General features: G+C 42.4%; 46 protein-coding genes, 7 pseudogenes and 2 riboswitches. Of the genes and pseudogenes, 15 read left to right on the top strand and 38 right to left on the bottom strand.

From position 1 onward, the window contains the following. Positions 1-665: 665 nt before the first annotated feature. Positions 666-860: pseudogene (locus tag LIZ66_RS13685) on the bottom strand (NAD-dependent epimerase/dehydratase family protein); the annotation flags it as partial. 193 nt (positions 861-1,053) lie between these two features. Beyond that, a riboswitch (THF riboswitch) is annotated at positions 1,054-1,151 on the top strand. A gap of 71 nt (positions 1,152-1,222) precedes the next feature. Here LIZ66_RS13685 and LIZ66_RS13680 point away from each other — a divergent pair. Continuing rightward, positions 1,223-1,789 (top strand): folate family ECF transporter S component, encoded by a 567-nt coding sequence (locus LIZ66_RS13680; protein ID WP_227200924.1) that lies wholly within the window; start codon positions 1,223-1,225, stop codon positions 1,787-1,789. Positions 1,790-1,959: 170 nt separating this feature from the next. On the opposite strand, the gene LIZ66_RS13675 is transcribed toward LIZ66_RS13680, so the two are convergent. The 8 genes from LIZ66_RS13675 to LIZ66_RS13640 form a co-directional block, all read right to left on the bottom strand. Continuing rightward, positions 1,960-3,240 (bottom strand): Ig-like domain-containing protein, encoded by a 1,281-nt coding sequence (locus tag LIZ66_RS13675; RefSeq protein ID WP_118583507.1) that lies wholly within the window; start codon positions 3,238-3,240, stop codon positions 1,960-1,962. 165 nt (positions 3,241-3,405) lie between these two features. Continuing rightward, positions 3,406-4,137, bottom strand: coding sequence for a class I SAM-dependent methyltransferase (locus LIZ66_RS13670; RefSeq protein ID WP_227200923.1), 732 nt, complete (start codon positions 4,135-4,137; stop codon positions 3,406-3,408). A 54-nt stretch (positions 4,138-4,191) separates the two neighbouring features. Next, on the bottom strand, positions 4,192-4,752 hold the full coding sequence (locus LIZ66_RS13665; protein WP_173716756.1) for an NUDIX hydrolase: 561 nt from the start codon (positions 4,750-4,752) through the stop codon (positions 4,192-4,194). Between the two features lie 499 nt (positions 4,753-5,251). Next, positions 5,252-5,548: a hypothetical protein gene (locus LIZ66_RS13660; RefSeq protein WP_227200922.1), complete on the bottom strand. Its 297-nt coding sequence runs from the start codon at positions 5,546-5,548 to the stop codon at positions 5,252-5,254. Between the two features lies 1 nt (position 5,549). Further along, positions 5,550-7,136, bottom strand: coding sequence for a DUF6034 family protein (locus LIZ66_RS13655; RefSeq protein ID WP_227200921.1), 1,587 nt, complete (start codon positions 7,134-7,136; stop codon positions 5,550-5,552). Positions 7,137-7,308: 172 nt separating this feature from the next. Beyond that, entirely contained in the window at positions 7,309-8,745 is a 1,437-nt protein-coding gene (locus LIZ66_RS13650) for a sensor histidine kinase (protein ID WP_227200920.1), read from the bottom strand. Then, positions 8,742-9,407, bottom strand: coding sequence for a response regulator transcription factor (locus LIZ66_RS13645; RefSeq protein WP_173716751.1), 666 nt, complete (start codon positions 9,405-9,407; stop codon positions 8,742-8,744). Before LIZ66_RS13645 ends, LIZ66_RS13650 begins: the two co-directional genes overlap by 4 nt. A gap of 294 nt (positions 9,408-9,701) precedes the next feature. Beyond that, positions 9,702-11,075 (bottom strand): sodium-dependent transporter, encoded by a 1,374-nt coding sequence (locus LIZ66_RS13640; protein WP_148463384.1) that lies wholly within the window; start codon positions 11,073-11,075, stop codon positions 9,702-9,704. 219 nt (positions 11,076-11,294) lie between these two features. On the opposite strand from LIZ66_RS13640, the gene LIZ66_RS13635 reads away from it, so the two are divergent. Together LIZ66_RS13635 and LIZ66_RS20095 are read left to right on the top strand one after the other, a co-directional pair. Then, positions 11,295-11,816, top strand: coding sequence for a hypothetical protein (locus tag LIZ66_RS13635; RefSeq protein WP_118583489.1), 522 nt, complete (start codon positions 11,295-11,297; stop codon positions 11,814-11,816). 48 nt (positions 11,817-11,864) lie between these two features. Further along, positions 11,865-11,966 (top strand): annotated as a pseudogene (locus LIZ66_RS20095) (DUF6783 domain-containing protein); the annotation flags it as partial. Positions 11,967-12,006: 40 nt separating this feature from the next. Here LIZ66_RS20095 and LIZ66_RS13630 read toward each other — a convergent pair. From LIZ66_RS13630 to LIZ66_RS20090, 9 genes and pseudogenes are all read right to left on the bottom strand, one after another. Beyond that, positions 12,007-13,818 carry a DUF6320 domain-containing protein gene (locus LIZ66_RS13630; RefSeq protein WP_227200919.1) on the bottom strand — a complete coding sequence of 604 codons (1,812 nt, stop codon included), beginning with the start codon at positions 13,816-13,818 and terminating at the stop codon, positions 12,007-12,009. Between the two features lie 3 nt (positions 13,819-13,821). Beyond that, positions 13,822-14,760 (bottom strand): alpha/beta hydrolase, encoded by a 939-nt coding sequence (locus tag LIZ66_RS13625; protein ID WP_330663609.1) that lies wholly within the window; start codon positions 14,758-14,760, stop codon positions 13,822-13,824. Positions 14,761-14,848: 88 nt separating this feature from the next. Beyond that, positions 14,849-15,712 carry a YitT family protein gene (locus LIZ66_RS13620; RefSeq protein WP_118583485.1) on the bottom strand — a complete coding sequence of 288 codons (864 nt, stop codon included), beginning with the start codon at positions 15,710-15,712 and terminating at the stop codon, positions 14,849-14,851. Between the two features lie 93 nt (positions 15,713-15,805). Beyond that, a complete protein-coding gene (locus LIZ66_RS13615; protein WP_195992999.1) occupies positions 15,806-16,906 on the bottom strand; it encodes an ABC transporter ATP-binding protein in 1,101 nt (366 codons plus the stop codon). Position 16,907: 1 nt separating this feature from the next. Then, positions 16,908-17,960, bottom strand: a complete 1,053-nt coding sequence (locus tag LIZ66_RS13610; RefSeq protein ID WP_118583481.1) for a FecCD family ABC transporter permease — start codon at positions 17,958-17,960, stop codon at positions 16,908-16,910. Between the two features lie 44 nt (positions 17,961-18,004). Next, positions 18,005-19,204 carry an ABC transporter substrate-binding protein gene (locus tag LIZ66_RS13605; protein ID WP_227200918.1) on the bottom strand — a complete coding sequence of 400 codons (1,200 nt, stop codon included), beginning with the start codon at positions 19,202-19,204 and terminating at the stop codon, positions 18,005-18,007. A gap of 57 nt (positions 19,205-19,261) precedes the next feature. After that, positions 19,262-21,871 carry a hypothetical protein gene (locus tag LIZ66_RS13600; protein WP_227200917.1) on the bottom strand — a complete coding sequence of 870 codons (2,610 nt, stop codon included), beginning with the start codon at positions 21,869-21,871 and terminating at the stop codon, positions 19,262-19,264. 199 nt (positions 21,872-22,070) lie between these two features. Further along, a riboswitch (cobalamin riboswitch) is annotated at positions 22,071-22,262 on the bottom strand. An 83-nt stretch (positions 22,263-22,345) separates the two neighbouring features. Continuing rightward, positions 22,346-23,776: a VanW family protein gene (locus LIZ66_RS13595; protein ID WP_227200916.1), complete on the bottom strand. Its 1,431-nt coding sequence runs from the start codon at positions 23,774-23,776 to the stop codon at positions 22,346-22,348. 28 nt (positions 23,777-23,804) lie between these two features. Then, positions 23,805-23,879 (bottom strand): annotated as a pseudogene (locus LIZ66_RS20090) (DUF6783 domain-containing protein); the annotation flags it as partial. Between LIZ66_RS20090 and LIZ66_RS20085 the strand changes: the two are divergent. Then, positions 23,859-23,906: pseudogene (locus tag LIZ66_RS20085) on the top strand (hypothetical protein); the annotation flags it as partial. The pseudogenes LIZ66_RS20090 and LIZ66_RS20085 overlap by 21 nt on opposite strands. On the opposite strand, the pseudogene hisI reads toward LIZ66_RS20085, so the two are convergent. The 13 genes and pseudogenes from hisI to LIZ66_RS13530 all read right to left on the bottom strand — a co-directional run. After that, positions 23,893-24,213, bottom strand: a pseudogene (hisI, locus tag LIZ66_RS13590) (phosphoribosyl-AMP cyclohydrolase); the annotation flags it as partial. The pseudogenes LIZ66_RS20085 and hisI overlap by 14 nt on opposite strands. Positions 24,214-24,362: 149 nt before the next feature. Beyond that, the gene (hisB, locus tag LIZ66_RS13585; RefSeq protein ID WP_227200914.1) at positions 24,363-24,950 is read right to left on the bottom strand and encodes an imidazoleglycerol-phosphate dehydratase HisB; all 588 of its coding nucleotides are present in this window, start codon (positions 24,948-24,950) and stop codon (positions 24,363-24,365) included. After that, a complete protein-coding gene (gene hisD / locus LIZ66_RS13580; RefSeq protein ID WP_227200913.1) occupies positions 24,947-26,260 on the bottom strand; it encodes a histidinol dehydrogenase in 1,314 nt (437 codons plus the stop codon). Before hisD ends, hisB begins: the two co-directional genes overlap by 4 nt. 49 nt (positions 26,261-26,309) lie before the next feature. Further along, positions 26,310-26,945 (bottom strand): ATP phosphoribosyltransferase, encoded by a 636-nt coding sequence (gene hisG, locus LIZ66_RS13575; RefSeq protein WP_118583467.1) that lies wholly within the window; start codon positions 26,943-26,945, stop codon positions 26,310-26,312. Further along, positions 26,942-28,078, bottom strand: a complete 1,137-nt coding sequence (gene hisZ / locus LIZ66_RS13570; protein ID WP_118583465.1) for an ATP phosphoribosyltransferase regulatory subunit — start codon at positions 28,076-28,078, stop codon at positions 26,942-26,944. The genes hisG and hisZ overlap by 4 nt, the downstream gene beginning before the upstream one ends. Before the next feature lie 130 nt (positions 28,079-28,208). Continuing rightward, positions 28,209-28,748, bottom strand: coding sequence for a Holliday junction resolvase RecU (locus LIZ66_RS13565; RefSeq protein ID WP_173716741.1), 540 nt, complete (start codon positions 28,746-28,748; stop codon positions 28,209-28,211). Positions 28,749-28,750: 2 nt separating this feature from the next. Continuing rightward, a complete protein-coding gene (lepB, locus tag LIZ66_RS13560) occupies positions 28,751-29,320 on the bottom strand; it encodes a signal peptidase I (protein ID WP_173716740.1) in 570 nt (189 codons plus the stop codon). A gap of 1 nt (position 29,321) precedes the next feature. Further along, positions 29,322-30,302 carry an RluA family pseudouridine synthase gene (locus tag LIZ66_RS13555; protein WP_227200912.1) on the bottom strand — a complete coding sequence of 327 codons (981 nt, stop codon included), beginning with the start codon at positions 30,300-30,302 and terminating at the stop codon, positions 29,322-29,324. Between the two features lie 13 nt (positions 30,303-30,315). Next, positions 30,316-30,927 (bottom strand): hypothetical protein, encoded by a 612-nt coding sequence (locus LIZ66_RS13550; protein WP_173718994.1) that lies wholly within the window; start codon positions 30,925-30,927, stop codon positions 30,316-30,318. A gap of 10 nt (positions 30,928-30,937) precedes the next feature. Continuing rightward, a complete protein-coding gene (locus LIZ66_RS13545) occupies positions 30,938-32,848 on the bottom strand; it encodes a YgiQ family radical SAM protein (RefSeq protein WP_227200911.1) in 1,911 nt (636 codons plus the stop codon). A gap of 91 nt (positions 32,849-32,939) precedes the next feature. Beyond that, positions 32,940-33,782 carry a GTP pyrophosphokinase gene (locus LIZ66_RS13540; protein WP_118583092.1) on the bottom strand — a complete coding sequence of 281 codons (843 nt, stop codon included), beginning with the start codon at positions 33,780-33,782 and terminating at the stop codon, positions 32,940-32,942. A 117-nt stretch (positions 33,783-33,899) separates the two neighbouring features. Further along, a complete protein-coding gene (locus LIZ66_RS13535) occupies positions 33,900-34,733 on the bottom strand; it encodes a M23 family metallopeptidase (protein ID WP_227200910.1) in 834 nt (277 codons plus the stop codon). 253 nt (positions 34,734-34,986) lie between these two features. Then, positions 34,987-36,438: an aminoacyl-histidine dipeptidase gene (locus LIZ66_RS13530; protein ID WP_227200909.1), complete on the bottom strand. Its 1,452-nt coding sequence runs from the start codon at positions 36,436-36,438 to the stop codon at positions 34,987-34,989. A 171-nt stretch (positions 36,439-36,609) separates the two neighbouring features. Here LIZ66_RS13530 and LIZ66_RS13525 point away from each other — a divergent pair, with 171 nt between their 5' ends. Beyond that, a complete protein-coding gene (locus LIZ66_RS13525) occupies positions 36,610-37,530 on the top strand; it encodes a nucleoside recognition domain-containing protein (RefSeq protein WP_173718990.1) in 921 nt (306 codons plus the stop codon). 87 nt (positions 37,531-37,617) lie between these two features. Here LIZ66_RS13525 and LIZ66_RS13520 read toward each other — a convergent pair whose 3' ends face one another. From LIZ66_RS13520 to LIZ66_RS13495, 6 genes are all read right to left on the bottom strand, one after another. Next, complete coding sequence (locus LIZ66_RS13520; RefSeq protein WP_118583101.1) at positions 37,618-38,253, bottom strand: ATPase; 636 nt, start codon at positions 38,251-38,253, stop codon at positions 37,618-37,620. Positions 38,254-38,270: 17 nt separating this feature from the next. After that, positions 38,271-38,759 (bottom strand): pantetheine-phosphate adenylyltransferase, encoded by a 489-nt coding sequence (gene coaD / locus LIZ66_RS13515; RefSeq protein WP_118583104.1) that lies wholly within the window; start codon positions 38,757-38,759, stop codon positions 38,271-38,273. 9 nt (positions 38,760-38,768) lie between these two features. Further along, positions 38,769-39,323 carry a 16S rRNA (guanine(966)-N(2))-methyltransferase RsmD gene (rsmD, locus tag LIZ66_RS13510; RefSeq protein ID WP_118583107.1) on the bottom strand — a complete coding sequence of 185 codons (555 nt, stop codon included), beginning with the start codon at positions 39,321-39,323 and terminating at the stop codon, positions 38,769-38,771. Further along, positions 39,320-39,715: a methylglyoxal synthase gene (locus tag LIZ66_RS13505; protein WP_021926957.1), complete on the bottom strand. Its 396-nt coding sequence runs from the start codon at positions 39,713-39,715 to the stop codon at positions 39,320-39,322. Before LIZ66_RS13505 ends, rsmD begins: the two co-directional genes overlap by 4 nt. A 414-nt stretch (positions 39,716-40,129) precedes the next feature. Further along, the gene (locus LIZ66_RS13500; RefSeq protein ID WP_227200908.1) at positions 40,130-40,660 is read right to left on the bottom strand and encodes a tyrosine-type recombinase/integrase; all 531 of its coding nucleotides are present in this window, start codon (positions 40,658-40,660) and stop codon (positions 40,130-40,132) included. An 87-nt stretch (positions 40,661-40,747) separates the two neighbouring features. Further along, positions 40,748-42,172, bottom strand: a complete 1,425-nt coding sequence (locus LIZ66_RS13495) for a recombinase family protein (protein WP_227200907.1) — start codon at positions 42,170-42,172, stop codon at positions 40,748-40,750. 134 nt (positions 42,173-42,306) lie between these two features. On the opposite strand from LIZ66_RS13495, the gene LIZ66_RS13490 reads away from it, so the two are divergent. The 10 genes and pseudogenes from LIZ66_RS13490 to LIZ66_RS13445 all read left to right on the top strand — a co-directional run bounded on the left by LIZ66_RS13490 (position 42,307) and on the right by LIZ66_RS13445 (position 50,620). Beyond that, positions 42,307-42,525 carry a hypothetical protein gene (locus tag LIZ66_RS13490; protein WP_002604486.1) on the top strand — a complete coding sequence of 73 codons (219 nt, stop codon included), beginning with the start codon at positions 42,307-42,309 and terminating at the stop codon, positions 42,523-42,525. 128 nt (positions 42,526-42,653) lie between these two features. Next, positions 42,654-43,598, top strand: a complete 945-nt coding sequence (locus LIZ66_RS13485) for a DUF6017 domain-containing protein (RefSeq protein WP_002604485.1) — start codon at positions 42,654-42,656, stop codon at positions 43,596-43,598. Between the two features lie 36 nt (positions 43,599-43,634). Then, the gene (locus LIZ66_RS13480; RefSeq protein ID WP_002604484.1) at positions 43,635-44,108 is read left to right on the top strand and encodes a PcfB family protein; all 474 of its coding nucleotides are present in this window, start codon (positions 43,635-43,637) and stop codon (positions 44,106-44,108) included. Beyond that, a pseudogene (locus tag LIZ66_RS13475) lies at positions 44,105-44,845 on the top strand (type IV secretory system conjugative DNA transfer family protein); the annotation flags it as partial. The gene LIZ66_RS13480 and the pseudogene LIZ66_RS13475, both read left to right, overlap by 4 nt. Positions 44,846-45,545: 700 nt before the next feature. Then, the gene (ltrA, locus tag LIZ66_RS13470) at positions 45,546-47,453 is read left to right on the top strand and encodes a group II intron reverse transcriptase/maturase (protein WP_227200906.1); all 1,908 of its coding nucleotides are present in this window, start codon (positions 45,546-45,548) and stop codon (positions 47,451-47,453) included. 134 nt (positions 47,454-47,587) lie between these two features. Then, positions 47,588-48,637: pseudogene (locus LIZ66_RS13465) on the top strand (VirD4-like conjugal transfer protein, CD1115 family); the annotation flags it as partial. Between the two features lie 67 nt (positions 48,638-48,704). Beyond that, a complete protein-coding gene (locus tag LIZ66_RS13460) occupies positions 48,705-48,863 on the top strand; it encodes a Maff2 family mobile element protein (protein WP_118361699.1) in 159 nt (52 codons plus the stop codon). 155 nt (positions 48,864-49,018) lie between these two features. Beyond that, positions 49,019-49,291, top strand: a complete 273-nt coding sequence (locus tag LIZ66_RS13455) for a helix-turn-helix domain-containing protein (RefSeq protein ID WP_009274451.1) — start codon at positions 49,019-49,021, stop codon at positions 49,289-49,291. Further along, complete coding sequence (locus LIZ66_RS13450; RefSeq protein ID WP_005927690.1) at positions 49,251-49,628, top strand: TnpV protein; 378 nt, start codon at positions 49,251-49,253, stop codon at positions 49,626-49,628. The genes LIZ66_RS13455 and LIZ66_RS13450 overlap by 41 nt, the downstream gene beginning before the upstream one ends. 29 nt (positions 49,629-49,657) lie before the next feature. Further along, the gene (locus LIZ66_RS13445; protein WP_005927687.1) at positions 49,658-50,620 is read left to right on the top strand and encodes a DUF3658 domain-containing protein; all 963 of its coding nucleotides are present in this window, start codon (positions 49,658-49,660) and stop codon (positions 50,618-50,620) included. A gap of 61 nt (positions 50,621-50,681) precedes the next feature. Here the strand turns inward: LIZ66_RS13445 and LIZ66_RS13440 are convergent. Next, a partial coding sequence (locus tag LIZ66_RS13440; protein WP_118198685.1) for a transcriptional regulator occupies positions 50,682-51,355 on the bottom strand: 674 nt, incomplete at its 5' end.

Genomic DNA, 51,355 nt, shown 5'->3' with positions numbered 1-51,355 from the left:
CATATAAAAAATCAACGAGTCCTTTTTGATCTTGATTTTCTCCGCCAAGTCTTACAATGATTATTTCTATAAGGTCTGCTTCGGCAGTATTAAACTTGACAGATTGAGATAGACGATATATATTAATAGTAATGAAAATAGAGGAAAGAAATATTGCATTGTGGAATATGCTTAAGTAAATTTGATTTATGAAATATTATCAGGTAATGCTAAACGGCATTAGATGGCAGCGCAGGAAAAGAACGTAATTATATGACACCAAATATCACTAAGTAGTACCAAAAGATCAATGAAGGGGACAAAAATTAACCTTGAAACTGTCACATTTGGTGTTCAAAAAAATTGTTGGTTCCGTGTGTTATTGAGTGTTATCTAGTACTAAATGGTATCAAATGACACACGATATCATGTACAAGATGACATAGGATGACACTATATATTGTGAAATTGGCGTAGATGTAATCTGCTAATCACAGACATCCGGAAAACAAAATGCGACCCGGGTGGTCACCTCTTTTTTATCCTTCATTATGGAGTTGACTTTACCGCAAATATATCTTGCAGCCTTATCAACTCGAAGTGAAATTTCATCACTTAGTGCTAATTTTCTCATATTTTTTCTTTCATATATATACCTTACAACAAAGGCGTCAGAGTTTGCAAAACATAGATTGCTGCCATAGAATATCTGTCTTATAAAATTTCACTGGTTTTCCTGTGATTTTTGATGCTCTGTCCAGTGCTTTTTCACTTGCATTTCTTAAATTGTTCAGTACCACAACATCATATCCTGCATTCTGAAGCTCCACTACCGTGTGGATTCCAATATAACAAGCACCACCTGTAACTAAAACTGCCATAATGATTCCTCCTGAACGTTTTTTCTTTTATTATAGTCTGATTTTTGTAAAAACATATGGACAAAGTTTTAGAAAATATGGAGAAAATGCCACGATTTCTTATCCGTTTTCTTAATTGCAAAAACTTATATTTTTTTATATTTTTTACTTGCTTTTTCCAATAATCTGCTATATACTGCCACTTGTAAAGTAATGCAGAGTAAGTTCATGAGCGTAAAGTGCCTTCCGGATGGAGAGTTGCCGGAGGACGAAAAGAGAAATCTTGCGGTTCGCGAATTGCTTCTCGCTGCAACAGAAGATAAATATGAATCCATAAATTATCTCCTATTGTGAGCGAAAAAAGAAAAGGAGGTAATTTTTTTATGGAGAAAACAAAGAACATGTTTCTCACATCAGCCAAAGAGCTGAAAACCACTTCTACCCTGGCAGTCTGTGCAATGCTCGCTGCCCTGGCACTGATTTTAAATTCAGTTGCTTCTATCAATATCGGTCCTTATGTAAAAATTGGATTTTCCAGTATCCCAAACCAGATTGCTGATTATCTGTTTGGACCCATTACCGGATGTCTGTTTGCCGGTGTGCTGGATATTGTGAAATTCTTTATCCGCCCGGATGGTCCATTTTTCTTTGGGTTCACCTTTAACGCAATGCTCGCGGCATTTATTTATGGATGTTTTTACTACAAACATAAGCTCACCTTCCGCCGCGTGCTGATTGCAAAACTGGTTGTCGTTCTGATTGTAAATGTTCTGTTAAATACCTTATGGCTGGATATGCTCTACGGAAAAGGCTTCCTTGCAATCCTCCCAATGCGTACTGTAAAGAACTTGATCATGTGGCCAATTGATTCCTTTATCTTCTTTACCATCACAAGATTGATTGAGCAGACAGGAATTTTTAATCTTTTTAGAAAACCAGTTGCCAACTGATTACATATATTTGAAAATATAAAAACTTAGCGATATCAAATAAAAAACGCGAATATTCCAGTACTTAATAAGCCACTGATATTCGCGTTTCTTATTATCCTAACCACTTAAAAGATGGATAGTATCTTACAACAGCTTTCCCCACAATCTGGTCAAACCTGAAGACATATTTAGAATGGATTACTTGAAGCCGGGGCTTTTATTGAAGTGATCAGATCCATCCATTTATACATATACCAGTTTCCGTCCTTAGATGATTTATAAACATCGATCCATTTACCACTGTCAGAAGCCTTGCAATAGATAAAGGCTCTATACTGATCAGGAGATGGTATGGAAGGATTTGCCGGAATGTATATCTGATCTTCATCTACTACAGAATCCTGAGTTAATGTAATTGAATAAGGCTGTGAAGGTGTGTAGTCATTCGCCGGAGTTGCACCATTTAAGAATGCATTTCCAAGATAGAGATACTGTTTACTCTTTTTCATTTGCTCTGCTAATCTCTGCTTCTCATAAACAGATAACTGCTTATTGCATAAATATCCGATCATTTCTTCGCAATCTGTCTGATTTTCCGGTTTCCAGGTCCGAAGTGACATGACATAAAGAGCGAGCACCTTATATCTTCCATCATCACCGCTGATGTTATACTGCTTCAATTCTTCCACGTTTGTTGGAATTGTGCTGAAAGTATAGGTATAAGTATTCAGAGGAATCTCAATCACTACAGATTCGCCAGCTTCATTCTTGACTGACCGCTGCCCTTTTATAACTGCTTTCGAAAGAACTGGTTCAGTCTGAGGCTTTGTTTCCATGGTAACTGTAACTGTGCATGTAAGAACAATCCCTGCATCTACTTTGATTTCTGTTGTTCCAACATTAATTGCATGTACCTTTCCCTGACTGTCTACCTCTGCAATATTCTTGTTTGAACTGGTCCATACGGGCAGATGCTTAGGATCCTGTACGCTAAGCTGATAATATTCACCTTTACGCATGCTTAAAGATGTTGCACTTAGTACTGGTGTTTTTGCTGGAGCTGTGGTAGGTGTTGCTGTAGGCTCTGCCGGCGGATTTACCGGAGCAGAAGGTGTTGTAGGTGCTGGCTTTGCAGGTGCTTTTTTACTCTTAACAGTAACCTTACACTTGTATGTTTTTTTGCCAACCTTAGCTTTAATATATGCAGTTCCTTTTTTCTTTGCTGTAACGACACCCTTTTTATTGACAGTTGCCACTGATTTCTTTGTGGAGGACCATTTCACTTTCTTTTTTGTGCCTTTTACCTTTAAACGGTATTTCTTGCCCTGGGTCAAGGTAAGCTTTGTTTTGTTCAGTTTGATCTTCGCGGCACTTACAGATGTGGTATCCACTGCCAGACACATTACTACAAGTAAGAATGTAGTAAGCAGTACGCTGGCTTTTTTTAATGATTTTTTACCATTTCTCATAAGCATTTTCTCCTTCCTTATAAGCAATACTGTCCTTTTTATTCTTATTATACATAGTTGCTTCTGATTTGCACTAGCACTTCTGACAGTAATCGAAAAGGATTATAAAAATGCTGCTACGCATATATCATTTATTCATCCGCCTGTTCTGCCAATTTATTTCCTCTACAACGTATAACAATCATATCGAATCGCTTTTCCGCTTAACGTATAAGAAGGCTTCCTTCCTGCCAGAAATTCACTTTTCAGCGGTCGTTTTACAATGATCTTATCTGGGTCTGCGCTGATAGCGGCGTCGAAAAGGTCGGTCTCTTGGGAGCATGGGGGCTCCAGCTTCTGGATGAGCTGCAGTTTTTTGTTGATCAGGCTGGACTTCTGTCTTGCGGGGAACATGGGATCCAGGTAGATGACGTCTACAGGATCCAGGAGTGCAGGCATTAATTCCACACTGTTGCCTTCTGCCAGCTTCATACGGGCAGCGATCTCTTTCAATACGGGATGCTTCTTTGCCCGGCGCAGGGCATCCTTCAAAAGAACAGCGATCACTGGATTCTGCTCATACAGAGTTACCTCATACCCCTGGGCTGCCAGAAGAAATCCATCCTCTCCCATACCTGCTGTGGCATCTATCGCCTTGCGCCCTGGCTTTTCTGATTTGGAAGCCCGTACTAGCATTTCATGCTGTAATCTTCCGTTGGTCACCCGGTGAAGCATATTCTCGAAATCTCCCTGATAAGTCAGACCATATCCGGTTAAAGAAACACCTTTGGAATTAAAAAGCACCGTCAGGTGTTCTCCCGGCTTTTCAGCGATTGGGGTATTTGTGCGCCTGGAAAAAGCTTCAGCCATATCTCTTGCGCCACCTTTTTCAAGGCAAACTACAATTTTTTCACTCATGTTCTCTTCTCTTTCTTTGTATCATATAAGTATTATAATTGTTGGCTTCTTTCATTACATTTTCTCAATCAGCTTGGAGTACACATGTTCTACAAACCATGGTTCTGTAGATTTCTTCAGCGCTTCTTCAGGGGAAAACCAGGCGACACCGCTGTTCTCGTCGGCTTTTATGGAGACAGCTTCCTCAAAATCTGCTTCCAGCAGATATGTTACATTCAGATGTAAATGGCTGGACACATATTTGCCCTTTTTCACATGTCCATCTACTGTAAGGGATTCCAAAGAAAAAATCTCCTCAGATACAGGACAGACATGGGAAATCCCCGCTTCCTCTTTCACTTCCCGAAGGGCAACTGCAAGTAAATCCGTTTCTCCGTCCGCATGCCCTCCCAGCCAGGACCAGGAATTATAAATATTGTGATAGACCATGAGAATTTTGCTTTTATCCTGATTTACCACCCAGGCAGAAGCAGTCATATGTGCTACCGTGTTTTCTCTGGAAAAAGCATTGGTATTATTTCTGATCCAGTTCAGAATAAGCTGCTTATCCGTCTCTTCTTGTTCATTGAACGGGGTATAATGCTCAATTTGGTTAAGTAGTTCCTGTCTGTTCATTATAGAGTGCTCCTTTTTATTGGTCTTGTACAATAGTATAACATAAGCAGATATTTATTTACACCTGAAAAGGAAGTATCTTTGTTATTCAAAATGCTGTTTAGCGTTTTCAAGATTGGTCTTTCCCTTTATCTTTAGCAACACCTTTGTTACAGTCAGCGCAGTGCCAGATTCGCTGCACAGAATTCTTGCCTGGGAGAGCGGGATATAGATCTGATTATCTTCTCCGGGGAGTATTGCAGCAACTTTACAGGGAAGACAGGACACTGGTGAAATATTATTCCCGGGATTGTCCATAGCCGTGAAACTACTGCTGGAAACGGAACTGCTGTATTCAGTAGAACTTTTATTTGAATCGATACTGTCTAAGCAGTGCTGCTGTGTCACTCCACAGATTGCCTGGATAGCTGTTCTTCATGCACAGCACAGAAGTAAACAAAAGCATAAAACATGTATATAAAATCGTTACGAATGTAATATAGACAAACTGGCCTAAGAGTCATTTCTTCTTGGTGGTACGGATCAGCTGATAAGGAGTGACTGGTGTCATTTTCGGCAGATCGGAGAACAGCAAAAGCAAAAGCATGGAACTTAGAAGCACTGCTGTTCCATCCCCGAAGGTCCACAGGAAAGGTTCAATTGACTGTACAGGCGTATTGTAGTTATCCATAACAACCATGATTCTTCCTGTAAGCAGAAAACTGAGCACAAATTCCAGAAAGAAGGTAAAAATCACTTTGGGATTACAGAAAAAGCCGAAGAAATTGTAGCGTACAATTCCAAGTGTCTGCTTCATATCAGTATCCCAGACTACGGTCTATAATACTTCCGTCTACTGCATTGATGGTAAGAAAGCTCCAGGTAGGCCAATCTGTCGTATCTGAGCAGGTTTCGCCATCATATTCGGAGTCAATTTTGCGGGATCCGAAGAAATCCCAGACAGGAACCAGAAGACCGGTATGGGCATCTGTGGATGGCTCATAAATTCTGGCATAGCCAAGAACGATACGGTCAATATTGAATACCCTGGAATTTTCATAGGTAAGGTTGTCCGCGTTGGTGACGATCATCATTTTTTCGTAGATATTCATGATCTCGCTGAATGGAAGCAGGCTTAAATTCTCAGTCTTAGTTTCTCCGATGGTGTATGGATTGCAATAAGTCATGCTGTCGATTCCGTCTGCATTTACATAAAAATAAAGGTTTTCGTAAGCCCAGGTTTCCATAGTACTGTCCATGTCTTCAAGCGCTCCACCTGCATCCATGGTATAGGTAAGCGGAGTTCCATTTATGGTACGGCTGTAGTAGATAACATAACCACTTCCGAGATAACTGGAGTTATCATCTGTTCCAATGGACGTCTGAATCGCATAATCCCATCCGCATTGGTTTAAATCGTCAAGGCCCATGGCATCTGCTTTTTCCTGGGCTAATTTCTTCGCGTCATCCAACGAAATTCCAATAGATTTTTCGGTAGGTTTTTCATATGGACTGCTGTTGGAATAATCGGACCAGACAGCGTCAGAAGGGATTTCTTTACCGTCTTTTTGGGCTATCTTCTGGATTCTTACTTCCAAAGAATAGGCTCCCCAGGAAGAGGTACGATAAGAATATTGGGAGCCGTCATCTAACTGGGCGATACCGGTAAAAGCATCGTCCTCCATAACTTCACCAGTACTGCTGTATGTCTGCACTCCCACGGCAGGTCTTCCTTCTACCAGATTTCTCGTTTCAGGTGCAGATTCATACTGGCTTTCCCAATAATCAATGTCACCGTAAATATCATATACGAGATTGCCATTATCATCGGTTCCCCAATTATTGGGATCCAGATTACCGTTGGCAACATCTTCTTTTAATTCATCGATTTTTTTCTTGATCTCATCCTTTGTCTGTACATAATAGCTGTCTGCAGTGTAAATCTTCGCATTTGAGAAAAAGGCATCCGTGATACCATCAAGAAGATCCTGTGTGACCGCAGCTGGTGTAACAGAAATTGCAGATATCTTTTCCACATCTGGTATTTCTACAGCTGCATCCGTATTTACCACAAGCTTAGACGTGTCGTCTGTTACCTGACTTTTGTAAGTCTCAGGCGCATTGATCAGGTCGCGGATAGTGGTTTTGGCAGCTGAGGCATTATCCGGGTGAACGTCAGTGGGGGCAGCAGTATCACTTGTACCAGTACTTTCAGAAGCAGTTGTCTGATCAGCGGAGGAGGCATTTCCTGCCATATTGACATCCTTGTCATCCGCTTCTTTGTAAGAATCCAGTGCTTTATTTCCCTTCTGCCTTACAAGGGAAGATTCTGGTGTCTGTGCACATCCCGCTAACATTCCCATGCAAAGAGTAAGTCCGATTATTCTTTCTATATTCTTTCTCATTTGTGTGAAGTCTCCCTTTCGATGTTTGAACATAACCGGAGACCCAGGGGAACGGGTGTTTGATATTGCTCATAGTAATCATCCGGTTATGTTCTGATATAGATTATAGTACTTGGAATTACACCAAATCTTCCGTAAATTGTAACTGAATTGTAATCTGGAAAGAAATTCGTTACCATTTAATGAATACACAGGTTCCCTTTCCTATTTCACTTTCAATTTTCAATTGAAATCCATGTATATCCGCAATTTTTTTACAAAGTGCAAGTCCAAGTCCCACACTTCCATTGGCCCGGGAACGGGATTTGTCAACCATATAAAATGCCTCTGTCACTTTATCAAGATCTTCAGCCGGGATTCCTTTGCCAAAATCCCGGACCATCAGTTTCTCAGCCGTTGCTTCCAGTATGAGTCTGGAATTGTCCGCGGAGGCTTTTACTGCGTTGTCAATAAAATTGTTTACCAGACTTAACATAAGATCTCTGTCAAAGTTTTTCTTCAGATCAGCCGGTTCACACTGAAGTTCCAGACAGATATTCTTCTCTTTCAGACGGCAGAGGTTAAGCTGTCTGGAATCCTCCAGAAAAGCTTTCACTGAGTTTTCTGTTGGGGCAAATCGTGCCTCCCCAGTTTCATATAATCCGGTAAGTTCCAGCATTTTTACCGAAAGTCGGGACAGCCTGCGGCATTCACTGGAAATATAGGAGAGAGCTCTCTCCTGCTGCTGTCTTTGCAGGCGCACTGTGAGAAGGGTATCTGCATATCCCAGGATAGAGGTCATAGGTGTTTTCAGCTCGTGGGCAAGACTTCCCATTAACTGTCGTTGTGTATGGTTTACAGTGGAAAGGCATTCAATTTGTTCTTTAACCTTGGAGGACATCTGATTAAAGCTTTTGCCAACCTGTGCTAGTTCCGTATCTCCTTCTGCAGGAACTTGTATATCATAGTTGCCTTCAGATACAGAAACCGCAGCTTCCCTTAATTTTGTAAGGGGTGCCATAATTTTCCGCAGACTGAAAAAAAGAATTGTTCCGGTTAACAGAAGCAGAACCAGCGTCAACGTGCCCGCCTGATAAAAAAGGATCCTGTTACTCTCCAGAACATCAGAAACATCTTTATAAGTGACAATCTGATAATTCAGATTTGTAGTTGACTCTGTGGAGGAATAAAAAAAAAGCAACAGTGTTTTACCGTCGGCTTTGCTGATAAGGGGATCACAGATATAAGTATCCGCATCATACCATTTTCCGTGTAATTCCACTTCTCCCAGTTGCTCCTGGATTCCCTGAACATCGAAGTCATAGGCGGTCCCGTTGTAAAGTTCTTCGCCATTCTGATATAGAACAGCACTGTCATGGAAAATCTGTCGGAAAGCGTAGATCAGAATTCGATTTCGGACTTTCTCATCGGAATTAGCGGACTGACTGCTTGTAAGTCTTAATTTCTCTTCAAATTGTAAAAGATTATTCTGAAATTTGGTATATTCATAGTTATTGATATACTGAATACTCTGATTCTTCCAGCGATATGAAGTATAGAAAAAAACAGCGGAGGATAAAATCAGGATCATGCAGGCCACCTGTAAAAAGATTTTTGTAAAAAGCTTCAAAATTCCACCTCCAGTCGGTATCCAATGCGGGGAATGGTTTTGATCCTGTTCTGCCAGCCCAGCTTCTTGCGGATACGTCCCACATGTGCATCTACTGTTCTTGTTTCTCCTTCGAATTCTACGCCCCAGAGACCGGCCAGAAGCTGCTCTCTTGTAAGAGCTTTATTGGGATTGCGGACGAACATCATAAGGCAGTTGTATTCCATTGGTTTCAGGTAAATTTCCTCTCCATTTCTGGTAACGGTATGGCTTATGGTGTCTATGGTAATATTGTTAATCTGTATCTGCTCCTGTAAATTTCCATGACGTTCCAGTACTTTCTCCAGGCGGACCATCACTTCCAGCATCTCGAAGGGCTTTACAATATAGTCTTCGGCACCTTCTTTAAGGCCTTTTACTTTGCTTGCGATGTCGGCTCTGGCGGTGAGAAAAATGACGGGAATGCCGTAGTGATTCAGTTCTGGTAAAAGGGTATATCCATCTTTTCCAGGGAGCATAATATCTACAAGGGCGCACTGGAACTCATGATCCCAGGCAATTCCTTCGCTGGCGTCATTGCCGTCCAGGTAGCTTACGGTCTGGTAGCCGGTGACTTCCAGGTTCATGCAAAGTAAGTTATTGATTGCTGGTTCATCTTCTATTACAAGTATTCTGGCTTTCATTTCGGGTCCTTTCTTGTATACTCTGAAAAATAGTCCTTATTTGATGTACTGGTTCTATTATACATGTTTTGGTAGTGATAAATGTAACCATATTGTAAAAAGCAGATATAGGGAAAAGTTGTGTGCGTTATTGATGGAAATGTGGCAGACTTTAAAGCTTTGTAGATATGGAGGCAGTCCTTATACAATCGCCCCACCTGAGATGGGTGGGGCGATTAAAAAATTATAGTATTTATTCAGCAGGTATTATTTCGCGAAGTGGTAACTGAGAAGTACAGAACAGTTACAAATTATTTACATGGAAATCAGTCCAAATGCATTTGCTACAGAGCTAAGCAGGATAATTGCTGCAAATATCGGGCAGAGGTATTTGATCATAAAGTTAAAAATCTTTTTCCTGCGGAAAGTTCCGCCTTCAGCTACTACTTCCTCCTCAATCTTTTCCACTCCCACTTTTCTGGAAATTAAAAGACAGGTTGCAAGTGCGGCAATTGGCATCATTACAGAATTGGTGAGGAAATCAAAGAAATCCAGAAACTGCATTCCAATGATTTTTACAAAGCCAAGCGGTCCATATCCAAGGGAAGAAAGAGTTCCAAGAAGAATCATGATCACACCAACAATAACGGTTGCTTTCTTTCTGTGCCATCTCAGTTCGTCCTGGAAGGTAGATACAGCGCTCTCCGTCAGGGCAATAGAGCTGGTAAGAGCTGCGCACAGCACCAGTACAAAGAACAGAATCCCAATGGGAGTTCCCAACCCCATACTGGCAAATACCTTGGGAATAGTGATGAACATAAGCGCCGGTCCTGCCTGTAAAGTATCCGGATCTCCACCGGAGAATGCAAACACAGCCGGAATGATCATCAGACCTGCCATAATGGCAATTGCAGTGTCAAACACTTCTACATTCTTGGTGGAACCTTCGATAGATACGTCCTTTTTCATATAAGAGCCAAAGGTTACCAGAATTCCCATGGCAATAGACAGGGAATAAAACATCTGACCCATGGCGGCTACCACTGTCATCCAGGAGAAATTCTCAATATTTGGTACCAGGAAATATTTCACTCCTGCAAGGGCACCTGGTCTTGTAACAGAGTAAACAGTAATAAGCACAGATAAAAATACCAGAACCGGCATCATAAATTTGGAAACGCGCTCTACTCCGTTTCGGACTCCTGCATAAATGATTGCAACTGTTAAAAATGCAAAAATAAGGAAACAGACCTCTGTGGAGGTACCATTCGAAATAAACTCAGAAAAATATCCGTCTTCTGCCAGCTTCTGGCTGTTACCTTTTATATATTCGATCAGATATTTGATAACCCATCCGCCGATAACGGAATAGTATGGCACGATCAGGACTGGAATGATGGCATTGATCCAGCCACCAAAGGACAGCCATTTAGACTTGCCAAATTTTCCAAAAGCACCTACCGGACTTTTTCTTGTCATTCGGCCAAGGGCGGTTTCGGCGACAATCATGGAGTAGCCAAAAGTAAGTGCCAGAATAATGTAAATCAGTAAAAATATTCCACCGCCGTATTTTGCCGCAAGGTAAGGAAATCGCCATATATTTCCCAGTCCGACGGAAGCTCCGGCAGCAGACAGTACAAATCCCAGTTTACCGGAAAAAGTACTTCGTTCATGATGATGTTTTTCCATAAATTTTTCCTTCCAAATTCGTAAAATTTGTTTTTGCTTTTTATAAACTCCAACTCTTATGATGATAACATGGTTTTGTGTTAAAGGCAAACAATATATATAAAATAACAGCAATAACAAATAATACAAAAACGAGGGAGAAATTATTGATTTTAACAAAATAAGATCTTATAATTAAGATTATCAATTAATATATATATGTTATGGAGGGTGCGGATTATGAATGAAGAATTGTTTAACGAAGCAACGAAATCAAATGTTCTCACAAAGAAACTGATCGACCAGCTTCTTGAGAGCATGACCTACAGCAGCATTTCCTTTATCAACTGGACCATTGAGACTTTGTCTCTGATCAAGGCGCGTCTGCAGCGCGGAGACCGGATTACAGACGAAGTCAGCGGAGAGGTTTATACCTTATACTCTTTCCAGCAGTTTGTGGAGAAGAATTTTTCTACTTATATAGCAAGCCAGGTATTTAAAGAGACTTCTAAGCCGGAGAAAATTTACTTCTCTCTGAAACCGTGTGAAGAGGGATACAGTCTGGTTGCTGCTGATTCTGACAGTAATAAGACCTATTCCTGGATCTCCAGCCTGAGTAAACGTTTTTCATTGGTAGAAATGATCGCCACAGGAATTGTATATGTGAAAGATACACGTACGAATACTTATCAGCCATTTATTTCCGGAAATGGCAAATATTGTAAGTATGATAAAGAGAAGGGAATTCTTGTAGAAATTTAATTATATTAACTTCCAGAGCGTATTTGAAAAGGGCTTTCTGCAAAAACTCCCGCAAAGTGGGGCGTGCAGATTACGGGAATGATTTATCAAATACGCTTTAGGGTATCAGACATAACAGACGGACACAGATCGCAAGGACTGCTTTTCTGAAATTTCAGAAAAGCAGTCCTTGCAATCTGTGTCTATTTTATTACATTCTAAGTTTTTTATGAAACTCCCGAATAGTATCATTGCTGTTAAAAATAAACATTCCTGCAAATACCAGCAGGCTGATTCCTGTGCATACCACAGATGGGTATGGAAAACGGATCAGGTGAAGAAACATAAGGATCAGCGGTACGAGACCAGCAAAAGCAGCCTGAACAAGATAAAACAGATACTCTTCTTTTTCCAGCTTTTGTACTTTTACGATCACGGGTATAGAGCCAAGCACTGCAAGAGCGCCAAATGGAAGGACAAAATCCAGAGACCATCCATGCCATCCGGTATATTTGTCCCACAGAACAGCGATAATAGTTACCAGGATCAACTGTATGATCTCGTTTTTTAAGATATTCCTCCGTTTGGCATAAGCAACCGCTACGATTAGCCATCCGCAAAGACAGCCAGCTGCGGCGAACCAGAACCAGTCCAGTTTTTCCCGTGTAAGGTAATTGATCATGCCGCAGAGAATTGCAGCTGCAATGCAGACAAAATTGAAAACCTGCACGATTCTCTGCGCCTCCTTTTTCTCTTTCAGGGAACAGCCGGGGAAATTATTGGTTTTTTCTGTATAAGGAATTTCTTCTTTTTTCAGCATGTTCAGAAAATTTCGCTGAATATTATCCTTGGGAAGCTTGGAGGTAAATCCAAGAACCATTTCGTTTTCGTAAGAACAGGAACAAAGCTGCATGGAGTTGGTACTTGCGAAAATTCCGAAACGGTCAATGTACTGGTTATACTCCTTTGGAAAACGAAGAATTCCAATATTGGAATAAACAGCCGTAATGCTTCTAGAGCTTAGGTTTGCTCCCAGCATAAGGAAATATTTCTTTATTTCCAGGGGAACTGCACGGATGACCGGATTTTTCTCCAGACGGACATAGCTATTCATATGTCTGGCAATTTTCTCTTCTACCAGTTCTGCGGCAAACTGCTCTTTCACGTGAGCCAGAATTTCTGTAAAATCAGAAGTTTTGGAAAAATCATGTCCCACTTCTATCCAGCCAAAAAAATTTGCCATAGACTGTGAGGGAAAATAATTCCGCAGATTTACAGGAACCATAAGGGCAATGGGGCGATTTTGCCTGCTCTTGGGAATTTCCTCATGGATGGAACAAAGAAACATGGCTGTGATCAGAATGGTTATGGAGACACCGTATTCTTTTGCTTTTGCATGAAGCTCTTTTACCGGAAGTACAATCTCTGTAATATGCATATCCTCATGAAGCAGCCGTTCTCCCGGAAGTCTGACAGCGCGAGGTTTTTTCTCAGAATTTCCGGGAATATCCGAGGAATAATACTGGGAAAAGCTATCCTCCTCCTGATCACCGGGGGTGCTCATATCCGTGACTGGAAGAGAAGGCAGATCCTGTTTCGGGTGAGCCTTTTTCAGATAATTGCTTACCAGTTCCTGGAGAAAATGCATTGCCCCGGTACCATCTGTCAGTGCATGGAAAACTTCAAAATTGATTCTTTTTTCATAATAGCTGACCTGAAAAAGAAGATTCTTTTTGTCTGGAATATACAGCCTGCTGCATGGAGGCTTCTTCTCTTCCTTTACAATTGGACGAATATCCCTGTGTTCCAGGTAGAACCAGAATAATCCTTTTCGGAGAACCATCTGAAACAGAGGATATTTTTCCATGGTTTTTTCAAGAGCGGCCTGGAGAAGCTCCGGTTTTACATTTTCCTTTAGTTCACAGTAAAAACGAAATACTCTGGTATCATTTTTGCCAGTTACCAGAGGAAAAGCAAGGGCCGCGTTATCCAGTTTTCTCCAGTTCGAATATCCTTCTTTCAATTTTCACACTTCCCTTTTTAAGAATTCGTTCATATAAGAAAAACTTTCCTGCACATGGAAAAAGCGGATTCCAAGAGCAAAAAAGCCGTGAAGTGCATCTTTGATCCGGTGTACTTCTACATAATTACCAGCCTCTGCCAGTTTTTTTCCATAATCTTCGCCTTCATCACGAAGAGGATCAAACTCTGCTGTGAGAATCAGGGTTTCTGGCATATTAGAAAAATCTCTTGCCAGAAGAGGTGCAAAATAAGGGTTGACCCGATCCTCGGGGCAGCTTTCATACAGATTCAGATAATCCTGCATTTTCACTGCAGTAAGCAGATATTCCGTACCGTTCTTCTGCACCGAGGCATAGGGCGAAGCGGCTGTATACGTATTATATAAGGCCGGATAAATAAGAATCTGCCGGTATACCTGGAATTCTCCATTGTCCCTTGCCATAAGAGCAACTGCGGCTGCAAGATTTCCTCCGGCACTGTCACCCATGATAGTGATTTTCCGGGGATCAGTATTCAGAATCAGCTTATTGGTGTAAAGCGCTTTCGCCGCTGCATAACAGTCCATCAGAGCCGTTGGAAAACGATATTCAGGAGCAAGCCTGTATTCCACAGATACTACAATATGACCGGTAGACTGGGACATTCTGGCACATACACGGTTATAGGTATCCACACTTTCTGTCACCCATCCTCCGCCATGAAAAAATAGAAGAACTGGAAAAGTATGGCCTTTTTCCACCCCGTTTGTCATGGCTTCTTCAGTAGGAAAATAAATCCGCAGAGGGATTTCGTAGTCCTCGTTGAAAATCTGGATATCCATTTTTTTCAGAAAAATATTCATGGCATCCAGCTTCTTAATGTCCACCAGTCTGCGGGAGGATTCCACTTCGATATTGCCGTAGGAAAGGGTGTGGAGAATTGCTCGCATGGTTTTGGAAATCATGGCCTGTATTCCTTTCTGGTTTTAAAATCAAGCTTCATCAGACTGTTCTGTTATGGAAAAATCAGTCTTCTGCATTAGCTGGCAGGCATCAGATAGAACGGAAGCCTTTTCCAATGATTTCGCTGCTGTTTACGATGGTAATAAATGCATGAGGATCAATCTGTCTTAAATGAATACGAAGACGGTTGGTCTCGCTTCGGGTAAGCACAGTCATCATTACCTTCTGCTCCTTCTTGGTATAGATGCCAAAGGCCTTCTGCTCTGTGGCAGAACGATGCAGGTCATTGATGATGAACTCTTCTACCTGCTCCGGATATTTACTAATGATCGTACATACCTTTCTCAGGTTCAGACTCTCAATTGCACTGTCTACTACAGTGCATTTCAGGATCATTCCAAGAATACAGTAAAGTCCGGTCTGGGCACCGTAAAGGTAAGCAGCGATCAGCACAATTCCCAGGTCACTGACCAAAAGTGCACGCCCGATCTCAAGGCTGGTATATTTGTGCAAAATCATTGCCACAATATCAGTACCACCAGTGGAGGCACCGACATTAAATACCATAGCAGCTCCCACTGCAGGAAGGATCACTGCAAAACAAAGCTCCAGGAACACGTCATGTGTAAGTGGCGAACTAAGGGGATAAATAGCTTCACAGGCACTTACATAGAAAGACAGGGCAAAAGAGGAATAGACAGTCCAGCCCATGGAGCGGATTCCAAGGAAGAAAAATCCAAGTACAACAAGTGCTGCATTGACGATCCACATAAATGCACCTACATTCCACTTCGGAAATAAGGTAGAAAGGATAATAGACAGACCAGATGTACCACCAAATGCGAAATGGTTGGGTGTTTTAAAAATGGCAATTCCAACCGCTGTAAAAATCAATCCCAGATTCAGAATGATAAAGAACATCAGGTTGTCTTTTGTAAATATATTTTTTTTCATAAAACGAGTCCTCTCCTTCTTTCGGTGAACTCAGTATAACGTAAAAAATGAGTCCTGTAAAGAAACGGAATCAAAGAATCCCGCAAGGCAGAATTATACAAACTCTGTTTTCCCGCTCTTCTTCGCTGCATCTATAAGCTCTCCTAACCGCTTATTGCAGCTTCCAACCGGAACAGCCGTGCAGATTATCCTCTCACAGCTTTCCATGGCTTTTTGCGCCTTCTGGAAGGCTTCTTCACTGATTTCCATGAAGGGTTCTTCCGTGATCACCTTTGAAGCCAATAGTCTTGCCAGGCGGTAATCCACGTCATTGGTGTAAAGAATACCTGCAATAAAAGGTGTATGCTCTTTCTGCAGCTGACGGAATATGGGAATACCAGTGCCGTTTCCACAGATTACGAAAGTTTTCGCTTCTCCGTCTGGTTTCGGAAGCTCAATACTTCCAAACAGGGGATCAAAAAATCCATTGTTGATCTCATACAGCTCCTTGATCATGTTCTCTTCAAAAATATCTTCCGGCTTTCCAAAATGAGAAATGGTATCTCCCTTTACGCAGATGATCTTATCTGCAATTTTCTGTGCCAGATCGATTTCGTGAAGAGACATGATAACTGTGATCTGCTTCTTTTTTGCCATATCCCGAAGAATGGATAAAAGATCCAGCTTATGTTTGATATCAAGGAAAGAGGTTGGCTCATCCAGAATAATAATATCCGGTTCCTGGCAGATCGCACGGGCAAGAAGCACTCTCTGACGCTGGCCATCGCTGATGTTGTTAAAGTCACGACTGCCAAGCGATTCCGCATGCACCGCTCTCATGGCTTCCTCTACCTTTTCCTCATCCTCTCTGGAAAGAATACCGAGTCTGCCTGTATAAGGGTAGCGTCCGGTTGCCACAATATCATGACAGGTCATAAGCTCCGGACGCATTCGTTCCGTAAGAACTACTGCCATGCGTGTGGAAAGCTCTTTATAGGAAAAAGAATTCAGATTGCGATCATCAAAGTAAACTTTTCCACCAATGATCTGCAGCTGTCTTGTGATACTTTTCAGAATCGTAGATTTACCAGAACCATTTGGACCAATGAGGGTTACAATCTCCCCTTTTTTAATTCCAATACAGATATCATGAATTAAGGCCTTTTTGTCATAACCGACAGAAAGGTTATCCATATGAAAATAGTAATTATCCATTTCAGTTTCCTCTCTTCTTCCGCAACATCATGAAAATAACAACAGGTGCTCCAAAGATGGAGGTAACGGTACTGATATTCAGCTCCAGAGGGGCAAAAGCCATTCTGGCAATCAGGTCACACATCATACAGAAAACTGCACCGCCCAGGAATGTTCCCGGAATGATTATAAGTGGTCTGGATGTGCCGAAGCTTCTTTTCATCAGAAATGGGACTGCAATTCCAACGAAAGAAATCGGTCCTGCAAAAGCAGTTACAGTTGCTGATAAAATACTGGAAAGCAAAATCAATGCAACACGGAAGAATTTGATATTTACGCCCATGCTTTGTGCATAAGCTTCTCCCAGCTGATAAGCACCGATGGGCTTTGACAGCAGGAAGGTCAGGGCCAGGGTAATTCCTACCACCACACAGGAAATGTAAACGTTACTCCAGCTCATACCGGAGAAGCTTCCCTGTGACCATCCGTGAAGATTTACAATATCGGAATCATCTGCAAAAGTTACCACAAAATCAGTTACTGCAGAACAGATATAGCCAATCATGATTCCGGCAACCAGAAGGGTGGCCATGTGCTTGATCCTTTTTGAAATCAGAAGAATAAAACCTATGGAAATCAGGGAACCAATAAAAGCTGCAATGATCAGAGTGTAAGAAGTTACGTTTACGGCTCTGCCAAGATAATAAATCATGGTAAGAGCTACTACCATTTTCGCACCGGAAGAAATTCCCAGAACAAAAGGTCCTGCAATGGGATTTTCAAAAAAGGTCTGGAGAAGAAAACCAGATAGGGATAAGGCACCTCCAAGAATGGCAGCCATCAGGATCCTGGGAAGACGGATTTTCCAGATGATGCTGTATTCTTTTGTATCTGTGGCTTTTTTCAGCAGGATATCTATGATCTCAGACAGAGAAATATGAACATTTCCTGTGTTGATATTCAAAACTGTGATCAGGCCAAAGGCCAGGATCAGCAGAATGAAAACCATAGCGTAACGAGATCGTCTCTTAAAATTTTCCATGTGGAAGCTGGTTCCAGCGGATTGATTGCTCATTTTATTTTTCTCCATTTTTGTTTCATTTACAACAGAACCTGCTGTCAGCTCAGCTTATGAAGAAAAGTCATATCCTCTTCACTTCCGCCGGTAAGCATCAGGTTCAGATCTGTGATCAGTTCACCAATTGTATCTGTATGCTGGTACATGGAATCATCAGTTACCCAGACATTTCCCTCTTTTACGGCTTTAAAATCAGCCATCAGACTTTCTTTTGCAAGAAGATCGTCTATGCTTTTTACAGACGCATCAATACTGGAGTTGTAGATCAGATAATCTGCATCTGACGCAGTATTATAGAATTCCTCCATGGTAATGGCAACGGAAGTTTTTCCACTGTCATCCTGAAGATCTGCGAATGCATTTCTTCCACCGGCAATCTCGATCATGCTGGAAATATAATCTTTAGGATTACGTACTACAGGAGAACCGCTGGTATTGATGTAGAAAAATGCAACTGTTTTTTCTGTATTTGTAAAGTCCTTTAGCTTCTCAATAACCTGTGCCTGCTGGTCAAAGAAGGTCTTTGCCTCCTCTTCTTTGTTCATCATTGCGCCATAAAGCTTGATCCACTCTGTACGTCCAAGGGGCTGGCTCTCATAGCTGGAGCGATCGGTGAAAACAGGAATTCCAAGAGTTTCGATCATCTCCTGTACCTTCGGTGCATGAAGGATCATGGTAGACTCTATTGCAAGATCACAGTCGTCACCTACCAGAAGCTCGTAATCCGGTTCATCGTATTTTCCCGCAAAGGTCATTTCGCCGTTATTGATAGCATCAGCTGCTGACTGGATATACCAACCGGAAGCATCAAGACCTGACAGCTTGATGGAGTCTACACTTCCGATTGCATCGAACAATGCCATCGGGGAAGTGGCTGCCATGTAGATGGTGTCAAGTGGCTGCTGAAGGATCTGGATTTCAGGATCCAGATCATCAGGTGCCTCTTTGCCCTCTGGGACGATCAGATATCTGGCATCATCATGGATGTCCAGAAGTTTGTAACCGTCATTGTAATAATACACGTCAAAGCATTCTGCAAAAGACAGATCCATGGCGGATTCATAGGTCAGACCTGCAATTTCAGGTGCAGCATTTTTTTCTGATGTGTCAGAAGAAGTCTCCCCGGAAGCATCTGCTTCCAGGTTCTCCTCTTCTGCCCATACCGGAGTAATGGCAGTAAATGTCATAACTGTTGTTGCAAAAATACTTAAAATTTTATATTTCAGCTTTTTGTCATACATTTTTATTTTCTCCTGCTGATTATTCTTGCTACTGTGCATATGGTGAAGAATAGTAATTTATTCTTCCTCATCAGTTACAAAAATTGCTTCGTAAGCTTTTTCCCACTCAGCTTTTGCATTGTCATCCTTTTCATCTGCAGAACGGTCTACGATAAACGGGATTTTCAGAGTGGAATATTTCTCTGCGGAATCTTTCAGAAGGTTTTCTTTTGCTTCTGTGTCTGCTTCCTCTGTCGGGAGAATATCAGAAGAAAGGATAGAAATACCGCACTGACTCTTTACAAGAGCTTTGTAATCTGTATCTTCATCTTTTCCTGCAAAAGTTACGGAACCATCTTCCAGAGCAGCTGTAAGGCTGTCTACCGTACAGTCCTCTTTTTCCATTCCAAGAGCAGTAACTTTGTCTGTAAGATCAAGCTTATCCAAAATGTTAAGAGCATCTGTGGAAGCCACATAAGCAGATTCTACCGGCTGGTTGATTACGATTACATCTTTATCAAGTCCTGCAGGGATAACAGCACCCTCAGGTACGATCAGGTATTTTACAACATTGCCCATGTAGAGCTTTTCTGTACCTGTAAGTTCCTGGGAATCAGCAGCTTCTGTTTTTGCATTTTCTTTTCCGGAATCAACAGTTTCCGGTTTTCTTGCAGTATCTGTTGTCATATCTACTTCAAGAAGGGTAATACCCTTTGCGTAGTGATAAAGCTTAAAGTATTTTGCATGCTCAAGAGTAGTTTCGTCTTTATACTCAAGACCTGTGATCTCTGGTGCAGAATCATCCAGCTTCTTGTTTCCTGTGGAAAGCATGCTGTTGTCATCTGCCGGGTTATCCTTGTCTGTTTTCTTCGGATCGTTTGCACCCTTTAAAGCGATATAAATGGTGTAAGTGATTTCATGAGCCTGGGACATTCTGGTTGTCATACCAATGATCGTATTATTCTGGTTCAGTGCTACCGGAATTGTGAAAGTAGAAGTTCCGCCGCCGCATGCACCGTAGTATTTATTTCCATTGGCTTTTACATAACCGTAATATTCACTGCTGAATACAATAGTCGCATATGCCTGACCATTTGTTACCGTAACTTTGTTACAGGAAATGCTGACCTTTCCAGAACCACCAGACCAGGAGAAACTGTCAGGAGTATAGGTTCCATCTGCTAATGTAGTAGAACTGTTTACAGATGCTGTTCCGCCGCTTAAGTCAGATTCGTATTTGGATTCCTCTTCCGGTTTCTTGTCTGGCTTTGGAGTTGCTGTTGGTGTAGGAGTTGCTGTCGGTTTTTTATTTGGTTTTGCAGTGGGTGCAGGAGTTGCTGTGATTGTTGTGTCAGGAGCAGTATCTGGCTGCGGATCATCCTGTACGTCACCTATCTTATTTAAAGTGCTGGACTGGAAAGTCAGGATCCTGTCATACCAGATCTGGTTTTTGTGGGAAAAAGCAGCAACTGCAATTCCATTGTCCAGGGCTTCAACAGGAATCTCATATGTATATTTGCCATTTGCGTCTGCCACATATGGAACCCAGGTGGAGGAATCTGCTGCGGCAGCTTCTTCTTTTGTTCCCAGACATAGATAGTCGTAACCAGTTCCGCTTAAAGTAAGAACAGCTGTCATTTTTCCGTTTTTGGAAGTAAGGACACAGTCAATTACACGGAACATAGATGAACTGGAGTTTACTGTAATATTATAAATTCCGCTTGCACAGCTGCCTGGAGCAGGGGTTGCTGTTGGCTCTGGGGTGGTGGTTGCTTCCGGAGTTGTGCTTGGCACTGGAGTTTCAGTTGGTGCAGGAGTCTCAACCGGTGCTTCGGTAGGCTCTGGGGAAACAGTTGGTTCCGGTGTTGGAGCAGCCTCTCCATATCCTGGAACCGCCGGTACGGTAATCGTCAATATACCCTTTGCGTACCAGTTCTGGCTCTTCTTGGAATGAGGAACGACTGCTATTGTCTGAGCTTCCTTGCTTGCAGTAACTTCAAAGGTGTAGGTATAGCCTCCTGCACTGTTCTCTACTCCTTTGATGGAATTTGCTTCTTTATCAGAGTCACTGGCACTGCCAAGATAGATCATGTCATAATTCTGTTTTGCGGTAGAAAGTGTGACAATATATTTATCCTCCGAAACCTTTACAGTGGAACCGGTGATTACGAACATTGCAAATTCATCACCGTTTTCTTTTTCAAGCTTGATTCCGGCGTCTGTAATTTCATTCTGAGATGGTGCCTGGGTTGGAGCTGCAGTTGGCTGTGGAGTGGCAGTTGGCTCCGGGGTTGCAGTTGGCTGTGGAGTAGCAGTTGGCTCTGGTGCAGCTGTAGGCTGTGGAGCTTCTGCTTCCTCATTTTTGCTTTCTTCAGCAGGGGATGCAGTAACCGCAGGAGTGGTCTCAGAGGCAGGTGCTTCTGTAACTGCAGGTGTCTCTTCCACAGCGGAGGCGTCCCCGGCTGCCGGAGTTGCTGTAGTTTCGGTGTTTTCTTCTTCAGTTGTTACGTTTTCCTGCACAGGAGTCTCAGCAGCAACAACAGTCTTCTCCGCCTCTGTTTCTGGAGTTGGTGTAACAGAAACCTGTACGTTTGCATCCTCATTTTCTGCCTGTGTAAGTACAGCAGGAGTGACCGTCATCGCGACGGAAAGGAACAGTGCAAGAAAGCGTTTTGAATTTCTTTTCATTTCTTTTTCCTCGATTCTTCCTATTATTTTATAATTTGAATAAATCCCAATTGCTTCTGGAGCCTGTTTGTACAATGGGCAATCCTGACAGGATTATTTCAAAAAAATGCCTGCTTCCTCTGAGAAAACAGGCACTAAAAATTCAATATATTGTATTATCAAATATATTAATGAGAATGAAGTACTTTCTTCGGAAGCTTTCATTAAACGAATTCAGCAGGTTTCCTGACTTACAGATCAACACAGAATCCATCCTTCTCAGCAATATACCAATGGTTTCACTGGATTCTACTCCCTGGTTACAGTGACCGGATCGTTCAGGACTTTCACCTGATTCCCTCTTAGAGCGTGTTGAAAAAATATTCCCACAATCTGCACGCTGTAGCAGACAGATATGTCTGGCACTGAAAACGGATTTATTCAATTCACCTCATTATAGCAGACCGTTATGTCGAAATCAATAGATTTATAGGGTTATTGCTTGTATTTACTGTACCCGACTTCATCTGTGCGGAGAAGTGTTCCATTCTCATCGTAGACACTGCGGTAGGTTTTACAGGTGTTTGGATCGGAATGCTCTGTAGTAATCTCTACCGTATTATTGTCAGTTTTGGTTCCGTAAATGGATACCGTTACGGCTTCCTCTTTTTCATCGTAAGAGGCTTCAATTTTAATTGGATAAGCAGTATTATTCTGAAAACGGAAATCCTGACCTCCCCACACCACTGCTGCGTCCAGACCATCCTCAACATAATCAATGCGGGCAGCGTGATTATGACGCTCAACAATGGTCAGATCAGACTGCAGGCATGCCATAAACAACGTAGTGGAAATCTGGCAGATTCCGCCTCCGATATCCTGGGCATGTTCGCCTCCTACAATTACAGTTGCTTCCCTGTACCCTCGTTCCTCAGTACGTGGACCTAAAGTATCGTTGTAGGAAAAAATCTGTCCTGGCTGAAGTTCCACTCCATCACAGGCTTCCACGGCAAGCTTCAAATTGGCAACACGGTTTTCGGTACCGCCGCCATATGTAGTATAAGTACCAAGAAGATTCAGATAAGGAAGGGCTTCTATCTCTTCTGTAGAAACTTCGGGCAGGGTAATTTCAAGGGGAATGGTGATCTCTGCACCTTCTTTTGCTTTTTCCAGCTTCTTTGCAGCTGACTTTACATCAAATGAAATTCCGGTAACTGCCGGAATAATTTCATTATTTTCCCCCAGAGAAGCATCTGTGGCTTCTGTATGTACTTTTTCATAATAGGCTTCCAGATCCAGTTCCTCTGGCGGTGTCTTCATAGTAGGACATTCGATAACAGCTTCATAATCTTCTATGGAAATTGCTTTTAGAATCGCTTCTTTCAGTGCATCCATATCCGGACCGATTCCGGTTTTTCCCTTAGTGATAACCAGCTCTGTATCTGTAAGTTCACAGGAAGTCTGTATAGTGGTGGATCCCTTTGAAATTCCGGCATCCTCCAGAATCTTGTCCAGTTCGTCTTTATTTCGGGCTTCCGGCATAAGGGTGACTTTTTCCTTTGTCTTGCTGTTCATCAGTTCGATGCGGTCAGTTCCATGAGTAAACCAGGCACCATGTCCAAGAGCATAGGCACTTTCTACAATTGATTTTACATCAAGACCGAGAACAGGATAGATGGATACCTTAAAGTTCTTTCCGTTCAGGGTAATGGTCATCTGTGTGTCCTCATATTTTTCCTGAAAATCTTTTGAAATTGCGTCAATGGCTTCCTCTTTGGTCATTCCCTGAATGGCTATGCCGTTTATTTTAAGCTTCTTCCAGATTACATTATCTGTAAGAAAATGACACCACAGCCCATACGCGCCTGCCAGAATCAGAACCAGGATCAGAACTTTGATCACACCGTTTTTCACTTGTTTTTTCATGTAATAATTTTACCTTTTGCAGTCTTTTTTAGAGCGTGTTTGAAAAAGGCTTTCTGCAAAATATATCGCAAAGTGGGGCGTGCAGATTGCAGGAATGATTTTTCAAACAGGCTTTAGAGCAATGGGGTAAAAAAGCATGTCCGGTTTCCGGTATGGCATGCAGCCCCTACCTGCTCTACTTTTGCCAGAATTGTATCATTATCACAGTCAATAGTCAATGATTTCACATACTGAACATGACCGGAGGTTAGTCCTTTGGTCCAGAGCTCGTTGCGGCTGCGGCTCCAGTAAGTCATTTTTCCCAGCTTCAGAGTGGTCAGATATGCTTCCTCGTTCATGTACGCAAGCATAAGAACTTCGTTTGTTTTGTGATCCTGCACAATAACCGGAACCATGCCGTCACTGTTTAATTTGAAATCTGACCAGGACATTTTGGACTTTAATTGGTTTTGTTCCATATTTTTAATACTCCTTTATGAAAAATTTTTCTGCAATTATGCCACCTGCTTTCATGCTCAATTCGAAAAAAATGAAAACAAGTGGCATATATCATATCGTCTTAATCGTAATTCTGTTTATTCTGCCCTTAGAGACTTCCCTTCGTAGAAAGCACATCTGTAATACGAGGATCATAAGCTACCGCCATATCCAGCGCCTTTGCAAAGCTTTTGAACATGGCTTCTGCCATATGGTGATTATTTCCCGGGGTGAGAACCTTAATGTGAAGATTCATGGCTGCCGTATAAGAAATGGCATAAAAGAATTCCTTTACCATTTCTGTGGACATATCTCCAATTTTTTCACTGGTAAACGCACCTTCGAAAGAAAGATACGGGCGTCCCCCAAGATCAATGGCGCAAAGCACAAGACACTCATCCATTGGAAGGATGCAGCTTCCGTAACGCCTGATTCCTTTCTTGTCTCCAACCGCTTCTTTAATAGCTGTGCCAAGAACAATTCCCGTATCTTCAATGGTATGATGATCATCAACCTGAAGATCACCATTTACCTTTATATCCAGATCAAAAAGTCCGTGACGGGTAAAGCCATCTAACATGTGATCGAAAAATCCCACACCTGTATCCAGACAGCTTTTTCCGGTTCCGTCCAGATTCAGCTTTATGGCAATTTTAGTTTCTTTTGTATTTCGTTCAACAGTAGCTTCTCTTGTCATGACTGCTCCTTTTTATCTTCCTCTTCAAAGCGGACTGCAATGGAGTTGGCATGTGCAGTTAGCTGCTCGGAGGATGCAAAACGGATGATGTCCTTGTGGATTTTCTGTAATGCAGACCTGGAATAATATACAATACTGGATTTCTTAATAAAATCGTCGACGGAAAGTGCAGAGAAGAACTTAGCTGTTCCGTTGGTAGGAAGAACGTGGTTTGGTCCGGCAAAGTAATCACCAAGAGGCTCAGAACTGTACTCTCCAATGAAAATAGCGCCTGCATTTCGCACCTTCATCATTACCTCAAAGGCGTTTTTGGTGACAATTTCCATGTGTTCAGATGCAATCTCATTCGCTGCTTCAATCGCTTCATCCATATCTTCTGCAATAAGGATATATCCAAAATTCTCCAGAGATTTTTCGATGATCTCTTTTCTGGAAAGAACCTTCAGATAGCCTTCAATCTCTTTCTCTACATTCTGTGCCAGTTCTGTACTGGTAGTAATGAGGATTGCAGAAGCCATCTCATCGTGTTCTGCCTGAGAAAGAAGATCTGCTGCTACATAGTGTGCATTTGCAGTTTCATCTGCAAGGACAAGGATCTCACTTGGACCAGCAATGGAATCAATGCTGACATGTCCATAAACAGCCTTTTTTGCAAGGGCTACAAAAATGTTGCCAGGTCCTACGATCTTGTCTACCTTTGGGATGCTTGCAGTACCATAAGCAAGTGCTCCGATTGCCTGTGCACCACCAACTTTATAGATCTCATCAGCGCCTGCTTCTTTGGCAGCAACCAGAGTGGATGGATTTACTTTACCGTCTTTCCCAGGAGGTGTGGTCATAACGATGTGAGGTACTCCTGCCACTTTTGCCGGCACAATATTCATTAATACAGAAGAAGGATAAACTGCTTTTCCGCCTGGAACATAAACACCTACACGATTTAATGGTGTTACCTTCTGACCAAGCATGGTGCCATTTTCGGTACTGGTAAACCAACTGTTCTGACGCTGTTTCTCATGGTAGCTGCGGATGTTTACAAGTGCCTTGCGGATAACTTCCAATAAGGATGCATCAACTGCTTTATAGGCTTCTTCAATTTCCGCTTCGGTTACACGTATGGTTTCCGGAGTTACCTCTACTTTATCAAATTCTTTTGTGTAAGAAAAAAGAGCTTCATCCCCTTTTTCTTTTACATTTGCAAGAATATCTGCTACTGCTGCTTCGAACTTGCCGTAATTATTAGGGCTCCGTTTTAAAAGATTTTCCAGGATATCTTTGGTAGATTCTTTTGTTAATCTTACTGTACGCATTGTGATCGATCCTTCCAATTTTATTTTATTCCAGAAAAAAACAGTAATTTCAGATTACCTTTCGTAAATCTTCAATCAGCTTACTGATTCTTTCATTTTCCATTTTCATGCTTACCTGATTCACAACCATTCTTGCTGAAAGAGGGCAAACTTCTTCTAACACCTTCAGTCCATTTTCGCGAAGTGTGCTTCCGGTCTCAACGATATCTACGATCACTTCAGAAAGACCTACAATAGGTGCAAGCTCAATAGAACCATTCAGCTTAATGATTTCCACAGTCTGATGCTTCTTATTATAGAAATAATCTTTGGCAATGTTTGGATATTTGGTTGCCACACGGATCAGCTGGTTTGAATTCAGAAGGGGTTTGGCACTATCAGGTCCGCAAACGCACATGCGGCAGGCTCCAAATCCAAGATCCATTACCTCGTAAAGCTTACGGCCTTCTTCCAGGATCGTATCCTTTCCGACAATTCCGATGTCAGCTGCGCCATATTCTACATATGTAGGTACATCTGGTCCTTTGGCAAGGAAAAAACGAAGCTTTAATTCTTCATTTACAAAAATTAGTTTACGGGAATCCTTATCTTTCATCTCTTCGCAGGTGATCCCGATTTTCTCAAGTATGGCAAGGGTTTTGTCTGCAAGTCTTCCCTTGGTAAGGGCAAAAGTCAGATATCTCATAATTCCACCTCACAAACCTTAGTAACTTTCTCTGGGCGAAGGGCTACATTTCTGCCCTGGGCGCGAAGCTCTTTGGCCTTCTGGATTGCCTGGATACGGTTTTCTTTGCGGTAAGTGATAACCGTAACGCCCTCCTCTTCCTCCATTTCGATTTTTTGTCTGGAAAGAGCCATCAGAAGGTTATCTACTACAATGGCAAACCCGATGGATGCAGCAGGCTTGCCGAAATGTTTCATCAGCTGGTTGTAACGGCCGCCCTTGATCAACGCTTCTCCTGTACCGTAGGTATAAGCCTGGAAAATGATTCCGGTATAGTAATGATATTTGCTTAACATTGCAAAATCAAAAGTAACGTATTTTTCATAGCCGTAAACTTTCAGAAGCTCATAGATTTCTTCCAGACGCGCAACCGCCTTTAATGCCTGTGGATTGTCCGTAAGGGATTTTGCCTTTTCCAGAACTTCTGTCGATCCGAACATCTGAGGAAGCTGGGAAAGAACTCTTGCAAGGGATTTATCCATGTTCTTATTCTTTACAAGCTCTTCCACACCAAAATAGTTTTTCTGGGAAATCAGCTCCCGAAGCTCTTCTTCCTCTTCCTGGCTCATGCCTGTCTGGGCAAAAATCGCTTTATAATAATCAACCTGCCCAACGCTTACCTGAAATTCGGTAAGTCCTGTCGCAAGCAGACACTCTACCGTCATAGCCAGAATCTCTGCATCTGCTTCCGGTGAATCATCGCCCATACGCTCAACGCCCATCTGGGTTGTCTCTTTCAATCTTCCGCGAAAGCTGGAATTATTGATAAAAGTGTTGCCTGTATAACACAGACTTACTACCTCTTTTTCAGGGTTAAAATAGGTGGCACAGGCTCTGGAAACAGACGGTGTAAAGTCAGGTCGAAGAACAAGGGTATTGCCTTCTCTGTCAAAAAATTTATAAAGCTCCCTGGAGGGAATGGTTCCCACTTCTTTACTAAACACTTCAAAATATTCAAATGTGGGAGTTTCTATATCTTCAAAGCCATACTGATGGAATACACGGTGAAGCTTTTCCTGAAGTTTTTGCTTTCGGCTGCATTCCTGACTGTAAATATCCCGTACACCCTCCGGCGTATGAAAAATTCTCTGCATATCATGTTTCCTCCATGTTGTTTCTTGCTTGTTAATTACATAGCACTTTATCACACTACTACGATAATGCAAAATCAATGTTGATTATAGTGGAATATTCCAAGATTGTCAAGACGAAGTGTTGCGTGTGTTATGGCAACACGCGTGTTTCCAGATCCAACTTTAATCCCTCTAAATAAGGAACCAGAAAGCCGCTCTTTTTCGGCAGGTAATACTTCTCATCCAGTTCCTCCCTGCGGAAGCTTTTCCGTCCGCCCTCTTCCATCCGTCTCCAGTATGCCAACAGTTCCCGAAAAGGCAGATAATAAAATAAGTTCAACTGACTGAAAAATATAAGAAAAAATGCCACGCCATTCTGTTTTTCAAAGTCCTCCATAAATTTCACCTGATGAGGATGAATATTTGCCAGAGGAAACGTCTGGGCGCTGCATTCCTTTGCATCAAAGCAGACAGGAATTCCCTGTACTGCACCTATATAGTCAACAGTACTTCGCTGGTCAAAGTATGCCAGAGTAATGTGACGGTTCTCTTTGTCCATGCGTACCGGAGTGATGGGAGTGGGAATCTTCTGTATCAGAGCAAGTCCCTTCTCCCTGTACTGATCGTTTGTTCGGTTTACAAGGTCCTCCAGGGTAGAACCCCGGAGCCCTCTGCTGTTCCATGTCGCCATTCTTACGGTTCCTCGTAGCCAAGAAGCTTGATGGATGGATAATATCTTACAACTGCTTTCCCTACAATCTGGTCAAAGCGGACGAATGTGTTCTTCCAGAAGCGGGAATCCTTAGAATCATTTCGGTTATCACCCAGCATAAAATAGCAATTGTCCGGAACGGTATATGGACCGAAGCTTCCCTGCATTTTCTCTGGAATAAAGGAATCATCAAGAGCAGTCTCAGAACCGTCGATATATACCTTTCCGTCTTTGATCTCAACAGTCTCTCCCGGAAGTCCGATCACACGTTTGATGAAAAGCTGGCTTTCATCATCCGGATACTTGAAAATTACAATGTCAAAGCGCTCGGGATCCTTGACTTTTTTGGAAATCTCATGTCCAAACAGATCCAGATTGATACCATATGCAAGACGGAATCCAAAGATACGGTCGCCGGTCATAATAGTCTTCTCCATGGATGGAGAAGGGATTTTTGCGTTGATCAGTACTACATTGTTGATAACCAGGACTATAGCAACTACAATGATGATCATTTTTATATAGTCCCATACTTCATGCCAGATTTTCATATTATTTATTCTCCTCTACGTGTTCCTCTTTCAGGATTTTTTGAAACAGATAAGGCAAAGGAGCCGTGAACTCTTTGCCAGACAGATAGGAAAGACGCCCTTCAATTTCCGGGATTTCCAACCTGTATGCGTGAAGCAGCTGCGATTTCAGACCATACTTTCTGCAGTATTCATCGTTTAAGGTACGCCTGCCGTACTTGTAATCTCCAATAAGGGGATGACCAGTTCCTGCAAGGTGTGCCCTGATCTGATGTGTGCGTCCGGTAATCAGCTCCACCTCAAGAAGGGTAACGGTTCCGTTATCTCCAAGGGGACGGTATCTGGTCTCAATGGGAAGTGCTCCGGATGTTTCCGTTTCCTGTACTGTTACTTTATTACATTTTTCGTCTTTATGCAAATATCCTTTGATATATTTTTCATTTTTTATAACACCATTTACCAGGCAGCGGTAAAATTTGTGAAGGCTTCGATCATGAAACAATGAAGAAAGCTCCTGAAGTCCTGTCAGGGATTTTCCTGCAGCCACAAGTCCGCTGGTATTACGGTCCAGACGATTGCAGACAGATGGGCGGAAGGTATGTAAAGACGCTTCCGTAACCGCTCCGCTTTCAAGAAGATACCCCGTCAGATATTCTACCAGTGATGGTTCCTTATCATCTGCAGGCTGGGAAAGCATTCCCACAGGTTTGTTGATCAGAAGGATATTATCGTCTTCATACACAATGTCAAGCTTCTGATGAGCTCTTGCTACCGTTTCCTGTACTCCTGCAAATTTCCCGAAAGTCTCATCCGAAAGGAAAAGCTTTACGTGGTCACCAGTGGAAAGCTTCTCATTTCCAGTGGCTCTGCCGCCGTTTAAGGTAATATTTTTCTTGCGGAGCATTTTGTAAAAAAAGCTTTTTGGAGCTTCACGGAGAAGCTTTCCTAGATATTTGTCAAAGCGCTGTCCCGCTTCATTTTCATTAATAATAAATTCTTTCATGCTGGATATCCTCTTAGATACACAAATTCAGGATCACATGCTTCACCATTTCATCTCTGGTAAAATCAGGATATCTTGGATCTGGTGTAAAGCGAAGCCCTTCTTCTAAGGATTCCTTGTGTTCGTTCATAGAATCAAGACGTTCCAGGAAAGGACGAAGCTCTCCAAGAATTTTTACATCTACTTTATAGCCGTTTTTGCGAACCAGTTTCTGGGCTTCTGCAGCCATAAAATTTGTATCTGCTTTCGGATCACTGGTATAACCGACTACAGTATTTCCGCATACTGCAATGGCATCTATGGTGCATTTTTTTTCATAGAAAGTCATATACATCTCGTACGCCATTACAAGATCACCCTGATGCGCATGGATCTTCTTGTACAGGACCGGATCTACAGGCTTTGCCAGATAGACCATGATCACATCTACCACAGCCTTACAGCCTGGAAGAGATCCTACCAGAGCAATGATAGTCCAGATAGAATTTCTGGTACCTAGGTAAATCCACATACTGATAAAAATAAAAACGGGGACACCAAGCATAATGGCAGCAATTATGATCCTGCGCTTTCGTTCACGCTTCAGATATCCGAATTCTCCTTTGTTTGTCTGCATTAGTTTCATGAAAACACTCCTATTTCTGCTTTTTTCTTGTGTGATGATTGCGGATGGTTTTCTTTGGTGCCGGACCATGCTTTGATCCTCTGTTACGCCCGGCATTCTCTGTATATTTGCTGTCCCCATGCCCTTTTCTGACAGGCCGGATCAGACATTTTTCCCCATACCCAACCAGATCCATACGCCCTGCAATTTTCAATCCTTCGAGAACCAGTTCTCTGTTGACCGGATTCTTATATTGCATAAGCGCACGTTGAATGGCTTTTTCATGGGCGCTCTTCGGCACATAAACCTTTTCGCCTGTAAGAGGATGGATTCCCGTGTAATACATACAGGTAGACAGTGTAGAAGGTGTTGGGTAAAAGTCCTGCACCTGCTCCGGAGTAAAGCCAAGATCACGGACATATTCTGCCAGCTTCACAGCCTCTTTCATGGTACATCCCGGATGAGAGGACATAAAATATGGCACGGCAAACTGCTGTAAGCCAGCCTTCTTATTTGCCTTGTCAAATTCCTTCAAAAATTTCTCATACACTTCGTGGGACGGCTTGCCCATATATTTCAGCACCTGATTGGAAACATGCTCAGGAGCTACACGAAGCTGTCCGCTTACATGATATTTGGCAAGTTCATTAAGAAAAGTTTTGTCCGGGTCTGCCAACACATAATCGAAACGCACACCGGAACGGACAAATACTTTTTTTACTTTTGGAAGATCCCGGAGCTTACGAAGAAGAGAAACGTAATCTTTGTGATCCGCGGTCAGATTCTTACATGGTTCAGGAAACAGACAATGACGGTTCTTGCAAACGCCTCTGGTCAGCTGTTTCTGGCAGGAAGGCTGGCGAAAGTCCGCTGTAGGTCCGCCTACATCGTGGATATATCCCTTGAAATCTTTCTCCTCGGTCATGTGGACCGCTTCTTTCAGAATTGATTCATGACTTCTGGTCTGCAGGATTCTTCCTTGATGAAAAGTTAATGCACAGAAGCTGCAGCTTCCGAAACATCCTCTGTTGCTGGTAAGACTGAATTTAATTTCCTCTAATGCAGGAATTCCGCCGTCTTTCTCATACATGGGATGATAATTTCCCGCATAAGGAAGATCATATACATCGTCCATCTCCTCCTGTGTAAGAGGTAATGCAGGTGGATTCTGGATCACGTAACCCTTTGTTCCGTAGGATTCGGCCATGGTTCCTGCTGTAAAAGGGTCAGTATTCTGATACTGGATGGCAAAGCTTCTGGCATAAGCCTGCTTATCCGCCTGTACTTCATCAAAAGAAGGAAGTATGATCGGCTCGTAAGTGCGGGACAGATCCCTGCATTTATAGACGGTTCCTGCCACATAGGTAATTTCGCTGACAGGGATTCCGCTGTCAAGAGCCTCTGCAATCTCAATAATAGAATGCTCTCCCATTCCGTAGGAAATCAGGTCTGCGCCGGAATCTATGAGGATACTGTGCTTCACCTTATTTTCCCAGTAATCGTAATGTGCCATACGTCTGAGGCTTGCCTCGATTCCACCAAGGATTACAGGAGTTTTCTTAAAAGTCTGACGAATCAGATTACTGTATACAATAACAGCACGGTCTGGCCGCAAACCCATTTTACCGCCAGGAGAATAAGAATCCTTCTGGCGGTGCTTTTTTGCAACGGTATAGTGATTAACCATGGAATCCATATTGCCGGCACTTACAAGGAAGCCAAGGCGAGGCTCTCCAAATATGGCAATACTCTCCTTCCTGCGCCAGTCGGGCTGAGGGATAATTCCCACTTTATAGCCCCGGCTCTCCAGAAGGCGGCTGATAATAGCAGTTCCAAAAGAGGAATGATCTACGTAAGCATCTCCTGTCACGTAGACAAAATCTACCTGATCCCAGCCTCTGTCCTCCATGTCTTTTTTTGTAACTGGTAAAAATTGTGACATCTATATTTTTCTCCTATGCACTGCTCATTCTGTAAGGCGTGTTCCAAGAATGATGTGAACAAAATGAACAGTAACGTATTTTCGGACAGATTTATGAAATACAGCTCTTGCCTGGCTGATGTCCGATATTATGGTAAACAGCCTGGGCGCGGTAACCTTCCGCGATAATATCAAGCTGTCTGTGAAAACGCTCCAGCTGTTTCAAATCTTTGGTATGGAAAACACGAAGAAATTCTGTTTGAATTTTGGTAATCTCCCGTTCGCTGGATACGCGGTAAAGATTTTCTATATTATTGAGAATATCTTTTACAAGATTGGACTGCATCTGGGAAGAATTCTGGGCATCCATGATTTCATCGCGCACAGAAGACATTTCCTGATCCAGCAAAATAATAGCATCCGCGGCATTCGTCAGACGCTCTGCCACATGCGGCGGCATGTCCCCTTTATATTTGTACTGAAGGGAATGTTCGATCGTTGCCCAGAAGTCCATAGCCATGGTGCGGATCTGAATTTCCGCCTGCAGCTTCCGGGGACCATTTAATGTTTCTACTGTATAATAAATGATCAGATGGAGACTTCTGTAACCACTCTGTTTCACATGCTTCAGATAATTCTTCTCACTCTTAATGGTCATATCTGACCGGTTTTGGATCAGGGATGCTACTGTCTCAATATCTTCCTCAAACTGACAGATAATACGGATTCCGGCAATGTCTTCTACTTCTTCCTCCATGCGTTCCATAGGAATATGCTTGCGCTGCATTTTCTCCAGAATGCTGGATACACTTTTCACTCGTCCGCTTACCTGCTCAATAGGGGAATACAGATCATTTTCTCGATGTTCGCTGATAATGTGTTCAAATTTGACAATCAGTTCCCTGACTGCCAGTTCGTAGGGGCATAAAATGCTTCTCCATAACTGTATTTCCATATAAATCGCTCCTTACAGAATATGGGCATTGTATTATGAAAAATATTCTGCAGTTAAATTTAAGTGTGTCTGCCCATATGTTTAATCATTATAGCATATATTTCAAAAAATTTGTTATCAATAAGTGTATTTTTTTACTTTTTTCTCCATTGCCTGTAAGACATAGTAAGGGTTTACACTCAGTTCCTCTTTTCCCTGTGGATTTATGTAGATTCCCAGATGAAGATGAACCGGAAATTTTCCGGACATTCCTTCTTCTCCGTATCCGGTATCTCCCATGAATCCAAGGATCTGCCCCGCTTCCACTGCTTCACCTGTCTGAAAATATTTTTCATAGGATGCAAGATGGGCATAATAAAAATACCCTCCATGAGGAGAACGGATTCCGATCCGGTATCCGCCAAGAGGAAGCCATCCGATTTTTTCTATTTTGCCATCAGTCATGGAAATCACAGGATAAAATCCGGATTGAGAAACCCTGCCAAAGAGATCGCAGCCTTCGTGCGTCCGGCTTCCACCATAGCTTCGGGCAGCGCCAAAGGTGTTTTCATAAAAAATCTCTTGCCATATTTCTCTATCGTTTCTGATTGGAATGGGAAAACTTTCCAGGTCTTTCCAGACAGCCAGATAACAGTTTCTCAGGTCATAATAGGCTTTGGGTTTGAAGCGCAGATATGCTTCCCTGTTTCCGGAAAGATATTTTGGAAAAAATTTTCCATTCAGCATAGTTGTTGTAAGAAGATCGGCAAATTCTCCATCCGAATGTACTCTTTCTTCTAACTCTGCATATAGCGCAGACGACAAAGCCTGTTCCCGGAAGCTTTCTGTAAAACAGGTGTCCGGTTTTAACAGGGAGGCCTGGCTTCTTTGCTGAATAAAATTCTGAAGCAAGATAAGCAGCGGCAAAAGAAAAAGAAGAAGGAGTAAGTGTTTCCCGGTCTTTCTTTTCATGGCATTTCCTCTCTTTAATATATGGGAAAAGGTGGATGATTTTTTTGTTACCAGTAAATAGTAACGATTTTTTCACCCTCAGATAATATATGGAAAATCAGAAAAATTAGAACAAAAAATCAGCTGTATGGAAAATATTTTTCCAAATACAGCTGATTCGAATGATCAAAGGCTATGGCAGCCACAGTTACTATTTAATGGGGGTATGCCAAAAGCTTTATGAAAAACAGGCTTTTAAATATACATGTAATTATCAGTCTTTCAAATTTTTCAATACTTCTGTCAGATATTCCCAAACCCGTTTCACAGAAGCCATATCAAGGCGTTCTTTGCTGGTGTGGATGTCCAGAATATCCGGTCCAAGAGAGGTGCAGTCAAGGTTTTCCATTCGCTCATAAAAAATACCACATTCCAGACCGGCATGAATGGCAACTACGTCCAGGTCTTTGTCGTACATGTTTTTATAAATTTCTACCATCTTGTCACGAAGAGGAGAAGCTTTACGATACTCCCATGCAGGATAAGCCCCCTCAGTCTCATATTCGCCTCCCAGAAATTCTGTCAGGTATTGAATTTTATGGGAAAGAGCCTCTTTGGCAGTTCCTACAGAGCTTCGGATACTGGTCTGTACAAACAACTCGTCCCCATACAGCTTCAGAATTCCGGGATTGCAGGAGGTTTCCACCAGATTTTCTATGGTACCACTCATTTTCTTAACACCAAATGGCATGTTCATCAGATAAAAAAGCACTTTTTCCTGGCTGGTGGGATGAAGAACCTGTGCATCCATATCCCCTTCTTCTGTTATCTGAATTGTAATAGTATCATCTGTACCAGTGTATTCTGCCTGGAAATCCTTCTGCATTTTCTTTGCAAGGGAAGTGATCTGAGAAATTTCTTCCGGAAGCACAAGAAGAACCGCTTCGCATTCTTTTGTAATAACGTTGTCCTGCTGACCACCTTCTAATTCTTTTAATGCATAGCCACAGACATGGGAAAGTTCATAAAGAAACTGTCCCATAAGAATATTGGCACTTGCGCGGTTTTTGTGTATTTCAGCTCCGGAATGGCCTCCCACAAGTCCACAGACTTTTACGTTAACTTTTCTGCCGGAAGCGTCCACACGCCGGACTGGCAGATAAGAATTTCCAGCAACACCACCAGCGCAGCTTACCCACAGACAGCCCTCTTTTTCAGAATCCAGATTGATCATTCTTCTTCCCTTCAAAAGGCTGCAGTCGAATCCGTCAGCGCCCAGAAGCCCCGTCTCTTCATCGACGGTGAAAACAACCTCCAAAGCCGGATGCGGCAAATCTGTACTGTCTAAAAGCGCAAGGCCATAAGCCACTGCAATTCCGTCATCGCCGCCAAGAGTAGTGCCCTCGGCTGATAAAAAGCCATCTTTCACAACCAGCTTTAGTCCATCCTTTATAAAATCATGTTCGATTTCCGGGCATTTCGCACAAACCATATCCATATGTCCCTGAAGGATGACTGTGGGCGCGTTTTCGTAGCCAGGTGTTGCAGGTTTATAAATCACAACATTATTCATGTCATCCTGAACATATTTCAAATCATGCTCCTTTGCAAAATTCACCAGATAATCACTGATTTGTTTTGTATTTCCTGAACCATGTGGAATACCACAGATTTCCTCAAAATAGTGAAACACATTTTTGGGTTCGAAGTTTTCTAAAATTGCCATATGGGTTACCTCCAAAATTTTATATATGGTTTGTATTTATCTTTTCGGCATTTTGAGACAGAAACAGAATATAAATTTTATATAATGATTTTTTAAACATACTTCAGGCTGCTGAACACAACCTGACTATAACTTCACATGTTGGGCTTTTATTTTAATAACGAGGTCAAAATGAAGAAAAAAATAATCCTGCTTTCTGTTATCCTGCTTTTACTCTTCCTTCTGTGTTACCCGGCCGAAGCTCTTGCTGCGGCAAGAAACGGACTGAAACTGTGGTTGGAGACCTTACTGCCTACCCTTCTTCCGTTTATGATCCTTACAGGAATTCTGGTGCACACAGATTGGATTACAAAAATTTTACAACCAACTGCTCCTTTTTTCAAGGTCGTTTTTGGGCTTTCTCCGGGAGGAGCCTATGTATTTCTTCTGGGACTTCTCACCGGTTACCCTATGGGGGCAAAATTAACCGCAGATTTGTATTATGCTGGAAAAATCAGCCGGCAGGAGGCTGAATATTTGTTAACTTTCTGCAATAATCCAAGTCCGGCCTTTCTTATTACTTATGTGGGACATATCTGTCTTGAGGGAAAATTACATATTGGTTTTCTTGTGGGGATTCTGTTTCTATCAGACATGATCTGCATGTGTTTTTTTCGCTTTACATTCTATAGAAAAAACTCACTGCTTTCCTTTTGTACGCCAAAAACATCTGAGCAGGAATATACTTCTGCCGGGCTCCTGGATTTTGTCATTATGAATAGTTTTGAAACTATGGCAAAACTGGGGGGTTATATTCTTATGTTTTCTATTCTGTCCGCAGCCATAAGTCATTTCTGGTATCTTCCGGCACAGGGAAAATATATTCTTCTCGGACTGATAGAAGTTACCACTGGTCTCCATGGGCTCCTGCTGTCCGGGTTTTCTTATTCACTTCGTGTACTTCTTGCACTGTGCATGAGTGCATTCGGAGGATTCTGTATTATGGCGCAAACAAAAAGCGTACTTGGAAAGGAACTCTCCCTTCATCCGTACGCTTCTGCCAAATGTATGAATGCAGCAGTTACTGCTGCTCTCATACTTATATTCTTATAAACATGATCCCTGCTCACATAAAACATTTATAGAATAGTTTTAGTGAATCACAATCAGATAAAGTCTGCTATATTTCGCGCAGCAAAATTAGTTATCGCCAATCTCGTCCAGAAGAGCTTCATCTTCCTTGGAAGCCTCTGTATCAGCCGGCTGATAAGAGCCGGACATTGCAGCTGCCTGAGCAGTCTGTGGCGCAAGCTCCTGACGATTATGGTTTACAACATCCATGCATGCCTGAAGAGCATCGATGAATCCTTTATATTTGCCGCCAGCATCCTCAAGAGTCTGGGTAAGTACGGAACCGATGTTTGCCATCATGTCATCTGTGTATGTGATCGCGCTGAGACGAATGCTGTTAGCATCCTGTGTAGCGGAATCCAGAATCTCCTGAGCCTGACGATTCGCTGCATTGATAGTCTCGTTTGCCTGCGCATATGCTTTCTGCATGATCTCATGCTGGGTAACAAGCTCCTGAGCTTTATTCTGTGCATCTGCGATCAGTGCATCTGCCTTTGTCTGTGCATCCTCAAGGATGGCATCCTTATTGCTGATGATCTTCTGATAACGTTTGATCTCGTCTGGAGTCTTAAGACGAAGTTCACGAAGAAGCTCTTCGATTTCTTCTTTATTCACTACAATCTTAGTTGTAGAAAGTGGCTGATATTTACAACTGTCTACATATTCTTCGATTTCTTCAATGATCTGTTCAATTCTGCTGCTCATAGTAAACTCTCCTTATTCTATTTCTTCAAATCGTGCATTTTTTTCTTAACAGCTTCGGTAATTTCCGGCGGAGCAAATTTGCTCAGGTCGCCATCATAGCCTGCTACTTCTTTCATAATAGTAGAGCTAAGATATGCATATTCCAGGCTTGTCGTCAGAAACACGGTGTCAATATCCGGAGCAAGCACTCGGTTTGTCTGTGCCATCTGCAGTTCAAATTCAAAATCTGTAACTGCACGAAGCCCGCGCACGATCACCTGTGCATGATTCTCTCTGGCAAAGTTCACAGAAAGACCCTTGAATGCCTTGATTTCTACATTCTCCATGTCTTTTGTTGCCTTTTCTAGTATATTAACACGTTCTTCAACAGAAAACAACGGACTTTTTGCAGAATTATGCAAAACTCCTACGATTACTTTGTCGAAAGATACGCTTGCACGCTTGATTATGTCCAGATGACCATAAGTGGCCGGATCAAAACTTCCTGGATAAACAGCTATTACCATGTATTTTTCTCACTTTCCCCGGCATAAAAAGATATGCTTGTTAGTTTTGTATTCTTTGGAACGCAGCTGTCTGTAGCCAAGATCTTCCACATAACCGAAATCTGTAGTAAGGTCAGCTTCCACGATGATCAGTGTATTCTCATCCAGAATACTGCTGTCCTGAAGGTATTCCAGAACCTGACGCTCCAGCTCATGGTTATATGGGGGATCCATAAATATGCAGTCGAAAACGCCCTTTCCTTCTAAGGAACGAAGGGCCTGCATCACGTCCATATTCAGCAGTGTACCACTATCTGCAAGTTTTGTAAATGTCAGATTTTCTCTTATGCATGTGCATGCCTTGGGATTTTTTTCAACAAAAACAGCCCGAGCTGCTCCGCGGCTTAATGCCTCAATGCCGATTGCACCGCTTCCGCTGAACAGATCAAGGAAGTGACAATCCAGAAGTTCAGGCTGAAGAATATTAAAAAGAGTTTCTTTGATGCGGTCTGTGGTCGGGCGTGTGTCCATACCCGGCACAGTCTTAAGGTTCAGTCGTCTTGCTTTTCCTGCGATGACTCTCATTTCAGATTCAGTCTCCAATCCAGATCACCACGGGCCAGTCCAAGAATAAGAAGTTCTGCAGTAGCGATATTGGTCGCCACCGGAATATTATACTGGTCACAGCGCTTTACAATAGCTGTGATGTCTGGCTCCTTCGGATCTATCATAACAGGATTATAGAAAAGTATTACCATATCCAGATCCTGCCGCTCTACCATTTCCATGAACTGCTTATCGCCTCCGATACTGCCCGGTAAAAACTTATGGACATGAAGACCGGTGGCTTCCTCAATTCTTCTTCCTGTAGTGCCGGTAGCATATACTTCATGCTTGGCCAGGATGTTCTTATAAGCGATACAGAAATCTTCAATGAGAACTTTTTTACTATTATGTGCAATGATACCTAAATTCATAGTTCACCTCTCCCATTTCTTTCTGTTTATTGTACCAATTATAGCAAATTGACAAAAGAAGTGCAACAAAAACGTTTGAATATATACAAAATTCATTATTTGTTAAGAATTTGTTTTTAAATGACGTATTGACTTTCCTGGTTTTTGTTATATTTTATTGTGCAAATCAGCTCCGTATTCTACCGCTACGCTTCATTTTTTAGCTTTATTACATGAAAATTCTTCTGTATAAGTATATGAATACGCATAATTTTCATAATTTTCGCACATTTAAAGATAAAAATTTCACAATTTCTTTTTATATGTAAAAAAATATAACAACCCACTTTTTTTTGCATATTTATATGAGAAGCGTATTGTTTTCAATAGTCTTCACAGCTGATTTTTGTTTGTTTACACCACTTTTACACCATTTTATTTTTCCATTTTCTTCATTTCATCAAACAACTTATCATCAGAAACATGGCAATAGAGATTCATTGTCATTTGTAGTGAACTATGCCCCAGAATTCTCTGAAGTGTTTTAGGGTTCATATCATTTTCAATCGCTCTTGTTGCAAATGTATGTCTGAATGTATGTGGACCAAATTTTTCAACATAAACGCCATCCGCAGCCATTTTAGCAATTACATTATGTATTGACTCAAGTATGACCATATCATGAAAAGGCTGGTTCTTTTTAGATGGAAATACCAAATTCGTAAAATTTGTATCCTTATATTTCTGCACTGTAGATGTATTTAATGTCTTTTGTCTCATAAGTGCCTCTATACATTTATTTGTAAGAGGAATTAATCGATTTCCACTGAAAGTCTTGGGATTATGTACCTCGAAATATGCTCCATGGTCACTACGCACAAGGCACATTGTTTTCTTTACCCAAAGTGCTCTTCTGGAAAAATCTATATCGTTCCAATACAGTGCCTTTAGTTCTGCTTTTGTCAATATAAGTCTAAAAAAAATTTGCTTTTAATTCGCAAAAAGCACCACTGTTTTCATCCAGTGATGCTCCTGCGAACAATCTTATTCCGTTTATGCTTTTTCTTCTTTGTAGAAAATGTCATCCATCTTCCAGCTTATCTCCATACGACCTGGTTCATAAATAAAGACTTTCTCAATAATCTTTGACAGCTGTATTTTGTCAAAATCCTGCAATGCTGCAATCTCATTTACTTCCATTTCTTTTTCTGTTGCTTCATCACATTTTTTCTTCGCTACTGCAATCTCATTCTCCAATTCTGCTATCTGCAAAGTGATTTCTAAAATACGGGAAGTCGTTTTTTCCAGTTCTTCCATATACCCTTCCTTGTCCAACACTTCTGAACGATAATCAGAATATAGTTTCATCTTTCTTGACGAGAGTCGCTTTTTTTCACTTTTCAGTGTTGCGATATTTTCTTCTTTCAAAATTGTTTTATGCCATTCTCTTTTCTTTTTCTCAAGATTTTCCGAAATGAATTGTGCCATATTTCTGGCTGCATCCAGTACTGTTTCTTCTGCTTCTTTCCTGTCCATTTTACTTTCCGCACACCCACTAAGACCACTGATATGTGCCTGCATACAGCGATACCCAGTCTCTCTGCTGGTAAAACCAAGTCTTCTTCCACAGGTCGGGCAAAAGAAAATAGGGCAGGCTACTCCTCTTTTTGCAAGAACTTTTTTCTGGTTAGTAAACGCTTTCTCATTTGCTTTCCGGAATAATTCATCGGATATAATTGGTTCATGTGCATTTTCTACAACAATCCACTCCTCTTTATCATTGGAAACCAATTTATTGCTTCCTGTTCTTGCCACTCTCTTTTTATTCCAAATAATTTTTCCAAGATACACTTCATTTTTGAGCATATCTGAGATTGTTGTGACTGACCAGAGTTTCTTTTCTTTTTCGTTTTCTCTGTGCATTTTTATACCTTTTCTGCACATATACTCCCTGCATGTAAGCACATGGGTTTCGTTCAGATATTTTGCTATCTGTCCTTTGGTTTTCCCATCTGCCGCCATTGTGAATATCAGTTTCACTGTTTCAGCCGCTTCTGGATCTATAACCAGATGATGCTTATCTTCTGGATCTTTAATATATCCATATTTTGGAAAAGCCGGCATATATTCACCGTTTTTAGCATGTGTTTTCATCGCAGAACGAACTTTTCTGGACAAATCTCTGCTGTACATTGCGTTCAGCATATTTTTTAACGCTACACTCATTCCTCCAGTAAAACCAGAGGAATTGATACTGTCAAAACCATCGTTAATTGAGATAATTCGAATACCAAGGACTGGCAGGATTTTTTCCAGATAATTCCCCACTTCCAGATAATCTCTTCCAAATCTTGAAAAGTCCTTTATAACAATACTTTTTATACGTCCTGCTTTTGCATCTTCCATCATCCTCTGAAATCCTGGACGGTTAAATAATGAGGTGTGATAGCGATAGCGGCAAAAAGCTAATAAAATCAATGGTTTTGCGGACAGCGGATAGACAGGGAATGTGTTAAAAACTGAATACGCACACAAACGGCGTTACCTTAACCCCTTTGGGGGAGAAAGTAACGCCGTTTTTTTATGCCCGCAGGAAAGGAGGTGCAGCCGGAATGTATTTCACAAAGGGCAAGCAGCGGGCGTTTGAATTGCTCATGCAGCAGAAGCCGGGATTTGACCGCTATCAATCCGGTTGTGCCGGAGATGATGAAGATTGCGGCACTTGCCGTTTCTACCGCCCCGGGTGGAAATATGAGTTTTGCGTTTTCAAAGAGTGTCCCTATTGCCCCGGCAAAAGGACGCGGAAAACGCACGCCAGCATGGACAAATAGACGGGCAAAAGCCCTTGTGCCATGCGGCTTTGCAGACGCGAAAACGGCAAAGGGCATATTGCAATACCAAAACAGCCGAAAACGGCTTTCTAATTGTCCACGCATACCAAGAGAGGAAGTGAGGAAATATGGCAGTTTTCAGAGTGGAGCGAAATACGGGATATACCGTTATGAGCAACCACCACTTGCGAAACAAGGAATTGTCCTTAAAGGCAAAGGGCTTGTTGTCGCAAATGCTTTCGCTGCCCGAAGATTGGGATTATACCCTTGCGGGCTTATCCCATATCAACCGGGAGAAGATCGACGCAATCCGCGAAGCGGTAAAGGAACTCGAAAAAGCCGGATATATCGTGCGCAGCCGGGAGCGCGACGAAAAGGGACGCTTGCGGGGCGCAGATTACGTCATATACGAGCAGCCGCAGCCGCGAGAGCCGGAAGCAGCTACCAGCGGCGGACAGCCGCCTATATTGGATTTACCTACATTGGAAAATCCAACATTGGATAATCCAACGTTGGAAAAACCTACGCAGGAAAAACCTACGTTGGAAAATCCAACGCAATTAAATAAAGATATATTAAGTAAAGAACAATCAATTACTGATTTATCAAGTACCGATTCCATTCCTTTCCATTCCCTAAACCCCTTGCCCTTTGCGCATGGCGAAGCGGCTACGCCGCCGGAAAGGAAAAGAACGGAAGCGAAAAGCAATAGCGCAGTAGAGATTTACAGGGAGATTATCAAGGACAATATCGAATACGACCATCTCATTCAAAACTGCAAAATTGACAAAGACCGTTTGGACGAGATTGTTGACCTTATGCTGGAAACCGTCTGCACAGCCCGAAAGACAATCCGTATTGCCGGGGACGACTACCCCGCCGAATTGGTGAAATCCAAGTTTTTGAAGCTGAACAGCAGCCATATTGAGTTTGTTTTGGATTGCATGAGGGAGAACACAACCAAAGTGCGCAACATCAAGCAGTATCTAAAAGCGGTGCTGTTCAACGCGCCGAGTACCATTGACAGCTACTATACCGCCCTTGTCAATCACGACTTATACGGCGGCGAATGAGCATAGCCGCACTTTACCGGGAAAGGAGTTGATACCTTGCAGGAGGAAGTAACCCAAAAAACGATTGCCCTATACGTCAAAGTGGGAAAAGGCGCGGCGCGGCTTACCGAACAGGCGTTACAGAAAGCAATCCAAAAGTTTTTGGAGCAGAAAAGCAAACCCGCGCATGGGAAACAGACCATGCGGCAGCTTATGAAGCAGAACGCGGGTGTTTCCAACATCGAGATCACCGACAGCAATATTAAAGCCTTTGAGAGTACGGCGAAGAAATACAACATAGATTTTTCGCTAAAAAAGGTTAAGGGCGAGCAGACCCGTTACCTTGTGTTTTTCAAAGGCCGGGACGCGGACGTTATGACCGCAGCGTTTCAAGAGTTTTCCGCAAAGAAGCTGAACCGGGAGAAAAAGCCCTCTATCCGCAAAGCCCTTGCCGCTGCAAAGGACAAGGCGAAGCAGCTTAACGCCGCCCGCGACAAGGTAAAGAAAATGGACAGGGGGCGCGAGATATGAAGCAGATCAACTACAAAAAGCTGATACTTCCGAATATCCCCTATGTGTTCTTTGTCTATCTCTTTGATAAAGTCGGACAGGCGGTGCGGCTTGCCCCCGGCGCGGATATTTCTGCAAAGATACTGAATATCACACAAGGATTTTCCGCAGCCTTTGAAAACGCCTTGCCGAGCGTTTACCCGTTGGATTTGCTTGTCGGCATTGTCGGTGCGGTGATTATCCGCTTGATAGTCTATGTCAAAGGGAAAAACGCGAAGAAATACCGCAAGGGCGCGGAGTACGGCTCTGCCCGATGGGGAAACGCCGAAGATATAAAGCCCTACATAGACCCGGATTTCCAAAACAACATCATTTTGACGCAGACGGAACGGCTTACCATGAACAGCCGCCCGAAGCAGCCGAAGTACGCGAGAAATAAGAACGTCGTCGTGATCGGCGGCAGCGGCAGCGGAAAAACAAGATTTTTTGTCAAACCTAATCTAATGCAGCTTCATTCCTCTTACGTCTTAACCGACCCGAAAGGTACGGTTTTGATTGAGTGCGGGAAGCTGCTGCAACGGGCGGGCTACCGCATTAAGGTACTGAATACGATTAACTTCAAAAAATCTATGCACTACAACCCCTTTGTGTATATCCGCAGCGAGAAAGATATTTTGAAGCTGGTAAATACGTTGATAGCGAATACCAAAGGTGAGGGAGAAAAAAGCGCGGAGGATTTTTGGGTAAGTGCGACACGTTCACAGGCGGTAAAAAGTCTGTGCACAGTGTTGGTTTATTAAATAATAACCAGTCTGTGAACTGGTAATCCGATAGATGGAATGATGGGGTAACGCCCTGAAACGTCTATCCTTGACGGACTTGCGTCAGCTGTAATGGCTGGGGTGAGAAGCTCCGTGACAACGACCGAGAGTAGTCGTAGGAATCTGCCAAAAGATTCTCGAAAATGCCCCAGAGGTGGGGTGCGCTACCTATAGGTCAAGGATCTATAAAATATCTATGGTTAGAATGTTTACTTTGGCGGGTAAACTGACGAAAACTGCGAATGTACGGTTCTAAAAGAAGACCATATAGAAATGTATGGGTGCGTTAAAGCGCAGTCAGTGTGGTTAAGTAGAAATTTGCCCTACGAACAACCATGTTGTGTTACAGGCACATCCGAGCTGACAGGACTATAGCAGAGACCTAACGGTATATGTACAGATAGGATTATCGGAACGTGGAAAGGTATCAGATTCCATTATGGGATAGCCTGACGAAGAAAATAAGCAGGCGAACTGGTGCTGAAAAGCCGTGATCGAACCTATGATGAGTTCTGCGAAAAAGAAGAACTCGGAGGAATGGTCACAAGTCGGTTGAAATAAACAGGCATTATTCAGTCCTATGATAAGGATTACGAGTAAGACCAAAAGGGTCACTTTCGATGGGAGGTGATGCCTTATGCCAAAGAAAAGTAAAACATTATGTGTAGATGACCTGCGTCACGCAGAGTATTACGGAATGCAAAGTACTTTTGATGAACTATATCAAAAAAGTCAGAACGGTGAAGTATTCGAGAATCTTATGGATTTAATACTGAACAGGGATAACATTTTACTTGCGTACCGAAATATTAAAGCAAACAAAGGCAGCTACACGGCAGGCACAGACAAAAAGAACATCACAGACATTGGGAGTCTAAATCCTGATGATGTGATAAAAAGAGTGAGATTTATTGTCACGGGAAGCAAGCACGGCTACAGACCTAAGCCTGTTAGACGGAAAGATATCCCGAAACCAAATGGAAAAACACGTCCGCTGGGAATCCCATGTATATGGGATAGGTTGATACAGCAATGTATCAAGCAGATCATGGAACCAATCTGCGAAGCAAAGTTCAGCAATAACAGTTATGGATTCCGTCCGAACAGATCTGTTGAACATGCCATTAACAGAACCTACACCATGCTTCAAATGATGAACCTGCATTATGTAATCGAGTTTGATATTAAAGGATTTTTCGATAACGTAAATCATAGCAAGTTAATCAGACAGATATGGTCGTTGGGTATCCATGATAAAACTTTGATTTTTATTATCAAGCGGATACTGACAGCTCCAATTAAACTGCCCGACAATACAACAGTATTGCCTGACAAGGGTACACCACAAGGAGGAATCATTTCACCATTACTGGCAAACATCGTTCTGAATGAATTGGATTGGTGGGTAGCTAGTCAATGGGAGGAAAATCCGATTGCTACAAGCAGGGGGCGAGAAAGAATAATCGGAAAGACTAAGGTTTTTGATAAAAGCCATGGTTATAGGATTATGAAAAACACAGAAATGAAAGAAATGCATATCATTCGGTATGCGGATGATTTCCGGATTTTCTGTAGAACGAAAGAGGATGCAGTCAGGACAAAAGAAGCGGTTGCGGCGTGGATTGAAGAGAGGTTGAAATTAGAGGTGTCCCCGGAGAAAACAAGGATCGTGAACACCAGAAAACGGTGGTCAGAATTTCTTGGATTCAAAATAAGGGTAAGGCTGAAGCATCATAAATATGTGGTGCAGTCGGCAATCTGTGACAAAAAGGTTGAAATTGAAAAAGCAAAGCTAGTGGAGCAAGCGAAAAATATTGCAAAACCCAGAGAGAAAAAAAGCTGTTTATCAGAAATCCAGCTATATAACTCTATGGTGTTAGGCATACAGAATTATTATCAGCTTGCCACCTGCATCAGTATTGATTGCAGAGAATTCCATAGGCGAGTAATGACAGTTTTGACAAACAGGTTAAATACGGAAACAGGAAGTATGCTAAAACGTGAAGGTGGAACTATCACCCAAGCAGAAAAGGAAAGATTCGGACAGTCAAAAATGATTCGATATGTTTCGGGAATTGACCAGATGATCTATCCGATTGCATTCATCAAAAACAAAGTACCAATGGCGAAGCGGTCAATCGTTTGTAGTTATACAAAAGAAGGTCGTTCTGCAATCCATACAGAACTTAATCTTAATCAATATGTTCTGAAAGGACTGAGAGAAGATATATCGGTTGGTCACAGCACAGAATACCATGACAGTAAAATATCTTTATTTTCTGCTCAAAAGGGAAAATGTGCAGTCAGTGGAGAAGAATTCGTAAATGCGGAACATGTAGCTGTATGGCTCAAAGTACCAGGACCACTTGGTGGATTTGAAAGATACAAAAACATGGTTCTGATTCACAAGAAATATCTGGTTCTGTTACAAGAACTGCCCCAAACGGCAATGAAAGACCTGATAAAAACACTCAATGTCACGAAAAAGATGCTCACGAAAATCAATAGTCTGCGAGAGCAGGCGAACCTGTCAGTAATAATATAAAACTTAAATTTGGTGACTGATTAAATGACCTGCGAAAGCAATCGATGGAGCGCCGGATGCGGTGAAAGTCGCATGTCCGGTGTGAAGTGGGGGAAAAGGTGGAGATAATATCAAAACCTTACCTATCACTATAGGCAGAACGGCTTTTGTATTGCGCGTTGGTGGGCTACATCTGGTACGAAGCCCCCGCCGAGGAAATGAACTTTATTACCCTGTTGGAACTTATCAACGCCAGCGAAGCCCGCGAGGACGACGAGGAATATCAAAGCCCCGTCGATTTGCTGTTTGCCGACTTGGAAGAACGCGACCCCGACCATTTCGCGGTGAAGCAGTACCGAAAATATAAATTGGCGGCGGGCAAAACCGCAAAATCAATCCTCATTTCTTGCGGTGCGAGGCTCGCTCCTTTTGATATAAAGGAATTGCGCGATCTTATGTCCTACGACGAATTAGAACTTGACACGTTAGGCGACAGAAAAACAGCTTTGTTTTTGATTATGAGCGATACGGACAGCACGTTTAATTTTGTTATCGCTATGCTGCAATCGCAGTTATTTAATCTCTTGTGCGACAAGGCCGACGACGAATACGGCGGCAAGCTGCCGGTTCATGTTCGCTGCCTGTTAGACGAGTTTGCAAACATTGGACAAATCCCGCAGTTTGAAAAATTGATTGCCACAATCCGCAGCCGGGAAATCTCGGCTTCTATCATTCTGCAATCGCAGAGCCAGCTAAAAGCCATTTACAAGGACGCGGCAGAAATCATACTTGACAATGCCGACAGCACCTTGTTTTTGGGAGGGCGCGGGAAAAATGCAAAGGATATTTCGGAGAACTTGGGACGTGAAACAATCGACAGTTTCAACACTTCCGAAAATCGCGGCACGCAGGTTTCTCATGGCCTCAATTATCAGAAATTGGGAAAGGAGTTGATGACACAGGACGAAATCGCAGTTATGGACGGAGGAAAATGTATTTTGCAGTTGCGCGGCGTGCGCCCCTTTTTCAGCGATAAGTACGATATAACGCAGCACCCGAACTACAAATACCTTTCCGACTTCGACAAGAAAAACGCTTTTGACGTTGAACGGTATATGTCCACCCGTCCGGCAATCGTAAAGCCCGACGAACCCTTTGACATATACGAAATAGATTTGTCCGACGAGGACGCAGCCGCCGAATAAAAACGGCGGCATTTTTATTTCCAACAACATTTTTTGAGCCGTTTTAGCGGCAGAAAGCGAGGTTTATATGGATTTTTTCAACAGCGCAGTTGACGTATTGCAGACTTTGGTAATCGCGCTTGGCGCAGGACTTGGCATTTGGGGCGGCATTAACCTCATGGAGGGGTACGGCAACGATAACCCCGGCGCGAAGTCGCAGGGCATGAAACAGTTCATGGCTAATTAAAGGGAACAAAAAGAAAGGGAATGCACAATCCAGACGGTATCAGCGGCAGGCTACAAGAATAAATTGTGATTTCACAAGATTGGTGCTATAATAAGAGAAAAGTTCCTGCCGGGGCAGCCGCCCCGGTGGTATGGATAGAAAGGCAGGAAAACAATATGCACATCAGCTATAAACCACTCTGGCACACACTGTTAGAGCGTGATATGAGAAAAGAGGATTTAAGGCTTGCCGCTGGTATGACAACAAATATGATTGCCAACATGAGCAAAGAGGGAAAGCACATCAGCATGGATACATTAGCCCGTATCTGCGAAACGCTGAATTGTGAGATTACCGATGTGATTGAGTTAGTATCAGACGAGCCTGCTTCCACAGGAGGTAAGGAGCATGAGCGAATTGAAACCAAGAATAACGGAAAACGGAATTGATTATATCCTTGTCGGAGATTATTACATCCCGGACTTGAAACTGCCGGAGGAACACCGCCCTATCGGAAAGTACGGACGGATGCACCGGGAATATTTAAGGGAAGTCCACCCAGCCAGATTGAATACATTGATACTGACCGGGGAATTGTGGACATATCTTGCAGACCTGAACGAACAGGCACAGGAACGGTTAGACACCATCATGGAGCAGATGAAAACTGCCGAGGGCGTAACCGAGGAATTGAAGCGTACCCACCAAATGGAATGGGTGCAGCGTTGCAATAACATTCATAACCGGGCAGAAGAAATTGTTTTGCATGAGATGATTTATTCATAACGGGAGCAATTAAATCGGAGGTATATAAGATGATTGAAATTGTATTTGGTGAAAGTGCCTGTGGAAGTTTGAAAATTGCCCAAACTTACGGCAAGGGAAAGTATAGAGGAAGTGCTGTTTCAATATTTATGAGGCATGAAGACGGGAGTGTTCCATCTTCAGATGAAATGAAAAAAGCACAGCTTCAAGCACAGGAACAAGAACGCATTGCTTGGGAGAATGCTATTCCATTGGGAGGCAAGAGCTGTGATGTTTATTGTTTTGATATGGCTCTTAGTGTGGGAGATATTTCTGATAATGGAATTGGCGAACAGCGGAAAAATGTTTTCAAGAAAATGCTGTCTGTCTGCTTTGTAGAGGATTTAGATTATCAGGTTGAAGAAAAAATACAGAAAATTAAAACTACATTGACCTCAGTGATTGAACGATATGTAGCTGGGGAAGAAATTCGCATTTGGTATAGCTATAATCCAGATGAGCTTTGTGGTATGTATTGGCTTATGAAACAACTTCAACCCTTAAACTGCCAGACAACAATTTATTTGGTTAAGTTACCTACATGGGAATATGGAAAAGAAAATACTATGACATCCAAAATAGCATGGGGCGAGGTCTCTCCTGGCGAATGGGGAAACTATATAACTCTACAAGAGAAAGCTAATCCTGTATTTCTTTCAGCTTGTGCTATGAAATGGAATCAACTTCAAAATGAAAATGCACCTTTGCGTGCAATGTTAAATGGTAAATTGCAAAGCGTTTCAGAAGATATATATGATAGTTTCATTCTTCGTGAAATTGCGGAACAGCCAGAGCAATTCAAAATGGCTATTGTCATAGGTAATGTTTTAGGAAAATATCAACTTGGAATTAGTGATGTATGGATTTCCAATCGCATTGATAAAATGCTTGAAGATGGTGTGTTGGAAATTATACAGGACGCACCAAAGGGAGAAACAAATTATCGCCGAATATTAAGAAAACGAATGAAGTAATAACCACAGCACAAACCGCTGCTACATGGAATCCAACAAACCATGCAACAGCGGTTTTCCTTTACCGTTTTTTCCTCTGGTTGATAGGCGTTCCCGTTTTCTTTGATTTTTGGAGAATCCGAATAAGCCAGCGAAATTCTTCATCTGACAGATTTTTATAGTTGATACCGAGCTGCTTGCAGTAAAGCACTGCCAGTTTTTCCAAACGGCTGCCCTTGAAATTTTCGACCGCTTCCAGATTTTCTTTCAGTTCATTGGCAACAGTGGTCTGGGGCGCACTCTCACTATCCTTTTTATGGGTTTCCCGAATATCCCGGATAATCAGGTTTAGGTCATCCAGAACCATGTGGCTGAAATATTCATCATCACTGATATGGGCGGCTTGCAGCACTTTCAAATGTGGGTCATCTTCGCCAGGGCGATACCGTTCTATGATTTCATGCCGGACAGTATCGACAAGGGTGTTGAGGTTTTGAATCTGCATGGTGGCAATCCCATCCACATAAATCTCAATGTCCGCAAGAAACTTGATAAAGTCCTTATGGGTGGCAAGTTCGCAGAGCAGACGGTTGTTGATCCGTCCGCTTTTCAGAAGTGCAACCATTTCATCGTTCAAATGCAGCTCCGTCAGTGGCGTGTTGATCTGCTCCCTGTTCTCTGTCCGGCACAGCAGATAATCGACGGAAACCCCATAGAAGTCTGCCAGCGTGATAAGGTTGCCATGATTGATTTCCT

Source organism: Blautia faecis, assembly GCF_020554845.1.
GTDB lineage: Bacteria > Bacillota > Clostridia > Lachnospirales > Lachnospiraceae > Blautia_A > Blautia_A faecis.
This window is presented reverse-complemented; position numbering and strand designations above follow the sequence as displayed.

Excerpts from the sequence above, each read along its gene's own strand:
- LIZ66_RS13640 (WP_148463384.1), bottom strand. The coding sequence starts at position 11,075 with ATGGAAAAACATCATCATGAACGAAGTACTTTTTCCGGTAAACTGGGA.
- LIZ66_RS13665 (WP_173716756.1), bottom strand. The coding sequence starts at position 4,752 with ATGAACAGACAGGAACTACTTAACCAAATTGAGCATTATACCCCGTTC.
- rsmD (WP_118583107.1), bottom strand. The coding sequence starts at position 39,323 with ATGAGAGTCATCGCAGGAAAAGCAAGACGACTGAACCTTAAGACTGTG.
- LIZ66_RS13485 (WP_002604485.1), top strand. The coding sequence starts at position 42,654 with ATGGCAGTTTTCAGAGTGGAGCGAAATACGGGATATACCGTTATGAGC.
- coaD (WP_118583104.1), bottom strand. The coding sequence starts at position 38,759 with ATGGTAATAGCTGTTTATCCAGGAAGTTTTGATCCGGCCACTTATGGT.
- LIZ66_RS13605 (WP_227200918.1), bottom strand. The coding sequence starts at position 19,204 with ATGTATGACAAAAAGCTGAAATATAAAATTTTAAGTATTTTTGCAACA.
- LIZ66_RS13675 (WP_118583507.1), bottom strand. The coding sequence starts at position 3,240 with ATGAGAAATGGTAAAAAATCATTAAAAAAAGCCAGCGTACTGCTTACT.
- hisD (WP_227200913.1), bottom strand. The coding sequence starts at position 26,260 with ATGCGTACAGTAAGATTAACAAAAGAATCTACCAAAGATATCCTGGAA.
- LIZ66_RS13610 (WP_118583481.1), bottom strand. The coding sequence starts at position 17,960 with ATGAGCAATCAATCCGCTGGAACCAGCTTCCACATGGAAAATTTTAAG.
- LIZ66_RS13530 (WP_227200909.1), bottom strand. The coding sequence starts at position 36,438 with ATGGCAATTTTAGAAAACTTCGAACCCAAAAATGTGTTTCACTATTTT.
- LIZ66_RS13565 (WP_173716741.1), bottom strand. The coding sequence starts at position 28,748 with ATGGCGACATGGAACAGCAGAGGGCTCCGGGGTTCTACCCTGGAGGAC.
- LIZ66_RS13600 (WP_227200917.1), bottom strand. The coding sequence starts at position 21,871 with ATGAAAAGAAATTCAAAACGCTTTCTTGCACTGTTCCTTTCCGTCGCG.
- LIZ66_RS13460 (WP_118361699.1), top strand. The coding sequence starts at position 48,705 with ATGGATTTTTTCAACAGCGCAGTTGACGTATTGCAGACTTTGGTAATC.
- LIZ66_RS13550 (WP_173718994.1), bottom strand. The coding sequence starts at position 30,927 with ATGAAACTAATGCAGACAAACAAAGGAGAATTCGGATATCTGAAGCGT.
- LIZ66_RS13660 (WP_227200922.1), bottom strand. The coding sequence starts at position 5,548 with ATGAAGCAGACACTTGGAATTGTACGCTACAATTTCTTCGGCTTTTTC.
- LIZ66_RS13540 (WP_118583092.1), bottom strand. The coding sequence starts at position 33,782 with ATGGAAATACAGTTATGGAGAAGCATTTTATGCCCCTACGAACTGGCA.
- LIZ66_RS13545 (WP_227200911.1), bottom strand. The coding sequence starts at position 32,848 with ATGTCACAATTTTTACCAGTTACAAAAAAAGACATGGAGGACAGAGGC.
- LIZ66_RS13450 (WP_005927690.1), top strand. The coding sequence starts at position 49,251 with ATGAGCGAATTGAAACCAAGAATAACGGAAAACGGAATTGATTATATC.
- ltrA (WP_227200906.1), top strand. The coding sequence starts at position 45,546 with ATGCCAAAGAAAAGTAAAACATTATGTGTAGATGACCTGCGTCACGCA.
- LIZ66_RS13645 (WP_173716751.1), bottom strand. The coding sequence starts at position 9,407 with ATGAAAGCCAGAATACTTGTAATAGAAGATGAACCAGCAATCAATAAC.
- LIZ66_RS13525 (WP_173718990.1), top strand. The coding sequence starts at position 36,610 with ATGAAGAAAAAAATAATCCTGCTTTCTGTTATCCTGCTTTTACTCTTC.
- LIZ66_RS13625 (WP_330663609.1), bottom strand. The coding sequence starts at position 14,760 with ATGATTTCCAAAACCATGCGAGCAATTCTCCACACCCTTTCCTACGGC.
- LIZ66_RS13670 (WP_227200923.1), bottom strand. The coding sequence starts at position 4,137 with ATGAGTGAAAAAATTGTAGTTTGCCTTGAAAAAGGTGGCGCAAGAGAT.
- hisB (WP_227200914.1), bottom strand. The coding sequence starts at position 24,950 with ATGACAAGAGAAGCTACTGTTGAACGAAATACAAAAGAAACTAAAATT.
- LIZ66_RS13680 (WP_227200924.1), top strand. The coding sequence starts at position 1,223 with ATGGAGAAAACAAAGAACATGTTTCTCACATCAGCCAAAGAGCTGAAA.
- LIZ66_RS13520 (WP_118583101.1), bottom strand. The coding sequence starts at position 38,253 with ATGAGCAGCAGAATTGAACAGATCATTGAAGAAATCGAAGAATATGTA.
- hisG (WP_118583467.1), bottom strand. The coding sequence starts at position 26,945 with ATGAGATATCTGACTTTTGCCCTTACCAAGGGAAGACTTGCAGACAAA.
- LIZ66_RS13445 (WP_005927687.1), top strand. The coding sequence starts at position 49,658 with ATGATTGAAATTGTATTTGGTGAAAGTGCCTGTGGAAGTTTGAAAATT.
- LIZ66_RS13655 (WP_227200921.1), bottom strand. The coding sequence starts at position 7,136 with ATGAGAAAGAATATAGAAAGAATAATCGGACTTACTCTTTGCATGGGA.
- LIZ66_RS13490 (WP_002604486.1), top strand. The coding sequence starts at position 42,307 with ATGTATTTCACAAAGGGCAAGCAGCGGGCGTTTGAATTGCTCATGCAG.
- LIZ66_RS13635 (WP_118583489.1), top strand. The coding sequence starts at position 11,295 with ATGAATGAAGAATTGTTTAACGAAGCAACGAAATCAAATGTTCTCACA.
- LIZ66_RS13535 (WP_227200910.1), bottom strand. The coding sequence starts at position 34,733 with ATGAAAAGAAAGACCGGGAAACACTTACTCCTTCTTCTTTTTCTTTTG.
- LIZ66_RS13615 (WP_195992999.1), bottom strand. The coding sequence starts at position 16,906 with ATGGATAATTACTATTTTCATATGGATAACCTTTCTGTCGGTTATGAC.
- LIZ66_RS13505 (WP_021926957.1), bottom strand. The coding sequence starts at position 39,715 with ATGAATTTAGGTATCATTGCACATAATAGTAAAAAAGTTCTCATTGAA.
- lepB (WP_173716740.1), bottom strand. The coding sequence starts at position 29,320 with ATGAAAATCTGGCATGAAGTATGGGACTATATAAAAATGATCATCATT.
- hisZ (WP_118583465.1), bottom strand. The coding sequence starts at position 28,078 with ATGCAGAGAATTTTTCATACGCCGGAGGGTGTACGGGATATTTACAGT.
- LIZ66_RS13455 (WP_009274451.1), top strand. The coding sequence starts at position 49,019 with ATGCACATCAGCTATAAACCACTCTGGCACACACTGTTAGAGCGTGAT.
- LIZ66_RS13555 (WP_227200912.1), bottom strand. The coding sequence starts at position 30,302 with ATGAAAGAATTTATTATTAATGAAAATGAAGCGGGACAGCGCTTTGAC.
- LIZ66_RS13620 (WP_118583485.1), bottom strand. The coding sequence starts at position 15,712 with ATGAAAAAAAATATATTTACAAAAGACAACCTGATGTTCTTTATCATT.
- LIZ66_RS13595 (WP_227200916.1), bottom strand. The coding sequence starts at position 23,776 with ATGAAAAAACAAGTGAAAAACGGTGTGATCAAAGTTCTGATCCTGGTT.